The organism is Georgenia sp. Z2081 (genome assembly GCF_055326445.1).
Genome location: NZ_JBUZNK010000013.1, coordinates 1 through 57,671 on the forward strand (window position 1 = coordinate 1; position 57,671 = coordinate 57,671).

Here is a 57,671-nt window from a genome sequence, read left to right on the forward strand (position 1 = left end):
TAATGCTGGCCTGCTGGAGCCCAACAGCGAGAAGAAGGCGAGCAGGCTCTATATGACGCGTAACGACCGGGCGGAACTGATCCGTCTGCAGCAGGAGAACGCCCAGCTCAAAGCTGATCTCGAGCAGGCCGAGAACACGGTCGAGGTCCTGGGAAAAGCATCCGCGCTCTTGGAGTCCCTGGCCAAGAGCGCGGCACCGGGGAACGTGGACAGCGCCCAGCCACCGAGCCAGGAGCCCAAGCAGGAGGAGACGGATTCGCAGCAGCGGTACAACGCATAAGAACCGATCTGGTCGCCGAGCTGCGCAAGATCAAGGTGAAGATCAACCGGGCCTGCTATCTCGCGGGATACCCCAGGGCGTCGTACTACCGGCACCACATCAGCCCGCCGCGGCCGATGCGGGCACGCATCCCGCAGCGTGACCGGCCCCAGCCCGCAGCGCTCAGCGAGGACGAACGCGACCAGGTGCGAGAGGTCCTGGGCAGCCAGGAGTACGCGGACCTGTCGGTCTCCCAGGTGTTCTACCGCCACCTCGATACCGGCCGCTACATCGCCTCACGTTCGTCGTGGTACCGGATCGCGCGGGATCATGCTCTGGTCGGGGACCGGCGCCGGGTCGCCCGGGCCAACCCGAAGACGATCCCTGAGCTGAGCGCGAGCGCGGTCGGTCAGGTCTGGTCCTGGGACATCACCAAGCTCAAAGGACCCCGCCGGGGGCAGTGGTGGAACCTCTACGTCATCGTCGACATCTACTCCCGGTACGTCACCGGCTGGTCGATCCACCCCGTCGAGAGCGGGGACCTGGCACGAGACCTCATCCAGAAGGCCTGCCAGGACAACGGCGGCCCGCCGGACTTCCTTCACTCCGACAACGGTCACCCGATGGTCTCCACGCCGGTGTCCGGCCTGGCCCGTCTGCTCGGGGTCGATCTGTCGTTCTCCCGCCCGAAGGTCTCCAACGACAACCCCTACTCCGAGGCCTTGTTCAAGACCGTGAAGTACGACCTCGCCTTTCCCATCGAGTTCGACTCGATCGAGACCGCGACCCGGTACTGCGAGCAGTTCTTCACCGCTTACAACACCACCCACCGTCATTCCGGGATCGGATTCCACACCCCGTTCGATGTCCACCACGCGCGCACCACCCGCATCGATCAGATCAGGCAGCACGCCCTGGACACCGCCTACCGCACGCACCCCGAACGATTCACCCACCGACCCCGACCACCACGCCTACCCCCACACGCACACATCAACGGAAAACCCACCACCACCCTGTCTCACACAGGTTGACAACTACCGCATCGAGCTCGAGCCGGTGAGCAGCCACCCGAGGAACTTCGCCACGGCGATGCCGAGGTTCGCGACGAGCGCGGTGACGATGGACTTCATGCCGGATCCTGCGGCCATGGTCTTCCGTTCGTGGCTGGGCGTGTCGCCGAGACGGCACCGAGCGGCACGAGTGTAGGACTCCGTCGTGCCACCGCCGCACAGGGTGCGAGCCTGGTCACATGGGCTGAACTCCCCGGCCGTCACGCTCGACTCGACGGTGCACCGTCCAGCATGGTGTGCGCATGCGCTCCATGCCGCGGGTCGTCGTCGTGCCTGCGGGCATGCTTGCGCTCGCCCTGACGCTCGGCGCCTGCTCGGACGGGCCGTCGGTCAGCTCGCAGGCTCCCTACGCGCCGCCGCCCGCCACCTCTGCCCCCTCGGGCCCGGACGACGTCCCGAGCGACGAGGCCGACCCCGGCACCGGCGAGGAGACCCCCTCGGAGGGTCCCTCCGACGACACGGCCGAGGACCCCTCCGAGCAGGAGAGCGGCACCGACCGGCCCTCGGACGACCCCGACGACACCGACGAGGACCCGACCGGCGGCGCGGCTCCCACCGAGAGCCCGACGACGCCGCCGCCCGCGCCCGACGAGCCGACGGAGCCCACCACCGAGACCCCGACGACCGGGGACCCGGACGACCCCGACGACGCCCGCCCCGGCGGGGACGACATCCGTGCGGCCGCGGACGCCGCCCGGAACGTCTACCCGGGCTCGGTCCTCATCTCCGTCGTCCACCTCGACGACAACTCCGGGCAGACACCGCCGCCGGACACCGGATTCGTCGTCGTCCTCGTCGCCGGCCCCGACCGGGTCGAGGTCACCCTCGATGCCGGGTACCGCGTGACCGGGGAGAACGCGACTCCCGCGGACGACGCGCTCCTCGCGCTCTCGCAGGAGAGCGTCATCGACGCCGGCCGCGCCATCGACCGGGCCGCCGCCCAGGGGATCCTCGACGGCAAGGTCGTGCGGAGCATCGAGCTCGTCGACTTCTCCGGCTCCCTGACCTGGGACATCCACGTCTTCGGCACGTCGGAGCGCGTGGCCTCCATCGACGCCGGCGGTGGCGACAGCGAGTCGTCGTCGCAGGAGAGCGTCACGACCGACCCCGCGGCCGAGAGCACGACCGACTGACGCTCGGGCGGGCCGGCGATCGGTCTACGGACGCAGTGCCCGCGCCTCGCCCTCGAGCAGCACCGGGACGCCGTCGCGCACCGGGTACGCCAGGCCCGAGTCGGCCGAGCGCAGCTCCGGGGTGCCGTCCGGGGCGACGTCGTCGGTGAGCTCGCCCCCGCTGACGGGACACCTCAGCAGCGCCCGCACCCACGGCTCGAGCCCTCCGCCGCCGACGGACGCGCCGTCGGCGCGCACCGCGCGGACGGGCTCCTCGGGGCCGGCGTGCTCGTCCTGGACGACGGGCGCGTCCGCGCGGGCGTGGCGCGGGCCATGGTCCTCGCTCATCTCGGCTCACTCTCGTCCGTGGTGGTGTCGTCGCCGCCGCGCAGGAGGCGCAGGTGCCCGCGGCGGGTGATCTCGTGCTCGCGCGCGGGCGGCTCGCCCGTCACCGGGGCCGGCGTCCCGCGGCGCACGGCGACGGCCCGCTCGGCCGGCCGGTGCTCGCGCGGCCCGCGCCTCGCGGCGGCCCGGACGGCGTCGGCGAGGGCCTCGATGTCGTCCGACGACGGCGGGGCGGCCTCGAAGGACGTGCTCAGCCGGACGACGTCCCAGCCGCGCGGCACGGACAGCCGACCGGCGTGCACGTCGCACAGGTCGTAGGCGTGGGGCTCCGGCGTGGCCGAGAGCGGGCCGAGCACGGCGGTGGAGTCGGCGTAGACGTAGGTGAGGGTGGCCGCGGCCGAGCGGGTGCACGACGGCTTGGTGCACTGGCGGACGGCTCTCACACCGGTCGACGCTACCTGGTCCGGGGCGCCGGGCGCGGGCGGGCGCGGCGTTCCCTGCGCCACTGTCCCCGTGCCGGCCCGCCCGTACCGACCTGCCCGTACCACCGCGTCGCGGCGCGCCGACCTAGGATCGAGGCGTGCCCGAGTCGACGAGCCCTCCGGCGGGCCCGCAGCTGCCTGCGCTCCCCGCGCGCCGCGACGGCCGGCGCCGGGACCGCCACGGCAGGGGGCCGCGCGGCCCCCTGCTGCCGTGGCAGCTGCCGGGCTGGCGCACCCGCGCCGACCGGTTCGACGACCTCCTGCTCGACGCCGTCGAACGCCTGGAGGCGGGCTGGGCGGACGAGCTCGCGGGCGTGGAGATCGCGGTGGAGGACGTGCCGCCGTCGGACCCGGCGCCGTGGGAGCACCGGGCGATCGCCCTGGGTCGTTACTACCCCGGCGACCGGGCCGCCGGTCTGCCCCGCCGGATCGTCGTCTACCGGCGCCCGGTGGAGTCGCGCGCGGCCGACGCGCAGGACCTGGGCGACCTCGTCACCGCCGCGCTGGTCGAGCAGGTCGCCGCGATGCTCGGCCGTTCGCCCGGCGAGATCGATCCGGACCAGCCGGGCACCTGACGCCCCGGTTCCCGGCCCGGCCGCCGGGGCGGCGCCGGCGGCGGCGTCACCGCAGGAGGACGTCGACCTGTCCGGCCGCGCGCGCGTCGGGGACGGCGCCCAGCACGCCGACGAGGCGGCCCGTGGGCACCTCGGCGTCGAGGAGCACGGCCGAGAGCACGCCCCCGACGTCGGCCGGGTCGTCCGCCGGGTCCTCCCCCGCGGCGCCGACGGGCTCGGCCGTGACGCGCACGGCCGTGGCGCCCTCGGGGGCGGGCAGGAGCTCCGTGGTGCCCGCGGCGACCTCGACCTCCTCGCCCCGCCCCGTACGGGCGAGGTCCCGCACCGAGACGCGCTGCGGAGCGTCGCCGGGGTTCGTCACGGCCACGCGGGACCGCACGTCGAGCGCCGCGTCCGGCAGGACGTGCTCCGCCGAGCGCGCCGGCTCCCCGGCACCGGTCCAGGCGAGATCGACCGCGAGGTCCCCGCTGCCCTCCGGCGCGGTGGCCTCCTGGGCGGTGACGGCAGCAGCGGCGACGGCGCCGTCGGCACGCACGCGCACCCCGTGGATCCCGTCCTCCACGCCGGTGAGTGGGACGTCGAGGACCACGCCCGGGTCGAGGACGACCTCCTCGGCCCCGCCGAGCGGCGCCCAGCCGCCGGCGGTGGTGAGCTCGATCGAGGCGGTGACCTGCTCGTCGTCGGGGTTGACGAGGCGGACGCTCCCCACGGCCCCCGGGGCCACCTCCACGGCCGGGACGAGGACCTCGTCGTCGGGCCCCGCGCCCGCGGTGACGATGTCGAGCCCGGCCGACGCCAGCCCCTGCGTGCGCAGGTCCTCCAGCGAGGCGACGACGCGGCCCCCTCGCCCGTCGACGCGCAGGGCGAGCGCCGGGGTCTCGACGGAGGCCTCGACGGGCACGGCGACGGTCGACCGCGCCGGGACGACGAGGTCGCTCAGCGCGGGTGCGTCGACGACCCCGACGGCCGTGTGGACCGTGACGTCCGCCGTCACCGGCACGGGTCCCGGGTTGGTGAGGCTGAGCCGCGCCGTCGACCCGAGCTCCGTGGAGCCGCCGACGAGCCAGGCGGACGACGCGGGGGCCTGGCAGGTCGACGCGGCGATCCCGCGCAGGTCGCCGGCGTCGGTGCGCACGACCACGGCGCCGCCGCCGCTGCCCGGCACGGTCTCCCCGTCCTCCTCGACGGGGGCGATCGTGAGGACGCCGGGGTCCGCCGACGCGGTGGCCAGGGTGCGCACGGCGGAGTCGCCGGCGGCCACCTGGTCGAGCTCGACCTCCTCGCCCGCGCCGGAGTCCTGCGCCCACCACGCGCGGGCGACCGGGGCCCCGCCCACCGTCCAGGCGTGGAGCTGGGTGGTCGAGCGCACCGTGCGGTCGCCCTCGTCCTGCTCGGGGTCGGCGGGCCCGGTGTCCTCGGTCGTGGGCACGGGCACGGGTGCGCACACGAGCGGGGTCTCGGCCGCCGGCAGCGCCACGGTCGTCGCCCCTGGCGCCTCCTGGTCGGGCACCGGCAGGACGCTGCCCGCCCACAGCGCGCCCGCCGTCAGGCCCAGCACGGCCACGGCTCCGACGGCGGCGCCCGTGGCCCGCACGGCTGTCCCTCGGCTCACCACTCCTCCTCCCGGCGCACGCGCAGGGGCAGCGCGAGGAGCGCCACGACCCCCAGCACGACCGCCTGGCCCGCACCCATCCACACCGACCACGACTCCCGGTGCGTGACGACCAGCTCCCCACCCGCGCCGGCCGGCACGGTGAACGCCTGGAACCCCTCCCGCTCGACCGGGGCGAGCGGGGCTCCGTCGAGGGTGGCCTCCCAGCCCTCGTCCGCGGTCTCGGCGAGCACGAGCACGCGCTCGGCCTGACCGGCGTCGATCGTCGTGGTCACGTCGATCGCCTCGGCCGCCACGTCGGTGACGGCACCGCCGGCGTCCAGCCCCGACGGGCCGTCCCCGGCCGTGTCCGCAGCCGTGCCTGCCTCGGGCCCGCTCTCCTCGACGAGCCGGGCCCGCGCGACCGACGTGGCGCTTCCCTCCACCGCCGGGTCGCGGGACAGGCGCAGCACGGCGCCGGAGTCGTCGTCGGTGATGATCTCGAGACCGGGCACGGACTGCAGGCGGGCGACGAGCGCCGCGCGGTCCGCGTCGGTGCCGCCCGGGAGCGGCTCCGGGTCCACGACGACGACGCCGACGGCGTGGTGGGACAGCTCCTCGACCGCGCCGGGCCGGCCGCCGTCGGTGAGCAGGGCGACGGCGCGCGCGAGGTCCTGCTCGAGCGCCCCGGTCGCGGTCCCGAGCCGGACGGCGGCGGCCGCGTCCGCCTGGCGCCTGCCGTCGCCGCGCCAGACCTCGGCGGCGACCTCGTCGCTGCCGGCGCGCAGGTGGAGCACCCGCGAGCGCTGGCCGGAGCTCTGCTGCTCGACCGACAGCGCCGGGACGGCGCTCCCGGCGCGGGGGGCGAGCTCGCTCCAGGTGCCCGACGACGCCACCCACGTGCCCACCGAGGCGAGTGGGACGAGCACGAGGGCGACGGCGCCGAGTGCTGCGAGGCCCTGGCGCAGACCGAGCTCGGTGCCGGAGAGGGCCTCCGGGATGCCGTCTGCCGCGGCGGCCACGGCGATCAGGAGGCCGAGCAGCGCCAGCGAGACGCCGGGCCCGGCCCACCCGGTGAGCGCGGCGCCGTCGGCGACGCCGCCCGGGACGCGGGTGGTCGCGGCGGCGGTGGCGAGGCCGACCGCCGCGACGAGCCAGCCGGCGCGGACCGCCCGGGCCCGGCCCAGGCGTAGCAGGGCGAGCAGGGCGAGGACGAGCAGGACCGCGCCGGGCACGAGCATCAGCAGGTCGCGCCACGGCAGGTCGAGCAGACCGGGCAGATCGGCGAGCGCGGTCGGCGCTCCGCCCGGCAGGTCCCGCGGCAGGCCGAGCAGGGCGAGCCAGGTGGGTCCGGGGTCGGACGGCAGGCCGTGGCCGGGGTCCGCGACGGCGACGGCGAGCGGGCCGCGCTCGAGCGCGGTGACGATCGTCGGCGCGAGCAGGGCCAGCGCCGGCACGGGCACGAGCAGGAGGAGCCCCCGGCGGCGCGGGACGAGCGGGGCCAGCAGGATCAGGGTGAGCGCCGCGGCGGGCAGGAGGATCGGCGCCCCGGCGCTCGCGAGCGCGAGCGCGAGCCCGGCACCCGCGGCGCCCGTGATCGCTCCCGCCCGGGTGGTGCGGCGGCTGCGGGCGGGGGGTGCGTCGTCGTGCAGGGGTGCGCCGTCGTCCCGGCGGGCGTCGACCATGCCGGAGCGGACGACGTCGCGGCGCCGCACACCGGCGATCCACGTGATGCCCAGGGCGACGAGCGGGAGGACGACGTGGGCGAGCACCGCGCCGAGCCGCCCCTGCCCGAGCGCGAGCCACAGCGTCGGTGCGGCGGCCCAGGCCAGGGCGGCCACGGCGCGCACGAGGAGGGAGCGGGTCGCGGCGCCGGCGGCGGCCCAGGCCGTGAGAGCGGCGGCGGGCACGGCCAGCAGCACGGTCAGGGTGGCGACCCAGGCCGGCGAGAGCCCGACGAGGCCGACCACCCGGGCGGCCGCGGCGACGACGGTGGCCAGCGGGTCGGCCGGGCCGGGTGCGCCGACCCCGGCGTCGACCCAGGTCGAGCGCGCGGTCGTCCACAGCTCGCCGGCGGACCGGCCCAGGTGGGCGAGCGCCCCGCCGACGGGCTGGCCGCCCCCCACGAGCGGCAGCACGAAGGGCAGCGCGACGGTGAGCGCGACGACCAGCACCAGGCCGAGGGTGACCCGGCGCCTGCGGCCGAGCTCGGCGCGCTCGGCCAGCTCGAGCTCCGAGGGCGCCTCGGCGAGCCGACGGGCAGTCGTCATCTGGCGCCGGACGGCGCGGCGGGCGGAGCGCACGTCGCCCGGGGAGGCCTCGAGCTCGCGCAGCGCGGCGCGCGAACCCCGGCCGGCGGCGGCGATCCGGCGCCGGCCGGCGGACACCCTGCCGAGACGCCCGAGCAGCCTGGTGACGGAGGAGAGCTCCGCGAGCGCCAGCGGGGTGTCCTTGCCGAGCAGTCGCCACACGGCGCGCAGCGGGCCGAGGAGGACGTACCCGAGGGCGAGCAGCGGCCATGCGCCGCGGGCGGCGAGGAGCGCGTTGTAGAGCTGGGCAGTGCGGCGGGCGGAGAAGGAGCGGGCCGGGTGTCCGCGGCGGGCGCCGGCTCCGGCGGCGCCGGCCTCGTCCGGCCCGCCGGTCCCGGCGGCGTCCAGATCGGCGTCCTCGGCCGGGAGGTCCTCGGCCGCGGCGTCGTCGGCCGACCCGGGTGCCGCGACCCGCACCCCGCCGTGACCGGCGTCGCGCAGCCCCAGGTAGGTGGCTCGACGGTGCAGCACGTGGGCCGTGGGCTCGACGACGACCCGGTAGCCGGCGGCACGCACGCGGCGTGACAGCTCGAGGCCGTCCCCGAACGGGCCGAGCGCCGGGTCGGTGCCGCCGAGCCGGTCCCACACCTCGGAGCCGACGAGCATGCCGGCGGTGCCGACGGCGAGGACGTCCTGGCGGTGGTCGTGCTGACCCTGGTCGATCTCGCGCGGCTCGATGTCCGAGACCCGTCGGGCGCGACGGGTCGCCTGCACCCCGACCTCCAGGAGGCGGCCCGGATCGTCCCAGTCGACCTGCTTGGCGCCGACCACGGCGAGCGAGCGGCCCGCCTCGGCGGCCCGGAGCTGGCGGTCCAGGGCGCGGGGCGCGGGCGCGGAGTCGTCGTGCAGCAGCCACAGCCAGTCGGGGTGCGTCGCGGCACCCGGGTCGAGCACGCCGTCGGTGACGGCACGCATCTCCCCCGTCGTCACCGGCGAGATCTCGCCCGTGGCGGCGCGGAAGCTCGAGCCGGTGGTCGGGGCGGCGCCGGACCCGTTCTCCTTCCGGCCGGCCCGGCGCGCGGCGCGCTCGACGAGCCGGCCGTACGCGTCCAGCCCGGCGCTGACGGCCGCCCCGAAGGTCTCGGCCTCCGGGGCGGTGACCAGCCGGACGCGCGTGGCGTCCTCGAGCCCCGAGCGGTGGACGACCTCGAGGAGCGGCTCGCCGGTGCCGATGTCCCGGCCCGGGGCGGCCACGTCGACGACGAGGACCACCTCGGGGTGGTGGGACTGCCCGGCGACGGCCGAGAGAGTCTGCTCGAGGTAGGGAGTCACCCCGCAGGTGACGACCACGGCGAGCGTCGTCGCGCGCGCGGGTGCTGCGGTGGGGCGCTCGACCACCTGCTAGACGGCGAGGCGCTTGACGCGGCGGCGCTCGCGCTCCGAGAGCCCGCCCCAGATGCCGAACCGCTCGTCGTTCTCCAGCGCGTACTCCAGGCACTCGGCGCGCACGTCGCACGACGAGCACACCCGCTTGGCCTCCCGGGTCGACCCACCCTTCTCGGGGAAGAACGCCTCGGGGTCGGTCTGCGCGCAGAGCGCGCGGTCCTGCCAGGACAGGGGGCCCTCGCCCCCGGTGTCGAGGTGCTCGAGCCCGGAGAGGTCGGTGTCCTCCCAGGACGTGGTCAAGGGTCCGTCACCCAGGATGTTCCACATGATCGTCAATGCTCCTGTCGCCGCCGTTGGCGTGAATTACACCCGTGTCATCCGTGCCCAGTCAAGGGGAGGGAGCAGGATCACGGCGCGTCGCCCGGCGTGTCGCCCGCCGACGTAGCCTGGTCAAGTGCACGATGCCCTGCTGGTCGACGACCACCTCGCCTCGCTCGGGGCGGCGCCCGCCCTCACCGCCTACGGCCCCGAGGGGCGGCTCGAGGTCTCCGGCCGCGTCGCCCGCCAGTGGGCCCAGAAGATCGGGGGCCTCCTGCGCGACGAGCTGGACGCCGAGCCCGGCGACTCCCTGGCGATCGACCTCCCGCCGTCGTGGCGTGCGCCCCTGTGGACGCTCGGCGCCCTCCTGGTGGGTGTCACCCCCGACCTGACCGGCGGCGGATCCGTGCCCGGCACCACCGGTACCGTGGGCTCCCTGGGCGTCGTCACCCACGATCCCACGTCGGCCCTGGCCGGTGGGGCCGCGGTCCTCGCGCTCGCCGCGCCGTCGCTGGCGATGCGGTGGCCGGGCGACCTGCCCTCCGGGAGCCTCGACGCCGCCGCGGAGACCCTCGCCCAGCCCGACGAGCTCGTCCTCCCGCCGTCCCCCGTCGAGGACGACCCGACGCTGGCTCGGGGCCTCGACGTCGGGCGTGGCCTGGCCGCCGGGGCACGTCTCGCGCGCGTGGCGACCGGGACCGCCGAGGACGTCCCGTGGGTGCTCGGCACCTGGCTCGCCCGCGGTTCCGCGGTCCTCCTGGCGCCGGGGACGCGCGCCGAGGAGGCGGCGCGACTCGCCGAGGTGGAGCGGGCGAGCCTGGAGGCGGCAGACTAGGGCGATGCGCGGAATCATCCTGGCCGGCGGCGCCGGCACCCGGCTGCACCCCGTCACCATCGGCGTGAGCAAGCAGATGGTGCCGGTCTACGACAAGCCGATGATCTACTACCCGCTCACCACGCTCATGCTGGCGGGGATCCAGGACATCCTCGTCATCACCACCCCGCACGACCGGGCCCAGTTCGAGCGCCTGCTCGGCGACGGCTCGCAGTTCGGGATCAACCTCGACTACGTGGTCCAGGAGGAGCCCAACGGCCTGGCACAGGCGTTCGTCCTCGGCGCCGACCACGTCGGCACCGACCACGCGGCGCTCGTCCTGGGGGACAACATCTTCTACGGCCCGGGCATGGGCACCCGGCTGCGCCGCAACACCGAGGTCGACGGCGGGGCGGTGTTCGCCTACCACGTGGCCGACCCGACGGCGTACGGGGTCGTCGAGTTCGACGAGGACCGCCGGGCCGTCTCCATCGAGGAGAAGCCGGCGCGGCCGCGCAGCTCCTTCGCCGTGCCGGGCCTGTACTTCTACGACAACGACGTGCTGGAGATCGCGAAGAACCTCGAGCCGTCCGCCCGCGGCGAGTACGAGATCACGGACGTCAACCGCACCTACCTCGAGGCCGGCCGCCTGTCGGTGGAGGTCCTGCCGCGCGGCACCGCCTGGCTCGACACGGGCACGTTCGACTCCCTCGCGGACGCGACCGCGTTCGTCCGCACCGTGGAGGCCCGGCAGGGGCTCAAGGTCGGCTGCCCGGAGGAGGTCGCCTGGCGCATGGGCTTCCTCTCCGACGACGAGCTGCGCGAGCGCGCTGAGCCGCTGCGCAAGTCCGGCTACGGGGAGTACCTGCTCGGCATCATCGAGCGCGGTCGCTGAGGTACGGGCGCCGGGGCGGCGGACGACACGCCTGACGCGCCTCTCCCCCGGTTGTCATGACTATCTCATGACGTCGTGCTGGGATGTCGTTCATGGTGACGACACCTGCGGGACACCTCGAGGCTGCGGCGCCCTCGCCGGCGCGCGTCCCTTCCGCCGATCCGCACGGCGTCGACGAGGTGCGTGGCCCCGCCGGCGACGCGGCGCAGGACCCGACCGACCTCGTCGTCCCGCCGTGGCGACGTGTCGCCGTGGCGATCTCCGTGGTCTCCGTCCTGGTGACGATCGCCAGCTACATCCCCACGCGGTGGACCGGGGGCGGGCTGTTCTACGGCGGCGGCGAGTGGCACCACATCTTCGACGTCGCACTCGAGAGCTCGGTGGCCACCACCTGGTCGACGATGCTCATGACGGCGGGCGCCGTGCTGTGCGGGGTGTGCGCCTGGCTGGTGCGCCGGCAGCGCACCGGGGCCGCCTGGCCCTGGGGGCTGCTCGCGCTCGGGCTCGCCGCGTTCGCCGTGGACGAGGCCTCGAGCCTGCACGAGCGGCTGCCCCTGGTCGTCGACCGGATCGGCATCGACGCCTCGCTGAACTACGTCTGGCTCGTGCTCGGGATCCCGCTGGCGATCGCCGTCGTCGCAGGGGTGGTCGTGTGCGGCCTGCGGCTGCCGCGGACCGCCCGCCGCCTGATGGTCACCGGCATCCTCGTGTTCTTCGCGGGCGCGATCGGCGTGGAGATGCTCACCGGGGAGCTCGTCACGCTCGCGCCGGACGTCCACAACCGTTACCTGTCCGAGCTCATCCACACCGAGGAGCTGCTCGAGCTGATCGGCATCGGCATCGCCGCCTGCGCGCCGCTCAGCGCGCTGCGGGTCACGCCCCGCCGCGCTGACCCGGGCGAGCTGCGGCTCGTCGTCGTCGGGCGCTGACGGCCCTCTGCGCGGGAGCGCGCATCATTGCTGCGCGACCACGCCCACGTCGAGCTGCCCCGGAAAGTCCTCGAACCAGCTCCCGGGCTCGACACTGCAGCGCAGACGGACCGTCATGCCGTGCGCGTCGAGGTTCGCCGGGTGCCCCGGGTGGGCGTCGCAGGGCGGCACAGGGACCCCGTACAGCTCGCCCTCGTCCAGGTAGTTCTGCACGTCGTCGAAGATCGTGGCTGCCGCGTGGCTCGCCGACATGCTCCCGACCAGACTCCGCACGTACTCGAATGGGGCGTCGAGGCGCGGTCCTCCTACGGCGACCCGCACGTCCGGATGGTCACCGGGCGTCGGACCCGCGGCGGACACGGCCACGGTCACACCGACCGAGCGGAACGCCCAGGTCAGGCACACCTCGAGCAGCGCCGTCACCGCCGGGTCGGCGGTCACGCGCCGGGGCACGGCTCAGGCCCCGAGGACCTCGGGGGCGGCCGCCCGCCAGCGGTCCGCCCAGTCGCCGATCGGCTCCACGCCGGCGGCCCGCACCGTCTCGTGCCCGAGCACCGAGTACGCGGGGCGCGGCGCCTTCGCGGGGAACGCGTCCGACGACGTCTCCCCCACCATCGCCGGGTCCTTCCCCAGCGCCTCGACGACGAGCCGCGTGAAGCCGTGCCAGCTCACCTGGCCCGAGCTCGTCGCGTGGTACGTGCCCGGCGCGGCGTCGGCGGTGACGAGCCGGTGGACGAGGTCGGCGACGTCGAGGGTCCAGGTCGGCTGGCCGACCTGGTCGGTGACGACCGACAGCGAGTCGCGCTCGCGGGCCAGGCGCGCCATCGTCCGTGGGAAGCACGACCCGCCCGCGCCGTAGAGCCACGCGGTGCGCACGATCAGCGCGCGCGGGTCCTCGGCGCGCACGGCCCACTCCCCCGCGGCCTTCGTCCGGCCGTAGGCGGAGGCCGGCGCCATGGGCGCGTCGGCCGGGTACGGGGCGCTCGCGACGCCGTCGAACACGTAGTCGGTGGACACCTGGACGGTGCGGGCGCCGGCAGCGGCGGCGGCGCGGGCGACCAGCTGCGGGCCGACCGCGTTGAGCCGGAAGGCCGCGGGCTCGGCGTCCTCGGCGTCGTCCACGGCGGTCCAGGCCGCGCAGTTGACCACCGTGTCGACGTCCCGCACGACCTCGGCCACCAGCGTCGGGTCCGTGATGTCGAGGCCGTCGCGGCCGAGCGGCGTGACGTCCTCGCCCCGCTCGCGCAGCAGGCGGACGAGATCCTGGCCGAGCATCCCGGCCGCCCCGGTGACCATCCAGCGCACGTCGTGCCTCCCTCGGCCCGCCCGGCCCCTCCGCGCGTCGACCACGGCCAGGGTAGTGGCGCGCCGGGCGACTAGGCTGGCCCGGCACGCGGCCCGGCCGGGCCCACCACCCGCGCGACGGAAGGACTTGGCGATGGAGATCCGCGAGCTGAAGGTCGGCGGCGCCTACGAGATCACGCCGAAGCAGTTCACCGACCCACGCGGGACCTTCTTCGAGGCCTACAAGGCCAGCGCGTTCGAGGAGGTCGTGGGGTACCGCCTCGAGCTCGCCCAGACCAACAGCTCGGTGTCCTCCGCCGGCGTGCTGCGCGGCATCCACTTCGCGCAGCTGCCACCGTCGCAGGCCAAGTACGTGTGGTGCCCGCGCGGGGCGCTCCTCGACGTCGTCGTCGACATCCGGGTCGGCTCGCCCACGTACGGGCAGTGGGACTCGGTCCTGCTCGACGACGTCGACCGGCGCGCCATCTACGTGGGCGAGGGGCTGGGCCACGCGTTCTGCTCGCTCGAGGACGGCTCGACCGCCGTGTACATGTGCTCGACCCAGTACGCTCCGGGCCGCGAGCACGGCATCCACCCGCTCGACCCGGAGATCGGCATCGAGTGGCCCACCACGGACCGCGCCGGGAACCCGATGGAGCTCCTGCTCTCGGACAAGGACTCGGCGGCGCCCACCCTCGAGGAGGTCGCCGAGCAGGGGCTGCTGCCCACGGCCCAGGAGGCGGCCGACTTCTACGCGAGCCTGAGGTGAGCGCCGGGCCGGTGCGCCCTGGGGGCGACACCCCGGCCCCGACGTCGACCGCGGTGTGCGCCGTCGTCGTCACCTACTCCCCCGACCTCGACCGGCTCGACCCGCTGGTCGCCGGGCTCGGCGAGCAGTGCGCGAGTGTCGTCGTCGTCGACAACGGTCCGGGCGGGTCGGGACTCGCGGACCTGTGCGAGCGTCGCGGCGCCGAGCTCGTCGCGCTCGGCGGGAACACCGGGATCGCGCACGCGCAGAACGTCGGGATCGAGCGGGCGGTGTCGGCCGGGGCCACGCACGTGCTGCTCAGCGACCAGGACTCCCTGCCCGCGCCGGACATGGTCCCCGAGCTGCTCGCCGGCCTCGAGCGCGGGGCGGAGCAGGGGCGGGGGCCCGTCGGGGCGGTGGGGCCGGTAGCGGGCGACGTGCGGTCCGCCTCCGAGGAGCTGGTGTACGTCCCGCGCCGGTGGGGGCCCCGGCGTGCGCTGCCGACGGACGTGGACGACGACGGCCTGATCGACGCCGCCTTCCTCATCGCGTCGGGGTGTCTGCTGCCGGCGGCCGCGCTGCACGACGTGGGGGCGATGAACGACGACTGGTTCATCGACCACGTCGACCTCGAGTGGGGCCTGCGCGCCCGGCGGGCGGGCTACCGGCTGCTCGCCGTGACGTCCGCGCGGCTCGACCACTCGCTCGGGGACAGCCTGGTCAAGCTCCCGGGTCGCGCCCAGGAGGTGCACGTGCACTCCGCCTTCCGCACCTACTTCCTCGCCCGGAACACGGTGCTGCTCCTGCGCTCCGGGCTGCTTCCGCCGGCGTGGGCGGTCGGCTACGCGGTGTGGCTGGGCAAGTACGTCGCGTTCAACTCCCTGGTCGTCCCTGGCCGGATCGACCGGTTTCGGAGGATGATGCGCGGTGTGGCCGACGGAGTGCTCGGCCGCACCGGTCCCGCTCCGACGTAGTTCGGCGCGGGCGGCAGCCTGACACCGACGCCCGCGCCCGCGCCCGCCCTCGCGCTCGCGGTCACCCGATACGCGTCCAGGTGCCGCAGCCGCTGGTCACGAAACCCTGGTCGCTGGACCGGATGGTGGCGGTCTGGGCACCGTTTCCTCCACCCCACCCGAGCTGTTCGTCCCACTCTCCGCTGAAACCGGCTCGCCGTTCCCAGAAGCAGTACTCGCCCCCGGAAGTACGGTACGTACCGGGTGCGATGTGCTCGCCGACGACGTAGTGGCCGTCACCGAAACGAGTCGCCGGGCTCGCCGGATATGTCTGACCGACCGGCACCCATGTACCGCACCAGTCGCTCTCGAAGCCGACGTCGGCGGACTCGATCCTGACGATCGGACGAGCTACGCCCAAGCCGTTGACAATGATGTCGGAGTCCGAGCCGGAGAATCCGCTGAGCCGCGCCCAGTAGCAGCTGCCGTCCGTCGACGTCGAGCGGTAGGTCCCTGGCGCCACGCCGTTGCGGCCGACCGAGTGCGTGCCGTCCCCGAACGTGCGCGCCCCCGCCGATGGAGGCGTCGAGGACGCTGCTGCGCGCCGGACGCCGAGGGTGTCGGTGCCGTCGCCGTTCCAGTCTCCGACGAGAGTGACGTCGGTGGTGCGGCCATAGACGAGCGTCAGGTCGGCCGCGCCAGCCGAGATCGAGTTCTTGACGAAGTATTCCGCACCTCGACGCACCGCGAACGTGTCCCTACGGTCGCCATCCCAGTCGCCCACGTACACGGCGTCCCCCGGCCTGCCGTAGACGACCTGGTCGTCGGCCCAGCCGTCGGCGAGCTCGTTGCGCACGAAGTACTCGGCGCCACGACGGACCGCGAAGGTATCCGTTCCGTTACCGTCCCAGTCACCGACGAGGACCGTGTCGCTCGACCGGCCGTACATGAAGATCCGGTCGGCGGCACCGCCGGCCAGCTCGTTGCGCACGTGGTACTCGGCGCCACGACGGACCGCGAAGGTGTCCGTGCCGTTGCCGTCCCAGTCACCCATGAGGACCGTGTCCCCCGGGCGCCCGTACGTGACCTGGACGTCGGCCGGGCCGCTCGAGTTGGTGTTCCTGAAGTGGAAGGTCGCGCCTCGACGGATCGCCAAGGTGTCCGTGCCGTTGCCGTCCCAGTCACCGACGTACACCTCGTCGCTCGCTGCGCCGTAGGTGAAGCTGATGTTGGCGGTCGCTGTCCACTGGTCGTTGAGGAAGTACTCCTGGCCGGAGCCGCCGACATCGCCACCCTTGGCGACCGCCGGTGCACCTGCGCCCACGAGGCCGGCACCGGCGAGCATCGCCACCGCGGCGGCAGAGGCCACCGTTCTCCATCTCATGTCAGACGACTCCGATCTCGGTGCGGCGACCCGACGTCGCCGGACGGTAGGAGAGTATGGGCGAACACTGACATCCGGACGAGTTTCACGGAACCGTTGGACAGGGCGCCACGGTGGGAGACAATCCTGCAGGTGACGCCCGACCGGTCGTCCCGCTCGTTGAGGAGCTCACGATGTCCTTCCCCCGTCGTCGCCGTGCCACCGCGTGGCTCGCGCTCGCCACCGCGGGCGCGCTGCTCGCCCTCCCGTCCGCCGCCGTCGCGACGCCCGACCCCGTAGAACCGGTCGGCGTCGCCTCCACCGACGGGGCTGCCTCGCCCGACGGCGTGGGGTCGCCCGACGGCGTGGGCGCGCCCGACGCCGGCGCCCTGCCCGACGCGTCCGCCGACGCGAGCACCACCGCCACCGAGGTCTACCCGCGCCCCGCCGACGGCACCTGGGAGATCGAGGGCCACGGCTGGGGCCACGGCATCGGGATGTCCCAGTGGGGCGCCCAGGGAGCGGCCCTCCAGGGCGTCTCCAGCTCCTCGATCCTCGCCTTCTACTACCCCGGCACCCGGCAGGCGAACATCGGTGACCCCACGATGCGCATCCGGCTCCTCGGGCTCTCGGGGCGCACCTCGGTGACGGCCTGGGCGCCGTCCGGCCAGACCCTGCGCGCCACCGCGGGCGGCGCGAACCTCGGCGTGCCGACCGGCGGGCGGCTCACCGTCACCCGCACGACGGCCGGGTTCCGCCTCGAGCACCGGACCACCCCGGGCGGCAGCGTCGGCTGGTCGACGACCACGACGGCCCCGGTCAGCCTCGCCACGAACGACGGTGTGGTCCTCGGTGCCTCGACGACCGGCGGCGGCACCTGGTACCGCGGTCAGGCCGCCGTGCAGCCGACGTCCGCCACCCTCGACGTCGTCAACCACGTGGCGATGGAGGAGTACCTGCGCTCCGTGGTGCCCCGCGAGTCGCCGGCCTCCTGGCACCACGCCGCGCTCGAGGCCCAGTCGGTGGCCGCCCGCACGTACGCCCGGCACGAGACGCGGTCCGGCGGCACGTACGACCTGTGCGACACGACGTCCTGCCAGGTCTACGCCGGCCGCGCCGCCGTGACGGCCGCCGGCGGGGTCACGGGCCACGAGCACCCGCGCACGGACGCCGCCATCGCCTCGACGCGCGGCAGGATCCTCGAGGGGCAGACGACGCCCGGGGGCGCGTGGGGGCCCGCCTTCACGCAGTTCTCCTCCTCCAACGGCGGCCACTCGGTGGCGGGCTCGCGCCCCTACCTCGTCGCCCGCCCGGACCCGTGGTCCGGCACCGCGCCCGGCGACCCGGTGACCAGCTGGTCGACCACGCTGTCGGCGACCGCCGTCGACTCCCGGTGCGCCGCGGGCGGACGGGTCGAGGCCCTGGTGATCACGGCACGCGACGGCCGCGGCGACCTCGGCGGGCGCATCACCGGCCTGCGGCTGGACTGCACGACCGGCAGCGTCGACGTCGGCACGGAGTTCGCCCGCCGCCTCGGGATGCGCTCGAGCTGGTGGCGCCCGGTCCCCGAGGAGCACCCGTCGGTGTTCTTCCTCAACGACGCCTGGAGCGCGTGGGCGAACCACGAGGTCCCCCTCGGCGCGGCCACGTCCTCCCCGCTCGCGGGCGACTGGGAGGGCGACGGCACCGACACGGTCGGCGTGCGCGACGGCAACCGCCTCACCCTGGCCGACGACCACACCGGCGTCGGCACGACCGTCCTCGACTACGGCCGCGCCGACGACGCGCTGCTCGTCGGCGACTGGGACGGGGACGGCGTCGACAGCTTCGGCGTGCGCCGCGGCTTCACGTACTTCCTGCGCGACGCGCTGACCTCCGGGGTCGCCGACACCGTGGTGGACTACGGCCGCGCGGGCGACGAGGTGTTCGTCGGCGACTGGGACGGCGACGGCGTCGACACCATGGCCGTGCGACGCGGGAACCGCTTCTTCATCGCGAACTCCCTGACCTCGGGCCCCGCCGACCGCGAGCTGACCTACGGCCGGACCGGCGACGTGGTCCTCGTGGGCGACTGGGACGGCGACGGGATCGACACGCTCGCGGTCCGCCGCGGCAACACCTACCTCGTCCGCAACGAGCTGACCACCGGCGTCGCGGACATCGAGCTCGACTACGGGCGGGCGAGCGACTCGGTCGTGGTCGGCGACTGGGACGGCGACTCCGAGGACACCCTCGGCGTGCACCGCGTCGAGACCTGGTAGCCGGGCGGGCGCGCCGCCCCGCGCCCGTCCACGCGCCTCAGCGCTCGGTGGGGCTCTCCGGCGGGACCGGCCCGGCCTCGTCCACCGGCACCTGCGCCGCGTCGTCGGGGGCTCGGCGCCTGACGAGTACCCCCGTGCCGAGGCCGAGCCCGAGGTCGACGACGGTGAGCAGGACGCGGGACATGAGCACGGTGACGAGCACGCCGCCGGAGCTCAGCAGCCCCGCGAGCATGATGCCGAGGATGCTCTCGCGCACGCCCACCCCGGCGGGCACGACGACGACGAGGAACCCCACCACCCAGGCCAGCGCGTAGCCGCTGACGGCGCGCGCGAACGTCCCCGGGGTCGGGTCCAGCCCGACGGCGGTGGCGATGAGCCAGACCTGCGTGCCCGCGAGCAGCCAGCCGACGACCGCCCAGAAGGACGCCTTGAGCACGCCGCCCGCCGAGAGCGGGTGCTCGAGCGGAGGTCGGCGGATGAGCCGCAGGGCGACGCCGAGGATCCTGTTGAGCACGGGCGGGAGCAGCACGACGACGAACACCGGCAGGAACCAGACGACCCAGCCGACCTCGGAGCGCACCGCGGGGTCGAAGGCCACGGCCCCGGCGGCCAGGGCCAGGCCCGTGACGATGGAGACCAGCAGGGAGACGACCATGCCGGACACCGAGCGGCGCCGCGGGATGTCGATGTCCTTGCCCATCTCGGCGGCGGCGACGATGTTCCACACGCCTCCGGGCAGGTACTTGCCGACCTGCGAGACGAAGAACAGGCGCGCCGCGGGCGCGAGCCCGAGTCGCGAGCCGAGGTCGATCAGCACCTCGCGCCAGGAGAGCATCGTGGCCACGACGTAGGTGATCGAGACGAGCAGGCTGACCCCGATGATCCACCAGGGCATCTGGCTCAGAGCGTCGCTGACGAGGTCCCACTGGTTGGCGACCGCGAGCACGGCCGCCCCGATGGCGGCCACGAGGAACAGTCCGCGCACCCACGGGGACCGCAGCGCCGCGAGGATCTTCTTCACGCGGTCAGCACGTCCCACAGGGGCCCGACGACGGCGGACGGCGTGAGGTCGCGGGCGCGCTCGCTCGCCCACGCGCGCAGGTCGGCGACCGCCGCCGGGTCGTCGATCAGGGCGCCGAGCGCGTCGGCGAGCGCGGCCGGGTCGCCGGGCGGGACGAGGAGGGCGGCGTCGCCGAGGAACCGGCGCTGCGGCGGGGTGTCGGAGGTGACGACGGCGCAGCCGGCCGCCAGGGACTGGTAGACCTTGTTGGGCACGACCCGCAGGCCCTTGTCGGTGTCACCGAAGATGCCGAGCCCGATGTCGTGGGCGGCGACGAGGTCCGGCAGCTTCTCGGGCGCGACCCAGTCGAGCCACTCGATCCCGGGAACGCCGGCGAGGACGGCACGGGCCTCGGCGTGGTCCTGGCCCGTGCCGACCATCGTCACCCGCAGCTCCGTGCCGCGCCGGTGCAGCTCGGCGAGCGCCCGGGCGATCGTCACGGTCCCCTGGAGCGGGGTGAACAGGCCGTAGAACGCGATGCTCGGGGTCCCGCCGGAGGAGCCGGCACGGTTCCGGCCGGCCTCGGCCCAGGCGTCCGGGGCGCCGACGGGGACGACGACGGTGCGCTCGCGCACGGCGGGGGCCGCGAGCTCGGCGTGCTCCTCCGTGTCGACGACGACGACGTCCGCCGCGCCGGTGGCGACCCGGTCGAGGGCGGTGAGCGCCCCGCCGCGCAGCCGGCCGTCGACGCCGCGGTCGCGGGCGGTGCTCGCGGCGAAGATGAGGTGGTCGAGCACGAGGGTCGCCCGGGGGAACAGCGCCCGCGCGAGCAGCACGTCGAAGTGACCGAGATACCCGACGACGACGACGTCGGGCGCACGCTCGCCCGCGAACGCGAAGGAGCCGTCGACGAGTCCGGCCCAGCGGGAGGCCAGGCGGGCCGCGAGCCGGGGCAGCAGCCACGGCCGGCGGAGCATGTCGACCCGGTCGGCCGTGCTCAGCCCGAGCGGGCGGTCGAGCTCGCGGACCGTCGCGCCGCGCTCGGCGAGTCCCTGCAGGAGGACCCCGGCGCGGGGATGGACGGACGTGTCGTACGTGCCGAAGCCGAGGACCCTCACCGGCCCGGACGCCCCTGGGACAGCTCCTCCGGCGTCACCTGGTAGTCGTGGCCGTTCGCACGTGCCGGTCCGGCGCCGATGTCCGTCGGGACGCCGTTGCGGTCGACGCCGGGCGCCACACCCACGGGGCGCGCGTCCGCCCGGGGGGCGGTGTCCGCGGAGGGCGCGACCTCACCGAGGCGCTCGCGCCTGCCGGTAGCACCGGACCCGATGTCTGCCCGGCCGCGGACCTCCGCCGAGCCGACCGGCATCGACGACGGGTCGGGTCGCCCGTCGAGCACGACCGACGGCCCGTCCGTCACGGCGGTCGGCCGCTGGCCGAGCCGGGCCGCGATCGCGTTCTCGGAGTACTGCAGCGACTTCACGCGCTCCAGGCTCTCCTCCATGAGCACGCGGTTGGTCCGCAGCAGGTCGGCGATGACGGACAGGGCGATGCTCAGCAGGGCCCCGACGAGGGCCGCCGTGCCGAAGATCAGGGACTGGACGTGCCCCCCGGCGTCGCCCATGAGGAACAGGACGAGGAACCGGACGAACGGCACGAGCCCGGCGATGAGCAGGATCGCACCGACGGTGCCGAGGATCGCGTGCGGCTTGAACATGAGGTACGAGCGGACGATCGCCGTGCCCGACTTGAACATGTGCTGCCAGATGTTCTTGAACAGCCGGGACTCACGGGTCTTGGGGTTCGTGGCGATGGCCACCGAGGCGATCCGCAGGCGCTTGTTTCCCGCCTGGATGATCGTCTCCATGCAGTAGGAGAACTGCGTGACGACGTTGAGCCGGATGAGCGACTCCTTGGAGTACGCCCGGAACCCGGAGGCGGCGTCCGGCAGCTTCGTGCCGGCGGCGAGGTTGACGACGTCGGAGCCGACCTTCTGCATCGCCTTCTTGAACGGTGAGAAGTGGGCGATCGTCGCGGTCTGCCGGTCGCCGATGACGATGTCCGCCTCGTTGTGGACGATCGGCTGGACGAGCTCGCCGATGACCTCCTGCGGGTACTGGTTGTCGCCGTCGGTGTTGACGACGATGTCCGCACCGTGCGCGAGCGCGTAGTCGACGCCGTCCCGGAAGGAGCGGGCCAGTCCCTGGTTGCGGGCGTGTCGCACGAAGTGCGTGACGCCGAGGTTGCGCGCGACCTCGACGGTGCGGTCCGTCGACCCGTCGTCGACGACGAGGATGTGGACCTCGTCGATCCCCGGGATCTCCCGCGGGATCGTGGCCAGGACGAGCGGGAGGGTCTCCTCCTCGTTCAGGCACGGGATCTGGACGAACAGCTTCATGGGTACCTCGGGTGTCGGTCGCGGCGCATCCGCGGCTGCCCCGCGAGGCAGCGGTCGGGCTGGCCCGGAACGACGCCAGGGTACCGTAGGGGCCGCGCGAGGCCGGGACGACCCCTCGGCGTGAAGGGGAGATCACTGGTGGCGCGAGACGTGGATGACAGGGGTGCCGAGGAGCCGGCTACGGACAGCCGTCCCTGGACCGCCCGCCTGCGGCCCGAGCTGCCCTGGGCCGGCGGCGTCGGCGTTCTCGCCCTGCTCATGAGCCTGACGGCGATCTTCTTCGGCACCTCCCTGTCGGCCCTCGACGAGCAAACGCACCTGGACTACGCCTACCAGGTGGCGCACGGCAACCTCCCGGCCGACGGCGACCGGCTCTCCGACTACGTCCTCGACCAGTGGTCGTGCCGCGGCCAGTCCAACCTTCCGGACCTGCCCTCCTGCGAGGACGCGCTCGCCGACGAGGTCGAACCCACCGAGTACCCGGCGCTGGGCCAGAACTACAACTCCTTCCACCCGCCCGCCTACTACGTCACACCCGCGGCCACCGGACTGGTCGCCGAGGCGGTCGGGCTGGAGTTCTCCACCGGCGCCCGGCTCGCCAACGCCCTGTGGCTGGCCGCCGGCGTCGTCGCCGTCTACGCGGCCCTGCGCACGTGGCGACTGCCGAGACCCTGGGCCTTCTCCGCGTCGGCGCTGCTGCTGGCCTTCGAGCCCGTCATCGTCTCCGGCTGGCAGGTGACGAACGACGGACCGGCCATGCTCGTCGGCGCCGGCGCCCTGTGGGTACTCGGCCGGTGGGCGCTCCACGGCCGCATCGGCTGGCTGTGGCCCACGCTCGTCGCGCTGCTGGCGGCGAGCACCAAGGTGATGAGCGCGGTCGGGCTCCTCGCCGTCGTCGGGCTCATCGGCCTCATGGCCGTGGCGGACGTGCGGCGCCGCGACTGGCGCACCCTCGGCCGACGGGCGGCCACCGTCCTCTCCCCGATCGCCGTCGTCGGCGCGTGCATGCTCGCCTGGTCCCGCTTCCAGGACGGGCGCGGCTCGCAGGCCTGGGACAACCCGCTGTACGGGATCAGCACCCGGCCGGTCGAGGGCAGCCCGTGGGACGAGACCGTGCCGACGCTGCTCGACGCGTTCGGGCTCGTGAAGTCCTCCCAGTTCCCCGGCGAGCTCACCGGCTGGCAGCTCGACACCGTCACCGCCGTGTGGTGGGTGCTGCTCACCGCCGCACCGTTCATGGCGATCGTGGCCTTCGGCACAGGACGCGCCGAGCGCCTCCTCGGCCTCGCCGCCGTCGCGGGGACCGTCGGGGCGGGCATCATCGTCCAGGCGCAGGAGGTGATCACCTCCGACCACGCCTTCCGGCTCATCTCGGGCCGGTACGCGATCACGCTGCTGCCGATCACCGTGGCAGCGTTCGCGGTGTCGCTGCACCACCGGCGGCTGGCCACGGCCCTGCACGTGGCCGTCGGGCTCTCCGTCGGCATCATGTGGCTCTCGCTTGGAGGAGTTCTATGACCACCACCCCGCGTCGGCGTCCGAAGGACGTCTTCACCGTCGCGGTGGTCGCCGTCACCCTCCTCGTGGCCGGCATCGGTGCGCTGTGGGCCGTGCTCACGCCCGGGTTCCGTGCTCCCGACGAGCCGCAGCACGTCAACACGGTCCTGCGCCTGGCGGACGGCGGCGGGTGGCCCGCGCCCGGCGAGCAGACGTTCCTCCAGGGCATGCATGTCGCCGCGGACGAGGCGGGCTGGGTCGACACCGGGCTGGAGCTCATCCGGCAGAACTCCCACTCGCACCCGGGGGCGTCCGTCAGCACCGGCCAGGAGCCGTTCGTGCTCCTTGTCCCGGACCCCGTCGATGTCGAGGACCGCACGGTCATCCTCGACGTCGACAACCGCGTCACCCTGTTCGAGCAGGTCGACCAGATGACGCAGCACCCGCCCGGCTACTACGCGCTCGCCGCCGGCTACCTCACGGTCCTGGGCGCCGACGGGTGGACGTGGGACAGCCAGCTCCTCGCGCTGCGGCTCCTCGACGTCGTGCTCATGTCCGGGATCGTCCCGCTCGCGGTGGTCGCGGCCCGGCGGCTCGGGGCCTCCCGGTCGGACTCGCTGGTCGGCGCGTTCGCCGTCACGGCCCCCTCCCAGCTGCTGTTCGTCGGCTCCGCCGTGACGAACGACGCCCTGCTCAACCTGTGCGGCGCCGGCGTCCTCGCGCTCAGCGCCGTGGTGCTCACGAGCCGCTGGGACTGGCGCCACGTGCTCGGCCTGGGCGCCGTGCTCGGCGCGGGCCTGATGACGAAGGGCTTCATGCTCGGGTTCATCCCGATCGTGGCGCTGGCGTTCCTGCTGTCCACCGGCACGGACCGGGCGCTCGGGCGGAGGGCGCTCGCGGCGTTCTGGTCGCTGGCGGTGGCCTTCGTCATCGGCGGCTGGTGGTGGCTGAAGAACCTGGTGGTGCACGGGACGTTCCAGCCCGACGGCTATCCGGGGCGCGAGCCGCTGGACGACACATCCCACCTCGGCCTCAACCTGTGGGACTTCGCGATCGGCGCCGAGCGCAGCATCGTCAACAGCTCGTGGGGCAACTACGGCTGGCTCGAGTCCCCGCTGCCGGAGTGGTTCCAGCACGTGCTCAGCTACGTGACGATCGCGCTGGTCGTGGTCGGTGTCGTCCTCGCGGGCCGGTTCCGGCGCCACCTGCTCGTCCTGGTCGCGGCGAGCGTCGGCGTGCTCGGTGTCGTCCTGTACGGGGCGCTCAACGAGTACTACTCCACCGGGCTGCACGCCGGCCTGCAGGGCCGCTACCTGTACGTCGCAGTCGTCGGGCTGATCGTGGCCGTGACGATCGTCCTCGAGCGCACGACCCGGGGCCTGGCCGTCCGCCCGATGGTCGCGGCCCGCGTCGGCGCCGCGCTCGTGTGCCTCGCCCTCGCCGTCTACGGCCTGTGGTTCGGGTTCAGCGCGTTCTACGTCGAGTTCTACGAGACGTTCTCCACCGGCCTGAGCCGGTGGAACAACTGGAGCCACGTGGGCGTGCCGAAGCTGTTCGCGCTCACGGCCGCGACCCTCGCGGCCGCGCTCGGCTCGCTGCTGCTCCTCGGGGTGCAGGCCGCGCGCGACGCGCGCGACGGCGTGGCCGGCCCCGGCCTGGTCGGCTCGGCGGAACCAGCCGGCCTGGCGGCCCCGGAGGCCGGCTCCGCGGACGGTCCCGCGGGCTCAGCGACCGAGCCTGCCGCGAACCTTCCCGACCCCGCGGCGCAGGACCTCGCGGGTGCCGGCGTCGCGCTGGACGCGACGGGCGGAGCCGAGCAGACGGACGGCCCTGCTCCCGGCGAGCGCCGCGGGGACGCGTAGCCCCGAGCGCGGCAGCGCGTACGGCTCCACGTGGGCGCCGGCCGCGTCGAACGGCTCGTCGTCGGTGACCGGCTTCCACCCGACCGACTCGCGCGGACCGTCCGAGCGCACCCGTGCCGCGGCGTCGACGAGGAGGTCGAGGTAGGTGCGCCCCTGGACGTGCGGCGACCAGGCGAGCAGGGCCTCGCGGCGGGCGCGGGCGCCGATCCGGCGCCGCAGGGCCGGGTCCGTGACGAGCGCGTCGAGGGCCGCGGTCCAGCCGTCGACGTCGCCCGGGAGGAACCCGGTGATGCCGTCGGTCACGGACTCGCGGAACGGCTGCGTCGGCGACGCGACGACCGGCGTCTCCACGAGGGCGGACTCGAGCCACTTGATCGCCGACTTCGCCTCGTTGAAGATCGACCCGGGCGTGAGCGGGGCGAGGCTGACATCGACGTCGCGCAGCAGGCCCGGCAGGTCGTACCAGGGGACGAACGGCAGGCGCCGCACGCGCTCGGCGTGGGCGGCGAGCGCCCCGGTGGGCCGCAGGTGGCCGCCGAGCCACAGCTCGACGGACGGGTGGCGCTCGAGGATGTCGATGACGGCGGGCTCGACCATCGCCCAGTCGGCGTCGTGGGTGGTGGTGCCCGAGAAGTAGCCGATGCGGACCGGCCCCTCGGTGCGCTCGCGGCGCAGCGCCCGGTCCGAGCGGCGGGCGAGCAGGGTGCCGACGCCGTTGGGGAACCGGTAGGACGGCATGGTCGTCACCGCGGTGGCGTGCTCGCACAGCGTCTGCGTGGAGCCGACGTAGGCGTCGGCGAGCTCCATCGAGGTGCGGTAGCGGCGCACGCCGCGCCACCACAGGGCGAGCTCGTCGGCGGGCATGCCCTCCAGCCCGTCAACCTGGCCCTCGAGCGCGGGGTCGAAGATGAGGTCGTCGATGTCGAACAGGACCGGGACTGCGCGGGGCCGTGCCCGGACCTGGGCCACCAGGTCCACGATCTGGTCGGTCGCCGGCACGCGGTAGAGGACGAGGGCGTCGCAGCGGCGCGCCTCCTCGATCAGGCGGGGGTCGCGGTAGTGGCGCACCCGCGCGGAGACGCCGTGCAGCCCGAGCGCCTCGGCGGCGAGCTGGGTGCGGTACCGCTGGGGCGCCCCCTGGATGCCACTGACGAACAGGACGCGGCGCATGAGGGCGTGCTCGGCGTCCCGCGCCCCCGAGTCCGCCGTCGCCGAGAGTGCGGTTCTCGGTCCTCGAGCGTGCGGTTCGTCGTCGGGCACGTGGGCCTCCTCCCCCGGCGACGCCGGCGACACACCCGGCGACGCCGCCTCCGCCGTCCCGGCCGGCTTCCCGCACATCGCCGCGTAGCGCGCGATGAGGCCGTCGACCTGGTCGGACAGGGCGAGGACCGGGCTCGCCGATCCCTGCCCCGTGCGGGCACGGGCGCGGGCGGGGTCGGCCACGAGGCCGCGCAGCCGGGCGAGCAGCGTGTCCTCGTCGCCGGCGGGGACGATCCACCCGTTGACGTCCTCCGCGACGGCCTCCTCCGGCCCGAGGGTGTCGGTCGCGAGGACCGCGAGGCCGGCCCCGAGCGCCTCGCGGGTGAGGATCGAGTGGGACTCGCGCATGATCGAGGGCAGCACGAGGACGTCGGCGCCGGCGAGCACCCCGGCGCGGTCCTCGGGGGCGAACGGGGGGCGCAGCCGGATCTGCGGCGGCACGGGGCCGCCGGCGTCGGCGTCGGCGCGAGTGCCGTACATGTCGAGGGTCCACCCAGCCCCAGGGTCCTCGGCGGCGAGGCGGCGGGCGGCAGACAGCAGGAGCGGCCCGCCCTTGACGGCGTCGTTCCCGCCGGCGAAGAGCAGGCGCAGCGGCCCGTCGCCCGTCCGCGGCTCCGGCGCCGGGTCGCCCGCGCCGACGCCCTCGCCGACGCCGGGCAGCCCGTTCTCGTCGACCTCGAGCAGCTCGGGGGCCACGCCGTTGGCGAGGAACGTGGCGGCGGCCGAGGCCGACGGGGCGAGCACGACGTCGGCGTGGGCGAGCTCGGGGGCCAGCGCCGCGAGGCGGGCGTCGGCGTCGTCGCGGCCCCGCTCGCACCGGCACACCCCGCAGCCGACGACCAGCGAGCACGGCCTCAGGTCGCGGTCGACGAGGAACTGGCGCGTGCACTGCCACCACCAGTCGTGCGCCGTGACGACGACCGCCGCGCCCGACTCCTTGGCCGCCCGGACGAGCGAGCCGCCCAGGGTCTGCAGGGAGTGCAGGTGCACGACGTCGGGCCGCACCTGCTCGAGCCAGCCGCGGAAGTCGGCCTCGACGGCGGGGTTGGCCCAGTTCTTCCGGTCCGACCAGGAGGTGTAGGGGTGGGTCTCGATCCAGCGCACCCGCACCGTGCCGTGCTCGCCGGTGTCGGTATCGTCCCAGGTCGACAGGGCGCGTCGGGAGTCGTCGAGGTGGCCGGCGTAGACGTGCGCCTCGTGGCCCGCGGCGGCGAGCGCCCGCGCGATGCGCCGCGGGACCAGCGTGCCGCCCGAGACGAAGTTCGGCGGGTAGTGGGCCGAGACCTGGGCGACGCGCATGATCTCGATCCTAGGCAGGGGTGCGGGCGGCGGCCGGACCGGCGCACTAGCGTGTGGCGCATGGCCGAGACCCCTTCCACCTGGCTCGACGACCTCGCCGCGACGGACGCCGAGCTGCACGCCTCGCTCGCCGGACGCATCGAGCTCCTCGGCCGGGACGCCTGGTCGCGCCGCACGATCGAGGCCGAGGCCGCGCTCGGGCAGGCCCGCGCGACGATCACCCTCCAGGACCGGCTCCTGCGCGACCTCGCCGCTCGGCACGTCGAGCTCGAGGACGACATCCGCGAGCTCCAGAACCCCGGGTCGACGGCTATGCCGGGGGATGCCGCGGCGCCGTCGCGGGCCCGCCGGTTCGTCGCCTCCGTGCCGGGCCGGGCGAAGGTCGCCGTCACCGATCCGGCGCGGGCGCTGCGCGCGGTCCGCCGCCGGCTGCCCGGCGGCGCCGCGTGACCGGGACGACCGCCGAGCCCGGCACCGGCACCGGCACCGGCACCACGGCGGAACGCACCACGCCGGAGCAGGCCACGACGATCCCCGACGGCGACGCCACCGCCGACGCGCCCCCGCCGCGGATCTCGCTCCTCGTCCTGCCCGGCACCGAGGACGAGCTGATCCACACCCGAGCCTCGCTCGAGGCGCAGAGCGAGGGACCGTGGGAGCTGTTGGAGACCGGCCCCGCCGCCGACGCCCCGGCGAACACGGACACCGCCGACGACACGATCGGCGCCGACGACGAGGACGCTCCCCCACTGCCTCCTCGCCACCCCGACCTGCCGGCCGCGGCCGCGGCGGCCCGCGGTGAGTGGATCGGTGTCCTCGGCGCCGGTGACTCCCTCGAGCCGGGCGTGCTCGCCACCATCCTCTCGGCGATCGACGCGGCGCCGGACGTCCGCGTGGTCCACGCTGACGAGCGCCTCCCTGACGGCCGCACCCACGCCAAGCCCTCCTGGATGCCCCGGGCGCTCGAACAGCTCGACGTCCTCGGCCGCCTCACCCTCGTCCGCGCCGACCTCATGGCCGAGGTCGGGGGCCTCACCGACGAGGAGGCCGCCGAGTGGGACCTCCACCTGCGCCTCGCCGAGCACCTCGGCGCGGGCGACCCGCTCGCGCCGAGCCCCGACGTCCTCCACCTGCCGCTGACCTCCCTCGCCCGGGCCACGGACCCGGCCGACCTCCTCGACGCCGGCGCGGCCGCCGTCGAGCGGTCGCTGGCCAGGCGTGGCTCGTCCGCCGTCGTGGTGCGTCCGCACGCGACCGCGCCGGACAGCACCGACGAGCAGGCGCCCGTCGACACGGCGCCGGCCCCCCCGCCGTCGGACCACCTCGTCCTCGAGCGCCCGCTGCCCCGCACGCCGCGCGTGTCCGTCGTGATCCCCACCGGCGGCGGACACCGCGAGACGCCCGCGCGCACGGTCCGTTCGGTCGACGTCGTCCTGGAGACGCTCCTGGCACGCACCGACTATCCCGACTACGACGTCGTCGTCGTGACCTCCGAGGGGACCGAGGCAGGCGTCGCGGAGGACTGCCGCGCCCTGGATCCGCGCGTCTCGGTGGTCGAGGCCGGCGGGCCGTTCAGCTTCTCGCGCTCGATCAACGCCGGCGTCGGCGCGGCGGGCGGCGAGCTCGTGCTCCTGCTCAACGACGACACCGAGATCGTCGACCCGGCCTGGCTGCGCGACCTCGTGGCGATCGGGCTCGAGGACGGGGTCGGCGCCGTCGGGGCCCGGCTGCTGTACGGCGACGGCACGATCCAGCACGCCGGGATCGTCATGAGCGCCGACCGCACGCCGTCACACCTGCTCGCCCACGAGCCCGACGGCGTCCCGCGCCTCGGGGTGGGCAGCGCGGACCTCGAGCACCTCGCCGTCACGGCGGCCTGCCTGCTCACGCCGCGGGCCGCGTTCGAGCAGGTCGGTGGACTGTCGGAGGAGCTCCCGCTCAGCTACAACGACGTCGACTACTGCCTCAAGCTGCGCGCCGTCGGGCTGCGCACCGTGTGCGCCGGCAGCGTGCGGGTGATCCACCACGAGTCCGTCACGCGCGACGCGACCGTCACCGACCGCGAGCACGCCGCGGTCACGTGGTGGTCCGGGATCACGGCGCTCGACCCCTGGTACTGGGGCGTGTGACCAGGCGCGTCACGCGAAGACGGCCAGCACGTAGACCGCGAAGAGCACGAGGTGGGCCGCGCCGTGCATCGCGGTGACGCGCCGCCCGGAGAACGTCGTGACCGACAGCGCCAGCGCGACGCCCACGAGCAGGAGGTTCGCCGGCGACTCTGCGAGCACCACCTGCTGCCCCGTGACCGCGCCGATGACGAGGACCGCCGGGATCGTCAGCCCGACCGTGGACACCAGCGCGCCGTGGCAGAGGTTGCTCACGCGCTGCACCTCGCCGGCGAGCGCCGCTCGGACCGAGGTGATCGACTCCGGGAGGAACACGATGCAGGCGATGAGCAGTCCGGACAGGGCGACGGGCGCGCCGAGGCGGCCCAGGCCGTCGTCGAGGAGCGCCGCCATGTCGTGCGAGAGCAGGACGATCGGCAGGACGGTGACGACGAGCAGCGCGAAGCGCAGGAGGATCTCGGTGCGGTGCGCGGCGAAGGTCTCGGCCAGGTTCGACGGTCCGCCGGCGTCCCGGTGCGCGCCGGCGTCCCGGTCCGCCGCGGGCCGTACGCGGGGGTCGACCTCCCGGAAGTCGTTCGCCTGCGCACCCGTCTGGCGCCAGAGGAAGAACGCGTAGAGCACCACCGTCAGCCCGACGACGACCACCGCCTGTCCGCCGGTGTACGACCCGCCGTCGCCGATCACTGCCGGTACGGCGAACGCCAGCGCCGCGAGCACCACGAGCATCGCCAGGTACGCGGACGTACCGGTGCGGTTGTGCTCGAGGTCCCCGTGCCTCAGCCCGCCGGCGAGCAGGGACAGCCCGACGACGGCGCACAGGATGATCATCGCCACCGCCATGACGGAGTCGCGGGCGATCGTCGTGTGGTCGCCGGGGCCGAGCATGACGGCCGAGATGAGCACGACCTCGATGACGACGATCGACAGCGTGAGGACGAGCGAGCCGTACGGGTCGCCGAGGCGCCGGGCGAGGTGCTCGGCCTCCCGGACCACGCCGAACGCGCACAGGAGGATGACGCCGACGATCGCCGCAAGCGCGCCGGCGAGCAGCGGGGCGGGGACGGGTGGCTCGAGCAGGGGGCCGGCGAGCGCGAGAGCGACGACGGCGAACCACCCGATCGCGAGGCGCCCGATGGCGGTGGGGGTGAGGACCGTCCGGACCGTGGTGGACATCAGCTGATCTGTCCCGTTCCACGGGGCCGTCCCCGTGCCGTGCGACACCGACGGGCCGTCCCGTCCGTGGCCGTGCCTGCGCACGCACCGGGCAGGTTACGACACTCCCGCGGAGGTGTCCGTATCGCCGGTCACCACCGGCTGCGCGCAGGTACGGCCTCAGCGCCATGCGCCCAGCCCCCGGGCCCGGGCCCCGGGCCCCGGCGCCGAGTTCGGTGATCCGCCCATGAGGTAGGGGATCCGATCCCCGCACTCGTCGGCAGACCCCCGCACTGGTCGGAAGCGAGCCGCCGGATCCCCTCACTCGTCGGAAGCGAGCCGCCGGAGCCGCTCCCGCTCCCGCTACCGCCCGAGGCGCCGCCGGACCTTCCGTGCCACGCCGCCCACTCCGTCGCGGCGCAGCGTCCGCCACGCTCCCCCGGCGTCGGCACGAAGCCTGGTGGCCCGCGAGACCTGCCCGGGCTCCACTCCGGCGGCCCGCTCGGCCGCGAGCCGCTCAGCGTCCGCGGAACGGCGCGGGTCCCGGCAGAACTCCACGAGCGGGGCGAGCGCGTGCTCCCACGTCTGTGCCTCGGCCACCCGCCCGACGGCGGCGCGCACCTCGGCCGCGCGCGCCTCGTCGGTCAGCAGCCCGCTCAGGGCGTCCGCGAGCGCGCCCACGTCCTCGGCCGGCACCGCGGCGCCGAGACCCTCGGCGGTGACGAGCGCCCCGAAGTGGTCGCCGTCGGTGCACACGATCGGCAGGCCCGCCCACAGGTAGTCGAGGATGCGGGTGCGGAAGCTGAACGCGGTCTCGACGTGGTCGAAGTGCGCGGAGACGCCGACGTCGGCGTCGAGCAGGTAGTCGGCGCGCCGCTCGTAGGGCACCCAGTCCTCGTTGAAGAACACGTGGCGGCCGCTGAGCCCGAGCTCGTCGGACAGCTCGCGGGTGCGGACGGCCATCGCCATCTCGGGCACGTCCGGGTTGGGGTGCTTCATCCCGAGGAAGTACAGCCTGACGTTCGGCACGGCCTCGCGCACGCGGTCCACCGCCCGGATGACGGTGAGCGGGTCGAACCAGTTGTAGACGCCGCCGCCCCACAGGATCACCGGATCGTCGGCCGCGATACCGTCGACCGCTCCCTTGATGCCGTGCGCGCGCTGCACGGGGGCCGCGGCGTCCATGCCGAACGGGACGACGGTGATGAGGGAGCGCAGGGAGGTGTCGGCGTCGTAGGTGTCGGGGCTGACGCGGCCGGCGGCCGCGAGGTGGCCGATCCACAGGTCGCGCTGCTTGTCCGACGCGCACAGGAACAGGTCCCCGCGCCGCGCCTGGGCGCCGAGCTCGGTGAGCGCGCGGGCGAGCGCCGCGTGCCGCTCGGCTGCGGGCCGGAAGCGCTCGACCTCGAGGGACTCCAGGTGGAACGGGTCGTAGAGGTCGACGACGAGGACCACGCCCGAGTCCTGCAGCCAGTCGAACGTGGAGACGACATACCCCTGGACGACGACGACGTCGGCCGCCTCGACCTCGGCGCGGAAGCCCTCGACGGTGGTCCGCGCCGTCTCGAACCCCTCGCCCTCGCGCGAGCACCCGCCGAACGTGAGGAGACGGACGTCGTGCTCGCGGCCCAGCGCGCGGGCGATCTCGAACGCCCGGATCGCGGGGCCGGCCATCCGCTCGGCGAGAGTGTCCAGGGTGACGACGAGGATGCGTCGGCGCTCGGTCATCGCGTCTCTCCGCTCTCTCGGGCCCCGTCCGCGGGCAGGTCGGGGGTCGGGTCGACCGATTCCATGGGCACGACCGGCGACGGCCCGCTCGACCCCGACGGCCCGCTCGACCCGGCCGGCTCGAGCGGCTCCGGCGCCCCGTCGGGGACCCGCCACCCCGAGTCGGACTGGATGTAACCGCCCCACCAGCGCTCGGCGCCGTTCTCGACGACGAACCGGGCGGAGTCGCGCACCTGGTCGTAGGTGTGCTGCGTCGTCGAGTCGGTCAGCGAGGTGACGACCACGTAGCCGCCGGGCGCGAACGCCACGCGTGGCGCCACGCAGTCGATGACGCCGCGGCCGCGCACGGTCCCCAGGCGCGGGCCGTGGTCGAAGGTGTTCGACGCCCACAGGTACGTACCGTCGGTGTGCTCGACCCCGATGCCCATGACGGGGTCGGTGACCGGCTCGTGCGCGTCGTAGTGCACCCGGACGGTCATGTCCTCGCCCTGCTTGACGGGGCTGCCCGGGCCGCCAGGCCCGAAGACCTCGACCTCCTCGATGGTCAGCTCGCCGGAACCCCAGTGGGTGCGGCCGTGCTCGTCGAGCCGGGTCGAGGCGTGCGTGGAGTCGAGGTAGCGCTCGAGCACGTGGGAGGCCGGGCCGACGGCGCGCAGCTCGCCGTGGTCGAGCCACGCGGCCTGGTCGGCCATGGTGCGCAGGGTGGGCATCGAGTGCGAGACGACCACGACGGTGCGGCCCTCCCGGCGGAACTGCGCGAACTTCGCGGCGCACTTCTCCTGGAAGGCGGCGTCGCCGACGGCGAGGACCTCGTCGACGACGAGGATCTCGGGGTCGACGTGGATCGCCACGGAGAACCCGAGCCGGACGTACATGCCCGAGGAGTAGTTCTTCACCGGCTGGTCGATGAACTGCTCGACGCCGGAGAACTCGACGATGTCGTCGAACTTCTTGTCGATCTCCGGCCTCTTCATCCCCAGGATCGAGCCGTTGAGGTAGATGTTGTCCCGCCCGGACAGCTCGGGGTGGAAACCGGAGCCGACCTCGAGGAGCGCGGCCATCCGTCCGCGGGCGGTGATGCTCCCCGACGTCGGGTAGAGGATCTTCGCCAGGCACTTGAGCAGGGTGGACTTGCCCGAGCCGTTGTCGCCGACGAGCGCGAACGTCGACGCCTCGGGGATCTCCAGCGAGACGTCCTTCAGCGCCCAGAAGTCCTCGTGGACGGAGCGCCGGCGGCGCATGACGGCGGCCTTCAGCGTCTGGTTGCGCTCGTGGTACACGCGGAACCTCTTCGAGACGTCGTCGACGGTGATCGCGGCGGCGCCGCCGGTCGGGATGCTCACAGGGCCTCGGCCAGTCCCTTCTCGTGCCGGGAGAACAGGTGCGCGCCGACGACGAAGGCGCCGACGGCCCAGGCCAGGACCACCAGCGTGGTACTCAGCTCCGGCAGGCGGTTGTCGTACAGGAGGTTGCGGAAGACCTCGGCGAACTGGACCAGGGGGTTGAGCAGGTAGAGGTCGAGGATCGACACGGGCCCGACCAGGTCGCCGATCCGGTCCGACTGCTCGGCCACGAGGCGCACCGGGTAGACGATCGGCGTGAGGTAGAACCACATCTGGAACAGGATCGTCACGAAGTGCTGGGTGTCCCGGAAGTAGACGTTGGCGATCGACGCCAGCAGCCCGGCGCCCGTCGCGAAGACGGCGAAGACCCCCATCGCGAGGATCACGAGCGGCAGGAGCGGCAGCGGGTTCGCGCCGACGACGAGCAGCACGACCGTGAGGACACCCATCTCGATCGACCAGGTGAACATCCACGACGCCACGGTGGACACGATGAGGGCGCCGCGGGGGAAGTGGACCTTCTTGATGAGGTTCTCGTTGCCGACGAGCGCGTTCATCGAGCCGGTGACGACGTTGGTGAAGAACGTCCACGGCAGGAGCATGCACAGCAGCCAGATGGCGAAGATGTTCAGTCCGGACGGGTCGCCCGGGTCCGGCTGGATGCGGATGATGAAGGCGAAGACGACCGTGTAGATCGCCATGGCGGCGAGCGGGTTGGCCAGCGACCACAGCTGGCCGAGCGCCGTCCGGCTGTACTTGCCCTTGACCTCTCGCATCGTGAGGTTGACCAGCAGCTCCCTCGAGCCGCGCAGGTCGGTCAGGAACCGCACGTGCGTCCGTCCTCCCGTGGTGCCGCCGGTGCTCCGCGGGCGCGGGGCACCGACCAGGGTAGACCAGCGCCCCGCCGCACGGCTGCGACGGGGCGGAGGTCCGGTCGGGCGCCCGCGGGCGGCGGCGGCGCGCCCCGGGCGTCGGGCCCGCGGGTCAGGAGCGCAGGGCGGTCAGGAGGGCAGGACGCGCAGGTAGACCGGCTCGCCGCCGACCCACGAGTTCGGCCCCTCCCGGGTACCCATGTTCGGGTTCCAGGCGGCGACGTTCTGGCCGTCGCCGAGGTTGATGGCGACGTGGCCGGGCCACCAGATGAGGTCGCCCGGGCGCGCCTCGCTCGCGGGCACCTGCTCGTAGTGCGCGAAGGCGCCCCACATGGTGGTCCGCGGGATGGTGACGCCGAGCTGGGCGTACACGTAGTGGGCGAACCCGATGCAGTCCCAGCCCGCGGGCGTGGTGCCGCCCCAGCGGTACGGGGCGCCGATGTAGGAGCGCGCGATGTCGACGACGCGGTCGCCCCGCCAGTCGGTGGCGGGTGCCTCCTCGCGCTCCTCGCTGCGCGACGGCGGTGCGGCGGTGCGGGTGTCCCGGCGCACGCCGAGCGTGTCGACGCCGTCGCCGTCCCAGTCGCCCACCATGACGACGTCGTCGGTGCGGCCGTAGCTAACGACCTGCTCCGCGACGCCGTTGCTCAGCGAGTTGCGCAGGTGGTACTGCACGCCGCGCCGCACACCCAGGCCGTCGACCCGGTCACCGTTCCAGTCGCCGACGACGACCTGGTCGTCGGACCGCCCGTAGTCGACCACCGCGTCCGCGACACCCGTGGTGAGGGTGTTGCGCAGGAAGTACTGGTTGCCGCGGCGCACGGCGATCGAGTCCACGCCGTCGCCGTTGAAGTCGCCCACGAGCACGTCGTCGCCCGCGCGGCCGTAGTGCACGACCTGGTCGGCCGGGCCGGAGGTCACGGAGTTGCGGATGTGGAACTGGTTCCCGCGGCGCACGGCGAGGGTGTCGACGCCGTCGCCGTCCCAGTCGCCGACGAACACCTCGTCACCCGCGCGGCCGTAGTAGATCGTCGTGTGGGCGGGACGGGAGGTGTTCGACGTCGTGACGGCGAACTCCGCACCACGGCGCACCACCACGGTGTCGACCCCGTTGCCGGTGAAGTCGCCGACGTACGCCGCGCCGTCGGGGTGGCCGAACGTCATCGTCACGGCGGTGGTCCCGGGCGTGGAGCCGCTGAGGTGGTACTCGGCGCCGCTGCCGCCGATGTCGCCGCCGGCTGCCCCGGTCGCTGCGGGGGCCAGGACGACGGCGGCTGCCATCACGGTCACGGTGGCTGCGGTGAGCCGGCTCGACGTTCGCACCAGAGACACTCCTCGTTCCGGCGACCTCGTCCGGGGCGGACGTGGTTCACGCAGTGGCGGTCCGGGCACGGATCTGGTCGTCCGGCTCGGCATGGGGGGATTTCGAACGTGACCCTACGGTGATACTTCCGTGACTGGTGGTGTTCGTGAGGAGGATCACGAAAAAGTATCGGCGTGTCACGCGGCGGACACTCCGATCCGCGGTAATGGACCTCCACTACACCACCGGGGCTCATGAGGCAAATGGGACTCGTGTGGGAGGCGCGGACCCACCGCGAACGACGACGGCGGCCCGGCAGGAGCTGCCGGGCCGCCGTCGTCGCGGGAGGGGCTGCGCGTCAGCGCACCACCCCGAGGGTGTCGGTGCCGTTGCGGTCCCAGTCGCCGACGACGACCCGGTCGGTGGCCCGTCCGAACGTCACGGTGCGGTCCGCCGTGCCGGAGGTCAGGGCGTTGCGCATGAAGTACTGCGCGCCGCGGCGCACCGTGAACGTGTCCGTCCCGTTGCCGTCCCAGTCGCCGACGACGACCTGGTCGCCGGCCCGGCCGTAGTCCAGGACCGTCGAGGCGGGGCCGGCAGCCAACCCGTTGGTGAGGAAGTACCGGTTGCCCCGGCGCACGGCGAACGTGTCGCGGCCGTTGCCGGTCCAGTCGCCCACGAGGAGCTCGTCCCCGACCCGGCCGTAGGCGAACTCGACGTGCGCGGCCCCGGACCGGAGGTCGTTTCGCAGGTAGAGCACGTTGCCGCGGCGCACGCCGAGGGTGTCGACGCCGTCGCGGTCCCAGTCGCCCACGAGGAGCTCGTCGCCCGGTCGGCCGTAGTCGAGGACGATGTCCGGGACCGGGTCGTGGCCGTTGGTCAGCTCGATAGTGCTTCCGTGCCGGACACCGACCGTGTCCCGGCCGTTGCCGGTCCAGTCGCCGACGAGCACCTCGAGCCCGCGCTCGCCGAACTCGAACTCGACGTCCGCGGTCGTGGACCACGAGTTCGACAGGAAGAACCGGTTGCCCACCATGTCGCGGATCTCCGCGATCATGCCTGGCAGGGCCGCCGCCACGTAGGGGCCCGGGCAGATGGTGCGGGTCTGGTAGGCGACGTCGCGGTGGCCCATGATCGCCGGCATCGGCTGGCCGGCGTAGGCATAGGCCGTGCCGCGCGAGGTGATGCCGGTCGGGGCGTCGACGTCGACCCCGGCGAGCGAGAAGCGCCATGCGATGACGTCGCGGACGGCGTCCATGGCCGCCTGCGGCGCGGGGCCGTAGCTGAAGTCGCCCATGATCGAGACGCCGACCGTGTTCTGGTTGGCCGGAGCCGCGTGCGCGCCGATGGTCATCCGGTCGGGCGCTGCCGCGAGCGAGCCGGTCCGCCCCTCGTAGGTCCGGCCCCAGCGGTCGACGAGGAAGTTGTAGCCGATGTCCCCCCAGCCGCGGGTCTGCGCGTGGTAGTAGTAGATGCTCCGCACCACGCCCGGCGCCTCGGCGTACGTGTACGTGTTCGTCCCTGCCGTGTGGTGGACGACCGCCGCACGCAGCTCGGCGTACACGGGCGGCCAGAAGAAGTGGGCCGGGTCGGCGCCCCATCCGGCGCGGGAGATGATCGCGGGCCGGGACGCGATGACGTCCGGCTGGGCGAGGGCGTCCGGTGCGGCCTGGGCGTCCGGGGCACTCTCCGCGTCCGGGGTGCCCGGCAGGCTCTGCGCGGAGGCCGGCGCGCCCGAGACGGACTGCTCCTCGACGGCGACGGCCGGCGTGCCCGGGCCCCCCGGGGCGAGCTCGACGGCGCCGTCCACGTCGGTCGGGACGAGCGTGAGCCGCAGGTCGGCGGGCAGCTCGCCCGAGCCCGGGTCGACCTGCACCTGGACGCCGTCGGACTCGGTCGTGAGGAACGGCTCCGTGCCGCCGGGCAGGGTGTCGTCGCCGGGCGACTCCGGCTCGAGGTCGGACCACGAGGACCACTCGCCGCCCGCGCGCGTACGGACGTAGATCGAGGCGTCCTGGGCGATGGTCTCGCCGGCGGCCCAGGTGACGCCGGCCAGGTTGAAGCCCTCGGTGTCGAGCTCCTCGGTGAGGACGCTGAGGTCCCCGGACGCCTGCGCGTCCGCCACCTCCGCGTCGACCGCGTTCGGTGCGCCGCCGGGCAGCGCGCTCGCGGAGACGCGGGAGGGGTCGGCGACACCGGCGTCGGCCGAGGCCGTGGGCGCGCCGGCGTCGTCGGTGAGGGTGAGCACCTGGAGCGGGGTGGGGTCCGCGGCAGGCTCGACGGGCGCGTCCGGCGCGTCCGGCGCGTCCGCGGTGGAGTCGTCGGGCTCGGCGACGGCGGGGCTCAGGATCGCCGGCACGCTCAGGGCGGTGACCAGGGCGGACGCGAGCACCGCCCGTCGTGGTCGTCGTCGAAGGAGAAGGGCAGGGCGCTGCGCAGCAGACATCGGTACGACACCTCGGGGGAAGGACGGGGTGGGATATGGCGGTTGCCGCGCGCGACGGTACCGTGCAGACATGAGAATGTCAGTAGTCGGAACGGGTTATCTGGGCGCCGTGCACGCCGCCTGCATGGCGAGCCTGGGGCACGAGGTCGTCGGCCTCGACGTCGACGAGGCGAAGGTGGCGCTGCTCTCCTCGGGGCGGGCGCCGTTCCACGAACCGGGCTTCGACGAGCTCCTCAAGGAGCAGGTCGACTCCGGCCGGCTGACGTTCACGACCGACCCGGCCGACGTCGCGGGCGCCCGGGTCCACTTCATCGGCGTGGGCACACCCCAGGTCGAGGGCGGCTACGCCGCGGACCTCACGTACGTCGACGCCGCCGTCGACTCGCTGCTCCCCCACCTGGCGCCGGTCGACGGGCACCGTCCCCTCGTCGTCGGGAAGTCGACCGTGCCGGTGGGCACCGCGGAGCGGCTCGCCGCCCAGGTCGAGCCCGCGGGCGGCCTGCTCGTGTGGAACCCGGAGTTCCTGCGCGAGGGCTTCGCGGTCAAGGACACGATCGATCCCGACCGGATCGTCTACGGGCTGTCGAAGGACGAGACCGACGCCGCCGAGTCGAGGGCCGTGCTCGACGAGGTCTACGCCGACCTCCTCGCACGGGACATCCCGCTGGTCGTCACGGACTACGCGACCTCCGAGCTCGTCAAGGTAGCCGCCAACTCGTTCCTCGCCACGAAGATCTCCTTCATCAACGCGATGGCCGAGCTGTGCGACGCGACCGGGGCGGACGTCTCCACGCTCGCCGAGGCCATCGGGCACGACGACCGGATCGGGAGGAAGTTCCTGCGGGCCGGGATCGGGTTCGGCGGCGGCTGCCTGCCCAAGGACATCCGGGCGTTCATGGCGCGCGCGGGCGAGCTGGGCGCCGACCAGTCGCTGACGTTCCTGCGCGAGGTCGACCTCATCAACGACCGGACCCGACTGCGCGCGGTGGACCTGGCGCGCCGCGCGGTCGGCGGCACCCTGCGGGGCCGGACGGTCGCCGTGCTCGGCGCCGCGTTCAAGCCCGACAGCGACGACATGCGCAACTCACCCGCCCTGGACATCGCGCGCCGGATCCACGACGAGGGCGCCCACGTCAAGGTCACCGACCCCGCCGCCGGCCCCGTCCTGCGCGAGCGCGGCACGCGCCTGGAGGTCGTGGACTCCGCCCGCGAGGCCGCCGACGGCGCCGACGTCGTCATGCTGCTCACCGAGTGGAAGCAGTTCAAGGAGCTCGACCCCGACGAGCTCGCCGAGGTCGCCCCCGCGCGGACCATCGTCGACGGCCGCAACGCCCTGGACCCGGCCCGCTGGCGCGCCGCCGGCTGGACGTACTACGGCATCGGTCGTCCCTGACCGCCCGCCACCGAAGATCAGGAGAGACCATGCAGATCCTCGTCACCGGCGGAGCCGGCTTCATCGGCGCGAACTTCGTGCGCAGCACCGTCGCCGAGCGGCCCGACGCCGAGATCACCGTCCTCGACAAGCTCACCTACGCGGGCCATACCGCCTCCCTCGCCGGGGTCGAGCGGACCCGTCTGGTCACGGGCGACATCGCCGACCGGGACACGGTCGACCCGCTCGTGGCGGAGGCCGACCTGGTAGTGCACTTCGCCGCCGAGTCGCACAACGACAACTCGCTCGGCGACCCGAGCCCGTTCGTCACCACCAACCTCGTGGGCACGTTCCAGCTGCTCGAGGCCGTGCGTCGCCACGGTGTGCGCCTGCACCACATCTCGACCGACGAGGTGTACGGCGACCTCGAGCTGGACGACCCTGAGCGCTTCGTCGAGAGCACCCCGTACAACCCGTCCTCCCCGTACTCGGCGACGAAGGCGGGCTCGGACCTGCTCGTGCGCGCCTGGGTACGCTCCTTCGGCATCACCGCGACGATCTCGAACTGCTCGAACAACTACGGGCCCTACCAGCACGTCGAGAAGTTCATCCCCCGCCAGATCACCAACCTCATCGACGACGTGCGCCCACGCCTGTACGGCGCGGGGGCCAACGTGCGCGACTGGATCCACGTCGACGACCACAACGCGGCCGTGTGGACGATCATCGAGAAGGGCACCCCCGGGGAGACCTACCTCATCGGGGCCGACGGCGAACGGTCGAACAAGGAGGTCGTCGAGCTCATCCTCACGCAGATGGGCCGCGACTCCGGCGACTACGACCACGTCACCGACCGGCCCGGGCACGACCTGCGCTACGCCATCGACTCCACCCGGCTGCGCACCGAGCTCGGCTGGGAGCCGCGGTTCACGAGCTTCGAGGAGGGGCTGCGCGCCACGATCGACTGGTACCGGGACAACGAGGACTGGTGGCGGCCGCAGAAGGCGGCGGTCGAGGCGAGGTACGCGGCGCAGGGCCACTGACCGCGACCTCCCGACGAGTGAGGGGATACTTCCTCACGAATGAGGGGAGTCTTCCTCACGGTCGACGCAGCCGGACCGTTGCTTCGGCCGGCTCCGCGGCGCACCACGCGTGGGAGACCGCTCGGTCCCGTGTGGTTCGAGCTCGACGACGCGCGTTGGTCAGTCCTGGCGGAGGACGATCGGTTCGGGAGCCGTCCACCGCGTACGAGCAAGCTGGGACCGGCGCGGTAGTAGATCGGCGACGGGTTCGAGCGGATGCTCGAGCGAGTGCCGGAGCGTCGCTCTGATGCGTCGAACTGCGTCGGTCGCCGAGATGCCGTCGTCGCGATCGAACCGGACGACATCGTGACCGAGCGCGGTGATGGCGCGCTCACGGCGCTCCTGCTCGTGGAGCACGGTCCGTCGCTCGAGCCCGGTCATGCCGAACTTGCCCTCGCCGTCGTACTCCTGGTGGGACCATCGCGGAGATCCGTCCGGCAGGAGCCCGTCTCGGAGGGCCAGGTCGGTGAAGTAGGTGGTGCCGGGCACGACGACGGGGCACTGGGCGACGACGTCCCGACGCCCCCAGGTGAGGACCACCCATCGCAACCACGTCTCGCGCGCGGACTCGGACCACGCGACGGACCAGTCGATCACGCTCCGTGCGGACCGGGCGCCGCGGGCGCGCACCGGGAGGTTCTCGAGGCGGCGACGCCACCGGGTGCGGATCGCTCGGGCGCGACTCTCGGTCCCGGCCCGGTCGAAGCGGTCGACGGCGCTGCCGAGGGCGAGGGCGTGGTCGGCGCTGACGAGCGCATCGAGCGGGACGGTGAACCGGGACAGGTCGATGATCGTGCGGTCCATCGAGGTGACAGGTACGCCGTCGATCTCGACGATGTCCTCGTCGGGCAGCGGAAGGGTGTGCCGCACATGGTCCGGAGTGTCCCGGGTGCTCGTGTGACTCGGCGCGGTGAGCTCCGGGAGGACCGGGAACGAGCGGATGCGTAGACCGTGGAGAAGGGCGGCCGACGTGTGACTCAGGGCGTGCCTCGTCGTGGTGCGCCGGCTGACGGCGACTGCTCGTGCGGCGATGATCGAGGCGCGGCGTTCGTACGTCGGTTGGTCCTCCGGGAGGTCGACCGCCGTCGCGCGTCGGACCAGGAGGCGCTCATGGCCTGGCTCCGGCGGAGCCAGGGTGGAGCCGATCCGGTGCCGATGCTCGGAGAGCAGGGTCGGGAGATGGAGACCGCGTCTGTCGTCGAAGAAGGGCACGGCGAGACACTTGCGCGCACGGGCCACCTGCTGCCCGCCCGTGCCTCGTGGCTGTGGACGGACATGCGTCGGGCGGGCCTGAGGAGCTGGCGCGACGTGAGGCCGGTCAACGGGTGCGCCGAGCCCAGCGACCGATCAATGACCGAAGAACCCCCCTCATTCGTGAGGAGAACTCCCCTCATTCGTCACGAAGAATCCCCTCACTCGCCGGAGTGGCGGGTGAGGAGGCGGGCGCGGGCGCGCAGGCCGCCCGCGAGGGCGGCCCGCACCGGCAGCTGCCACCAGGCGTCGTACCGGGCGCGCAGGTAGCGCTCCGCGCTGCGGTGGTGCGCACGCACCATGGGCGCCGGCCGCTCGCGCCAGCTCGCGCCCTGGTCGTGGACGACGCGCGCGGACGGGACGTAGACGTTGTCCCAGCCGGCCCGCGCGAGGCGGTCCCCGAGGTCGGTGTCCTCGAAGAACATGAAGTAGCCCTCGTCGAAGCCGCCGACCTCGACGAACGCGGAGCGCCGCAGCAGCAGGCACGCGCCGGAGAGCCAGCCGACGGCCCGGTCCTCGCGGGCTCCCAGCCCGGAGCGCTGCTGGTACCGGGAGGTGAACGGGTTGCCCGGCCAGACCGGCGCGAGCACCGCGTGACCGCCACCCACCACGAGGCTCGGCAGCGCGCGCGCCGAGGCGTAGACCGTCCCGTCGAGGTTGAGGATCGTCGGCCCGAGCGCCCCCGCGCGGGCGTGGCGCTCCCCCGCCGCGAGCAGCGCGTCGAGCGAGCCCGCGCGCCACTCGACGTCGGTGTTGACGACGACGAGCCACGGCTCCTCGCCCCCGCGCGCCCCGAGGTTGGCCGCTGTGCCGTACCCGAGGTTGGCGCCCGGGCGCACGACCTCGGCGCCGTGGGCCGCCGCGACCTCGTCGACGACCTCGGGGGCCCGCCCGTTGTCGACGATCGTCAGGCGCACGCGCGCGGTGGTGGCGCCCGCGAGCGTGGCGGCGAAGGTCGCGAGCTCGTCCGGCTCGGGGTGGTAGGCGATCGTCACGACCTGGACGTCGGCCCTCGCCGCGCCCGCCGGGTCGTCCCGGCCGCCGTCCCGGTCACCGGACCGGCCGGCGCTCACCGGCTCCGCCACGCCTTCCAGGCCGACGCGACCATGTCGTCCAGGCCGAGCTCGGCGGTGAAACCGAGGAGCTCACGGGCCAGCGTCACGTCGGCCACGGACCTGGGCGGGTCGCCCGGACGCCGCGGGGCCACCACGGGCTCCGTCTCGTCGCCCGTCACCTCGCGCACCGCGGCGAGCACCTCGCGCACGGAGCTGCCCACCCCGGTGCCCACGTTGACCACCGTCGGCGAGGCGGGCTCCCCCGCCGCGCGCCGCTCGTCGGCCCCGGCGAGGTGGTCGAGCGCGAGGAGGTGGGCGCGGGCCAGGTCGACGACGTGGATGTAGTCGCGCACGCACGTGCCGTCGGGCGTGGGGTAGTCGTCCCCGAAGATCCGCGGCGGCTCGCCCGCGTCGAGCCGCTCGAGGACCATGGGGATGAGGTTCTGGACCGCGGTGTCGCCGAGCAGCGGCCCGGCGGCGCCGGCGGCGTTGAAGTAGCGCAGCGACATCGGGTCGAGCGTGCCCGCCGTGGCGGCGTCGTCGAGAATCTGCTCCCCGACGAGCTTGGTGCGGCCGTAGGGGCTCAGCGCCTGGGTGGGCGCGGTCTCGGTGAGCAGGTCGTCCTCGGAGATGCCGTACACCGAGGCCGAGGACGAGAAGACGATCCGCCGGCAGCCGCTGGACTCCATCGCGCGCACGACGGTCAGCAGGCCTCCGACGTTCTGCTTCCAGTACCAGGTGGGGCGCTCGACGGACTCCCCCACCTGCTTGCGGCCGGCGAAGTGCACGACGGCGTCGATCTTCCGCTCCGCCATCACCTTGGCGAGGAGCTCCTCGGCCCCGTCGTCGGCGAGGTCGAGCGTGACGAGGGTGACGCCGTCGATCCGCTCGGCGATGCCGGTGCTCAGGTCGTCGACGACGACGACGTCCTCACCGCGCTCCCGGAGCTGGGCGACCACGTGCCCGCCGATGTAGCCGGCACCGCCGGTGATGAGGACAGCCATGGTGTCAGGCTATCCGCGCGGACGCCCCGCGCGTGGCAGGCGCAGGCGCATGGCAGGCGTAAACGCGTGGCAGGCGTATGCGCGTGGCAGGCGTATGCGCGTGGCAGTGCCCTGGTCAGGCGCAGGCGGTGATCTCCCACAGCTCGCCCAGCCCACCGGTGTCGAGGAGCTCGAACCCCTCGCCGGGGCGGAAGTTGAACAGCGTGGCGTCTCCCAGCGGCGACATCTGGTGCCAGGGACCGGGGCCGGTGTCCCGCGTGTTCGTGTAGAGGTGGGTGACGCCGAGACGTTCGACGGCCGCGCACACCTCCGGGTCGGTGCCGATCTGGTCGATGCCCGCCTGCAGCAGCCGTCCGTCCGGGGAACGGGGGCCCGCCAGGTGCGGGTAGACGACGTCGACGCCGCCCAGCGAGTACAGGTAGGGCGTCCCCCGGAACCGGGCCCCGAGGACGACGGCGTCGTCCGGCAGCTCCTCCCCCGCGCGCCGGAAGAGCTCGAGCTCGGCGTCGCTCGCGAGCATCCGGAAGGTGAGGTGCTCGGGCACGAAGCTCTCGACCGCGTGGTAGGTGCGCACGGTGCTGCGCAGGCCGTCGGAGGCGAGAACCATCGCGAGGACGACCACGCCCGCCACGACCGCCTCGCGGAGCGCCGCACCCTGCCGGACGGGCGCACCCTGCCGCGCGGTCCCGCCCTCCCGCTGGCGAGCCCCGCGCACCAGAGCGACGCCGTCGCGCACGAGCACGGCGAGCGCCGCCGCGGCCAGCGGCGCGGCGCAGACGATCACGAGCGCGTCGAGCCGCATGGTCTCCGAGTACCAGACCCCGGTCGCCCAGCGCAGCGGGTGGTCCGCGGGCCCCCAGGAGATCGCGGTGAGCGCGACGCTCGTGACGAGCCCGACGGCGAGCCACCGCCCGCGGTGCAGCCACCACACGAGGACGGCGCCGCCGATCGCGAGGCCGGCGACGACCACCTGGACCACGGTGGCGACGCCGCCGAGGTCGTACCCGCCGAAGGACCGCAGGGGTCGGTCGACGAGCAGGGAGGTGAGGATCCACCGGTAGCCGTCGTCGCCCTCGCGCTCGAAGGCCTGCACCGACTCCACGACCTCGCCGGCGAGCAGCGGGACCGAGGCAAGCACGGCGATCCCCAGGGCGGACCACGCGGCGACGGCGAGCGGGAGGCGCGCGCCGGTGTGCCGCAGGCGCCGGAACGCCCCCGCAGCCGTGGCGACGAGCAGCGGGGGGATGAGCAGGAGGGTGGAGAACCAGACGGAGCCGTGGACCAGCGCGAGGCCGAACGCCGCCACCGCCGCCGGGAGGGCGGGCGCGGCGGTCGCGCGCACGTCGGGCAGGTTGCGCACCGCGAGCACCACGAGGGTGAGGAGCCCGGGCAGCAGGACGTGGGCGTACGTGTAGGGGAACTGGCCCATCTGCGTGATGAGCCCGACGGGCAGCGCGAGGAAGGAGTGCGCGAGCGCGGGCACGAGGGCGGCCGCGACGGGCAGGCGCGGCCAGGTCGCTCGCACGAGGCCGGTGATCGACAGGGTCCACAGCACGCCGACGACGAGGATCGAGGCGTTGACCGCCGCCGGGACCGATCCGAGGAACGGGACGACGGCGACGATGCCGTGCCAGCCCGCCGGGTAGAACGGCGCGTACCCGTAGTCGTACAGCGGGGCCAGGCCGCCGAAGGAGGAGGCGTCGCCGTGCTCGCGGACGGCCTGGATCGCGCTGAGGTGGAACACCCCGTCCCACACCTGGCTGGGCCGCTCGGGGACGCCGATGCCGCGGGCCATCGCCAGCACGTACAGGCCGGTGGCGACGGCCGCCACAACGAGGAGCAGCAACAGGTGGGGCCGCGCCAGGCGCAGCGGCTGGAGGACGACGCCGCGGGCCGGGAGCAGGACCGTCGCGCCGCCCGGCCCGCGCGGTCGCCCCCGCCGTGCCACGGGCGGGGTGCGCAACCCGCGGGCCTCGGGCGCCGGCCCCGCCCGCTCGGTCTCCTCCGCCTCGCCCGCGCCGCGCCACGGCGCGGTGCCGAGCAGGTGCCCCAGGCCCGCGCACGCACCGGCCGCGAGGAGCAGACCGACTGCGAGGGTGCCGAGGCTCCAGGGGACGCCGACGGCCCCGAGGACGACCGCCCACCCGGCCGACAGGGCGATCGTCAGGGTGGCGGCGGGGCCGAGCGCGACGAGCCCGCGCAGGCCGAGGAGGCGCAGCATCAGCCACCCGGGGGCCACCATGAGCACTGTCATCGCGATCAGCCCGGGCAGCATCTGCGCCCAGGTCATCCGTCGTCGGCCCCCGCGACCGATACGTCGTCGCAGTAGGTGAGTCGCCAGATCGACGTGCTCCCGGCGCTGTCGACGAGCTCGAAGCCCTCGGCGGGCTGCACGTAGGCCAGCCCCTCGGTCCGGTAGGAGTACTTCTGCTGGTCCTCCTGGGGGCCGCGCGGGTCCGTGTCGGTGTACACGTGGGTGACGCCGAGGTCGCGGACGATCTCGCAGATCTCGGGGTCGGTGTAGATGTCGTCGAAGCTCGACCCCAGGGTGGTGAGCTCCTCGCTGTCCCACTGGCCGAGCTGGCGGTAGAGCACGTTGACGCCACCGAGCGAGTAGAGGTAGCCGGCACCGGAGAAGGGGTCGCCGATGACGACGGCGTCGTCGGGCAGCACGTCGCCCGCGCGCGTGACGAGGTCGATCTCCTCCTGGCTGAGCATGGTGCCCCAGGCGATGCGGTCGGGGACGTAGGCGTTGACGATGTTCTGCGTCCTCAGGTCGGCGCGCAGGCCGCCGGTGGCGAGCACGACAACGCCGAGGACCGCCACCAGCGCGACGAGCACGGGACGGGACACCGAACCGCGCCCCCGATCGTTGAGGGTCCCGGCGGTGCGATCGTCCGCCCGTCCGGCTGCCTCGACCTCGGCGTCGACCTCGGCCAGGTCGACGTCGTGCAGGGTCGTCCCGCGGCCGGTCGCCGAGGCCCACAGCGCCGCGAGCGAGCGCGCCACGACGGAGGCGCCGAGCGCCGCGAGCGGCACGGCCATGAGTGCGACGAGCACGACGACGCGGCTCGGCTGCGTGTACCAGAACCCGCCGATCGCGCGCAGCGGGTTGTCCTCCGGGCCGGCGGTCAGCAGCGTGAGCACGATGGCGCACGCCCAGCCCACGGCGACCCAGCGGCCCGATCGCAGACCGAACGCGGCGACGACGCCGACCACGGTCAGGGCGGTGACGACGACCTGGCCGAGGGACTGCGCCCAGTCGTAGCTGTAGACCATCGGGTTGTCGATGAGCAGCTGGCCGACGACGGGCCAGTAGGAGTCCTGCCCGCCGCGCTCGAAGCCGAGCACCATGTCGAGGACCGGGAAGACGGTCAGGGCGACCACGACGGCGACCAGCCCGGCGGCGAGGACACCGAGCGTGATGTACACCGGTCTGCGGTGGCCGGCGAGCCACGCGTGCCTCGACGCCCGGTAGATGCCCACCGCCACGAGCGGCCCGGCGAGCAGGATCATCGTGAACGCCGCTGACCCGTGCGTGAGGCCGACCCCGAGGAAGCCGACGAGGGCGGGCACGGCGAGCGCCGTCGTCGGGCCGGCGTGCGGCAGCTGCCGCACCGCCAGGGCGACGAGCGCGAGCAGGCCGGGCATGCCGACGTGGGCCGCCGCATAGGGCCAGAGCGAGACGACCCCGAGCAGGACGACGGGCGTCGTGACGAAGGAGGCCGCCACCAGAGGGGCGGCGACCGCCGCCGCCGGTCGGTGCGGCCACACGACGCGGGCGAGCGCGGCGCTCGAGAGGAGCCAGATCGGGCCCATGACGAACGAGGAGGCGTTGGCCGCGGTGGAGGGGAGGTCGAACCCGGGGGCGACCGCGACGAACCCGTGCCAGACGGCCGGGTAGAAGGGGCTCGTCAGCTCGTCGTACATGGGGGCGAGCCCACCGAGGACCGAGGCGTTGCCGGTGTCGGCGATCGTGCGGATCGCTCCGAGGTGGAAGACGCCGTCCCAGGTCTGGACGGGCTGACCGGGGGCGACCATGCCGCGGGCCAGGCTCACGCAGTGGACGATCGTGCCGACGATCACCATGGCGGCAAGGACCGCGGTCGCGGTGCGGCCGAGCGGGACGGGCTGGACGATCGGCCGGGCTCGCGGGCCCCGGACCCACGGTGCGGTGCCGAGGCCGTGCCCGATGGCGGCGGCCAGACCGACGCAGAGGAACAGCCCGATCGCCTGGGTGCCCGTCGTGTACGGGACGGCGATGAGGTCGTAGACGATGCCGAGCCCGCCGGCCGCGGAGATCGTGAGGACGGCGCCGCCCCCGACGGCGAGCAGGCCCCGGACGCCGACGGCGAGGAGCATGAGGGTGCCGGGCAGGATCGACGTCACCAGCATGAGGGTCGTCGGCGCCGCGAACTGTGCCCAGGTCATCGCTCTCCTTCTCGGTCGGCCTCGCCATTGTGGGGCGCGGCGCGCGCGCGGACGTGCCGGGGTCCGGTCGCCTTGATCACACCGCCCGCCGTCCGGGGGTCACTCGCAGGCGGCGATCTCCATGAGCCGGGCGTCCTCGTGGGCGGCCACCGTGCGCAGCGTGCCGTCGGGCAGGCTGCGCTGGTCCGGGTAGCTCCAGCCCAGGAGCATGTGGCCCGGGGTGTCGAGGTAGACGTGGGTGATGCCGAGCTCGGCGACCTGCTCGCAGACGCCCGGGTCCTCCCCCAACCGCTCGAGGTCGTACAGGAGCTCGTCGGCCGGGTCCCCGGCCACCGGGTACAGCGGCCGGGGCACGACGTCCCAGCCGGCGAGCGCGGGGGCGAGGACGGCGCCGCTCGCGGGTGCGCCGAGCACGCGGGCGTCCTCGGGCAGCTCGCCGGCGAGCGACCGGAGCCACGCGGCCTCGCCCACGTCCATCGAGTACGGCCGGTCCGGGACCGCCTGGCGGGGCCCCTGCCGGACGGTCTCGGCGGACACCGGTGCGTGCAGGCCCCCGGTCCCGAGCACGACGGCGGCGGTGACCGCGGTCAGGGACAGGGCAGTGACGGCCGGGACGGTCACCTCGCTCTGCTGCCATGCCACGCCGTGCCGACCCACGCCGTGCCGTGCGACGCCGCGGCCGCCGAACCCCCTGGCGACGAGCCTCCGGACGATGGCGACGAGGCCGGCCCCGCCGGCGCCGGCGAGCACCGCCATCGGGGCGACGAGGAGCGCCTCGAGGCGGTCGTAGTCCTTGTACCAGAGCGCCGTGAGGTCACGTAGCGGACCGTCGGGCCCGGCGGCGAGGACCCGCAGCACGAGCAGGAGCACCGCCGTCGCGACGATCCACCGGCCCCGCACGTGCTGCACGAGGACGAGCAGGCCGAGGGCGGCCAGCGCCGTGAGCACCCAGGCCGGGTCCTGGACCCCGGTCAGCGGCGGCACCGGGACCGCGTACTGCAGGGTCTGGGTCACCTCGCCGCGCTGGTCGAGCGAGATCCGCTCGAAGTCGCCCATCGAGGACAGCAGCGGCACCGTGGTCACGGCGATCCACGCGAGCGCGGCGACGAGCAGCGGGAGCGCGAGAACGGCGAGGCCGGAGCCGACCCGGTGCGGGGCGGGTCCGCGACCGATCCCGCGGGCGAGCAGCGCCATGCCCCACGCGGTGGCGCCAACGACGACGACGGCCGGCGCCGAGCCGTGGGCGAGCGTGGCGCCGAGCCCGGCAACGCCGAACGCCACCCAGGCGCGCGCGTCCCGTGGGCGGGCGGCGCAGCGCAGGCCGAGGACGAGGGTCGGCAGCGTGAGGACGAACGACAGGGCCCACGGCCACTGGCCGTGGAAGTGCATGGAGTAGTAGGGGAAGGCGACGGACGCGGACGCGACGACGACGGCGAGGCCGGCGGCGTAGGGCACGCGCGGCGCGGCGGCCCTGGCGAGGGCGGCGACCCCCACGAGGAACGACCAGGCGACGACGAGCACGACGACGTGGGAGGCGACGACGGGGTCGGACGCGAGAGCCGGCAGCGCCACGAGGCCGTGCCACAGCGAGGGGTAGTAGACGCCGCTCTCGCCGGGGAAGAGCGCGTCCAGCCCGCCCAGCGGGAACGGGCTGCCGTCCCCGGAGGAGACGAGGGCGGTCGCGGAGTAGTGGAAGATCGCGTCGCGATGCTCGATCGGCTGCCCGAGACCGAGCCCGCCGAGCCCGGAGGAGACCACCGCCAGCAGGACGACGAGTGCGCCGACGAGCGCCAGGCCGGTGACGAGGCGGTCGCCGGGACCGAGGTCCGGGTCAGGGTCGGCCGCCCCGAGCGGCCCTCCCGTGATCGTGCGGCGTCGTCGGACGCGCGTGGAGACGGCGGCGATCGCGACGGCGAGCAGGATGAGCGCGGTCGTCGCCGTCCACGGCAGACCGAGCGGGGGCACGAGCAGCGTGAGCACGCCGACGAGCCCCGACGTCAGCGGCAGCGCCGCGGCGAGGAGCGTGAGTCGGCGCAGCCCCAGCCACGCGTGGCCGATCGCGAGGCCGGGGCCGAGCAGGGCGAGGAGCGCGAGCGCCGAGGTTCCGGCGATCCCTCCCAGCGTGGCTCCGCTGGGGTCCAACTACTGCCCGCCGCCCACCGTCACGCGAGGGGTCCCGGCCCAGAGCGCGGGGTCGGTGACGTTGCGGCCGTCGGCGAGGATCCGCACTCCCGGCAGGTCCGCCGGGGTCAGGTCCTTGTACTCGGCGTGGTCCGCCTGGACGACGGCGGCGTCGACGGTCTCGCCCAGGTGGAAGGGCGTCCAGCCGAAACCGGCCAGCTCCTCGTCGGTGTACATCGGGTCGTGGACGCCCACCTCGGCCCCGCGGGCGCGCAGCTCGGTGACGGTCTCGAAGACGCCGGAGAACGCGGTCTCCTTCACCCCGCCGCGGTAGCTCGCGCCGAGGACGGCGACGCGGCGGCCCGTGAGGTCGCCGAGCATGGACTCCAGGCGACCTACGACGTAGGCGGGCATCGAGGCGTTGAGCTGGCGGGCGGTGCGCACGATGGTGGCGTCGGCGTCGGTCGACAGGTACAGGCGGGGGTAGACGGGGATGCAGTGGCCGCCGACGGCGATGCCCGGGCGGTGGATGTGGCTGAACGGCTGGGAGTTGCACGCCTCGATGACCGTCATGACGTCGATGCCGACCGTGTCGGCGTAGCGGGCGAACTGGTTGGCGAGGCCGATGTTGACGTCGCGGTAGGTCGTCTCCGCCAGCTTGGCCATCTCCGCGGCCTCGGCGCCTCCCATGTCCCACACGCCGTTGGCGCGCGCCAGGTCGGGGCGCTCGTCGAAGGTGAGGACGGCCTCGTAGAACTCGATGGCGCGGCGCGTGCCCTCCTCGGTCAGGCCGCCGACGAGCTTGGGGTAGCGGCGCAGGTCCTCGAACACGCGGCCGGTGAGCACGCGCTCGGGGCTGAACACGAGGTGGAAGTCGGTGCCCTCGGTGAGGCCGGAGAGCTCCTCGATGAGCGGCTTCCACCGGTTACGGGTGGTGCCGACCGGGAGCGTGGTCTCGTAGGAGATGAGCGTGCCGGGCGTGAGGTGCTCGGCCAGCGAGCGCGTGGCGGCGTCCATCCAGTCGAAGTCGGGCTCCCACGTGGCGTCGTCGACGAACAGCGGGACGACGATCACGATCGCGTCGGCCCCGGGGATCGCCTCGGCGTAGTCGGTGGTGGCCTTCAGGCGGCCGGCCGGGACGAGCTTGGTGAGCTTGTCCTGGAGGTGCGCCTCGCCGGGGAAGGGCTCCCGTGCGGCGTTGACCGCGTCGACGGTGGAGGAGCTGATGTCGACGCCGATCACCTCGTACCCGGCGTCGGCGAACTGCACGGCGAGCGGCAGCCCGATCTTTCCCAGGGCGACGACGGCGATACGCATGAGGGTCCTCTCGAGTCGGTGCGGCGAGGCTCCCATGGTAGGCGCCCCGGGCGGTGTCAGCCCCGCCGGTCGAGTCCCGCGAGGTCGGCCGCGACCTCGCGCGCACGGGCGGCCCACGTGTGCTCGTGGCGGGCGTCGCGCACGTGCGCGGCCACGGCGTCGAGCTCGGCGGGGCCGTCGCGCAGACGAGCGAGGACCGACCCGAGGTCCTCGGCGTCGTAGTCGGCCGTCCAGCCCAGGCCGCCGCCCTGGACGGTGCGTCCCGCGAGCGTGCCCGTGGTGGCGAGCACCGGCTTGCCGTGGCCGATGTACTCGTAGAGCTTGACCGGGGCGGCGAAGTCCCGGTACTCCGACGGCTCGACGACGATCGAGCACAGGTCCGCCCGGCCGAACAGGGGCAGGAGCCCGTCGCCGCGCTCGTGGACGACCTCGACCCGGTCGCCGAGCACGTCGGCGTACTCCGCGCGGGCCGCGGCCCACGAGTCCTCGGGCGTGCACAGCAGGAGGTGGACGCCCTGGGTGTCCCGCACGGCCCGGAGCAGCTCGTGCATCCGGTAGTAGGAGGTGACGTTGCCGACGTAGAGGATCGTCAGCGGGCCGTCGGTGCGGGAGACGTCGGTGCGCGGGACGTCGCGGATCGCGCCGCCCGGCGGCAGCGGCGCCATCTGGTCGGGGCGCAGGTGCGGGACGTGCGCGGCGATCTCCCGCGACGGGACGTAGACCCGGTCGAGCAGCCGGCGGTAGGCCCGCAGCTCGGCGTGGTAGAGCGTGCGGGTCCCGGCCGCGACGACCGGGTGCACGCGCTCGGTGTACTCGGGGTAGCGCCAGTAGATGTCCCGGTAGAAGACGCTCGTCGGCACGCCGTGACGGCGCAGCAGCCGAGCGAGCCGCAGGTCGACGACGGGGTGGGTCGGCAGGTGGTGCGGCTCGGTCAGCACGGTCGGCATCGTCGAGGACTCGCCGTAGGCGAGGTCGACCCGCAGCCCGCCCCTGAGCCGCCGGGCGAGATCGCGCACGGCGGCCGCGCGCTCCTTGCCGTGCCCGGTCACCTCGATCACGTCGTACCCCAGCTCGCGGAACGCACCGAGCATGCGCACCGGACGGATGCCGGAGCCCGACGTCGAGCCCTCGCCGAGCGGGTAGGGCGCGTGGAAGACCATCGTCCGGCCGGCGCCGGGCAGCTCGGAGCTCATCGGCCCGCCCGTGCTCATCGGCCGGCGCGGACGTCCGCCGCGAGCGCGTGGGCGCCCGCGTAGCCCGTCGCCACGGTGGGCACGGAGAACCTCTCCCCGATCGTCGCGGCGACCTCGGCCGCCGTGAGGTCGGCCGTGCGGTCGTGGACGTCCTGGACCGCGTCCGCGTACGCGCCCGCCTCCTGGCGGTCCACCAGCTCCCCGACGCGCGGGTCGATGTACTCCCCCTGGCCGCCGGTCGAGCCGACCACGACGGGGCGGCCCGCGACGAGGGCCTCGGCGCAGGAGACGAAGAAGTTGTCCCCTCGGGTCGGGCCGAGGAAGAGGTCGGCGGCGGCGAGCTGCTCGAGCACGCCGTCGCGGTCGAGGGTGCCGGTGAGGTGGATCCGCTCGGCCACGCCGACCTCGTCGGCGCGGTCACGGACCGCGCCGGTCAGCGGACCGTCGCCGACGAGCGTGAGGTGCGCGGGATGCCCGCGACGGCCGAGCTCGGCGACGACGTCGACGGCGAGCAGCGGGTCCTTGCGCTCGACGAGCCCGCCGACGCTGACCAGCCGCAGCTCGCCGTCCGGTGCGGGCCGCTCGGGCACGTCTGCGAGCGGCGGCACGATGCAGGGCACGACGACGGTGGGTGCCTCGCCCCGCACGGCGCGGATCGGGCGGGCGAGGAAGTCGCAGACGGCGGTGACGACGTCGGGCCTGCCCAGCAGGCTGCGGACGAGCGGGAGCACGGCGCGGGTGCCGAGCCCGAGGTTCTCCGGGCTGGTGAGACCGGAGTAGTGCTCGGTGTGGACCCAGGGCGCGCGCGGGCGGCCGACCGAGAACGGCAGGAGCGCGGAGATCGCCGTGGTGTGGACGACGTCGGCGCCGTCGAGGATCGCGGGCAGCGCGGCCGCGACCTGGGCGATCTGGTCGGGGCGCGAGGGGGTCATCGGCAGCCGCAGCACCTTGAGGCCCTCGTGGCGGACGTGCCGGGTGCCGTCGTCCTGGTGCGCGGGCACGAGGTGGACGACGTCGACCGTGTCGCCGCGCGAGGCCATCGCGTGCGCGTCGCGCACGACGAACGACCCCGAGCTCGGGGCGAGGGAGGTGGGGAACCAGGTGGTGACCACGACGACGCGCATAGGTCGAAACTACCTGGCCGGCGGCCCCGCCCGGTCCCGTATCGCCTCTCCGGCGACCTGCGCCCCTGGCTGCCCTCGGAGCTCCGCCGCACGCTTGCCGCATGACATCGAAGCTGGCCGGCCACATCGAGGCGGGCACGTCCCTCGATGCCGAGGAGCGCCTGGAGGCTGCTCACCAGCTCCTGCTCAGCGTGGATCAGGAGGCGGGTGCGGACCAGGCCACCATCGACGCCGAGTGGGACAAGGTCATCGACCCGTCGATCACATGGGGCTTCTACCGAAACCACAGACGCGCACCGCAGATCTACTCCCGTAGCGTCGCGGGCTTCCCCTACGACATCAGCTGTGCTGTTGACCGACGACGAGGTCGTCGTCGTGGCCTACGCCCACGAGAGGCGTCGCCCCGGCTACTGGGAGCACCGCGTGGACGACTGAGAGCGACGATGCTCCCGCACGCACCGGGCCGATGCGCCGACCAAGGGCACCTCACCCCGACTCCGCCCGGCTACGCTCGGTGACCGTGAAGATCCTCTCCGTCGTCGGTGCCCGCCCCCAGTTCGTCAAGCTCGCCCCGATCGCGCACGAGTGCGCGCGCCGCGGGGTCGAGCACGTCATCGCGCACACGGGCCAGCACTACGACCCGCTGCTGTCCGACGTCTTCTTCTCCGAGCTGGAGATCCCGGCACCGGACGTCCACCTCGGGGTCGGGTCCGGCAGCCACGGTCAGCAGACCGGAGCGATGCTCGCCGCGATGGACGAGGTCCTCACCGAGCACCGCCCCGACTGGGTCCTCGTCTACGGCGACACGAACTCCACGCTCGCCGGCGCCGTCTCGGCCGCGAAGCTGCACGTCCCGATCGCCCACCTCGAGGCGGGGCTGCGCTCGTTCAACCGGCGCATGCCCGAGGAGATCAACCGCGTGCTCACCGACCACGCGGCCGACCTGCTGCTCGCACCGACCAAGGTCGCCGCCGGCCACCTCGCCGACGAGGGCCTGGCCGACCGCACCGTGGTGGTCGGCGACGTGATGACCGACGTGCTGCTCGCGACACGCGCCGCCGTCGGCGACGCCCGGCCCGGTGCCCTCGAGGACGAGGGCCTCGACGACGGCGCCTTCTACCTCGCGACGATCCACCGCGCGGAGTCCACCGACGACCCGGAGCGGCTGCGCGCGATCGTGGCGTCGTTGGCCGGGCTCGACGCGCCGGTCCTGCTGCTCGCGCACCCGCGCCTGGTGGCGAAGGCCGAGGCGGCCGGCATCGACCTGTCAGTCGGCTCGCTGCGGACGCGCACCCCGCTCGGGTACCGGGACCTCGTGGCGGTCGCCGACCGGGCGCGCGGCGTGGTCACCGACTCCGGCGGGCTGCAGAAGGAGGCGTTCCTCCTGCGCACCCCGTGCACGACGGTGCGCACCGAGACCGAGTGGGTCGAGACCGTCGAGCTCGGCTGGAACGTGCTCGTCGAGCCGGGCGACGCCCTGCTCGCCGCCGCCACACGCCCACGCCCGGCGGACACGGACGCCACCCCGTACGGCAACGGGGACGCCGCCGCCCGCGTGCTCGACGCGCTGACCACGCCCCGCTGACAGGAGACCGCCATGACCACCGGAAACGACCCGCTCGACAACTGGGGCCCCGACGCGCCCGTCCACCGCGGGCGCGCCGACGGGTCGCACCCGTCCACCGGCGGCGGCACCGACCCAGGCAGGGCGGGTCACACCCCGGTCGGAGGGTCGGGCGCCGCGCATGCGCCGGCGGGCCGCGCCGCAGCCACCGGTTCCACCGCCGTGCGGAGGCGCACCAGGAACTACATGGTGGGTGCGATGGTCGTCGGCGACCTCGTCGTCATCGCGCTGGCCCTGCTCGTGTTCGAGCCGCCGGTGCGGTGGGTGCTCCTCGCCGTCGGCGTCCTCGGCCTCGGCGTGGCCGCGTACATGTGGAACATGGTCGGCAGGCAGATCCGGGGGCTCGAGGAGGACGAGCGCGCGCAGGGCGCGAACCCGCACTACCCGGACGCCTGACCAGGACTGACGCTCAGGACCATCGCGAGCAAGGCCGTCGCCGCCGTACCGGTCAGCGTCCTCAGGACGTTCCACCGCCGCCACGGCCGGTCGAACGCGGTGCGCGCGGCGGCGAGCTGCGCGGGGCTGCCGCCGGACGCCCGGTCGAGCGCGACGTTGAGGGGCACGTTGCGCGCGAAGGTGATCGTGAGCGTCGCCGCCGTCGCCACCAGGCCCGCGAGGAGCCAGGGCGATGCGGGGCGCGCAACGGTGGCCGCCACGATCGCGAGCGGCGTGCCGACGAGCACCAGGCCGAACAGCGGGTTCTGGATCGCCCGGTTGATCGAGCGCATCGAGGCGACGAACGCGGCGTCGTCGACCCTGGCCAGGCCCGGCATCACCGCGCAGGTGAACCCGAGGAACAGGCCGGCCGTCAACCCGTTGCCCACCGTGGCGGCGACGAGCGCGGCGGAGCCGGCGCTCACGGGACGACCACGCCGACGAGGGCGTCGATCGTCGCCCCGACCGGCGTCGTCACCCGGACCGTGCGGTGACCGCGGGGCGCCAACAGCCCGCGCGCATCCGCGCGGTAGAGCTCGGCGAGGCTCTGCGCCACGTGCGGCGCGAACCCAGCACCCTCGAGGGTGTCCGCCCAGGCGGACTCGGGCACGAGGGCGACGTGCAAATCGCGCCCGAGGGCCCGACCCAGCTCGGCGGCGACCTCCCGCTCGGTGACCTCGGGCCCGAGCACGTCGACCACCTCGCTCGCCCCGATCGGCGCCCGCAGCAGATCGGCGGC

At 74.2% G+C, this 57,671-nt stretch carries 46 protein-coding genes and 1 pseudogene (1 of these 47 running past the window's edge); 18 read left to right on the forward strand and 29 right to left on the reverse strand.

Annotation, left to right across the window (positions count from 1 at the left end):
• Window positions 1-52 precede the first annotated feature (52 nt).
• The 3 genes from ACZLKG_RS14575 (at window position 53) to ACZLKG_RS14585 (ending at window position 2,465) form a co-directional block, all read left to right on the forward strand.
• A complete protein-coding gene (locus ACZLKG_RS14575; protein ID WP_463648474.1) occupies window positions 53-280 on the forward strand; it encodes a hypothetical protein in 228 nt (75 codons plus the stop codon).
• Between the two features lie 35 nt (window positions 281-315).
• Window positions 316-1,293 carry a transposase gene (locus tag ACZLKG_RS14580; protein ID WP_463649110.1) on the forward strand — a complete coding sequence of 326 codons (978 nt, stop codon included), beginning with the start codon at window positions 316-318 and terminating at the stop codon, window positions 1,291-1,293.
• Window positions 1,294-1,574: 281 nt separating this feature from the next.
• Window positions 1,575-2,465 carry a hypothetical protein gene (locus ACZLKG_RS14585; RefSeq protein ID WP_463649111.1) on the forward strand — a complete coding sequence of 297 codons (891 nt, stop codon included), beginning with the start codon at window positions 1,575-1,577 and terminating at the stop codon, window positions 2,463-2,465.
• Window positions 2,466-2,489: 24 nt separating this feature from the next.
• On the opposite strand, the gene ACZLKG_RS14590 is transcribed toward ACZLKG_RS14585, so the two are convergent.
• Window positions 2,490-2,702, reverse strand: a complete 213-nt coding sequence (locus ACZLKG_RS14590; protein WP_463649165.1) for a Trm112 family protein — start codon at window positions 2,700-2,702, stop codon at window positions 2,490-2,492.
• 86 nt (window positions 2,703-2,788) lie between these two features.
• Window positions 2,789-3,232, reverse strand: coding sequence for a DUF3499 domain-containing protein (locus ACZLKG_RS14595; RefSeq protein ID WP_425709177.1), 444 nt, complete (start codon window positions 3,230-3,232; stop codon window positions 2,789-2,791).
• A 173-nt stretch (window positions 3,233-3,405) separates the two neighbouring features.
• On the opposite strand from ACZLKG_RS14595, the gene ACZLKG_RS14600 reads away from it, so the two are divergent.
• Entirely contained in the window at window positions 3,406-3,846 is a 441-nt protein-coding gene (locus ACZLKG_RS14600; protein ID WP_463649166.1) for a metallopeptidase family protein, read from the forward strand.
• A gap of 46 nt (window positions 3,847-3,892) precedes the next feature.
• Here the strand turns inward: ACZLKG_RS14600 and ACZLKG_RS14605 are convergent, their stop codons facing one another.
• From ACZLKG_RS14605 to ACZLKG_RS14615, 3 genes are read right to left on the reverse strand one after another with little or no spacing between them, the layout of a single operon-like run.
• Window positions 3,893-5,458, reverse strand: coding sequence for a DUF5719 family protein (locus ACZLKG_RS14605; protein ID WP_463649112.1), 1,566 nt, complete (start codon window positions 5,456-5,458; stop codon window positions 3,893-3,895).
• Complete coding sequence (locus ACZLKG_RS14610; protein ID WP_463649113.1) at window positions 5,455-9,084, reverse strand: glycosyltransferase; 3,630 nt, start codon at window positions 9,082-9,084, stop codon at window positions 5,455-5,457. Before ACZLKG_RS14610 ends, ACZLKG_RS14605 begins: the two co-directional genes overlap by 4 nt.
• Window positions 9,085-9,087: 3 nt before the next feature.
• Window positions 9,088-9,399 carry a WhiB family transcriptional regulator gene (locus ACZLKG_RS14615; protein ID WP_425709181.1) on the reverse strand — a complete coding sequence of 104 codons (312 nt, stop codon included), beginning with the start codon at window positions 9,397-9,399 and terminating at the stop codon, window positions 9,088-9,090.
• A gap of 127 nt (window positions 9,400-9,526) precedes the next feature.
• On the opposite strand from ACZLKG_RS14615, the gene ACZLKG_RS14620 reads away from it, so the two are divergent.
• The 3 genes from ACZLKG_RS14620 (at window position 9,527) to ACZLKG_RS14630 (ending at window position 12,028) form a co-directional block, all read left to right on the forward strand.
• Window positions 9,527-10,225, forward strand: a complete 699-nt coding sequence (locus tag ACZLKG_RS14620; RefSeq protein ID WP_463649114.1) for a TIGR03089 family protein — start codon at window positions 9,527-9,529, stop codon at window positions 10,223-10,225.
• A 4-nt stretch (window positions 10,226-10,229) separates the two neighbouring features.
• Window positions 10,230-11,099 carry a glucose-1-phosphate thymidylyltransferase RfbA gene (gene rfbA / locus ACZLKG_RS14625; protein WP_463649115.1) on the forward strand — a complete coding sequence of 290 codons (870 nt, stop codon included), beginning with the start codon at window positions 10,230-10,232 and terminating at the stop codon, window positions 11,097-11,099.
• A gap of 92 nt (window positions 11,100-11,191) precedes the next feature.
• Window positions 11,192-12,028 carry a hypothetical protein gene (locus tag ACZLKG_RS14630; RefSeq protein ID WP_463649116.1) on the forward strand — a complete coding sequence of 279 codons (837 nt, stop codon included), beginning with the start codon at window positions 11,192-11,194 and terminating at the stop codon, window positions 12,026-12,028.
• Window positions 12,029-12,052: 24 nt separating this feature from the next.
• Here the strand turns inward: ACZLKG_RS14630 and ACZLKG_RS14635 are convergent, their stop codons facing one another.
• Both ACZLKG_RS14635 and rfbD read right to left on the reverse strand, forming a co-directional pair.
• The gene (locus ACZLKG_RS14635) at window positions 12,053-12,469 is read right to left on the reverse strand and encodes a hypothetical protein (protein WP_425709185.1); all 417 of its coding nucleotides are present in this window, start codon (window positions 12,467-12,469) and stop codon (window positions 12,053-12,055) included.
• A 15-nt stretch (window positions 12,470-12,484) separates the two neighbouring features.
• Complete coding sequence (gene rfbD, locus ACZLKG_RS14640) at window positions 12,485-13,333, reverse strand: dTDP-4-dehydrorhamnose reductase (RefSeq protein ID WP_463649117.1); 849 nt, start codon at window positions 13,331-13,333, stop codon at window positions 12,485-12,487.
• 133 nt (window positions 13,334-13,466) lie between these two features.
• Here rfbD and rfbC point away from each other — a divergent pair, with 133 nt between their 5' ends.
• Both rfbC and ACZLKG_RS14650 read left to right on the forward strand, forming a co-directional pair.
• Window positions 13,467-14,081: a dTDP-4-dehydrorhamnose 3,5-epimerase gene (gene rfbC / locus ACZLKG_RS14645; protein WP_463649118.1), complete on the forward strand. Its 615-nt coding sequence runs from the start codon at window positions 13,467-13,469 to the stop codon at window positions 14,079-14,081.
• Window positions 14,078-15,034, forward strand: a complete 957-nt coding sequence (locus ACZLKG_RS14650; protein ID WP_425709188.1) for a glycosyltransferase family 2 protein — start codon at window positions 14,078-14,080, stop codon at window positions 15,032-15,034. The genes rfbC and ACZLKG_RS14650 overlap by 4 nt, the downstream gene beginning before the upstream one ends.
• Before the next feature lie 61 nt (window positions 15,035-15,095).
• On the opposite strand, the gene ACZLKG_RS14655 is transcribed toward ACZLKG_RS14650, so the two are convergent.
• Complete coding sequence (locus tag ACZLKG_RS14655) at window positions 15,096-16,382, reverse strand: hypothetical protein (RefSeq protein ID WP_463649119.1); 1,287 nt, start codon at window positions 16,380-16,382, stop codon at window positions 15,096-15,098.
• Between the two features lie 188 nt (window positions 16,383-16,570).
• Between ACZLKG_RS14655 and ACZLKG_RS14660 the strand changes: the two genes are divergently transcribed.
• Window positions 16,571-18,637 (forward strand): SpoIID/LytB domain-containing protein, encoded by a 2,067-nt coding sequence (locus ACZLKG_RS14660; RefSeq protein WP_463649120.1) that lies wholly within the window; start codon window positions 16,571-16,573, stop codon window positions 18,635-18,637.
• Between the two features lie 37 nt (window positions 18,638-18,674).
• Here ACZLKG_RS14660 and ACZLKG_RS14665 read toward each other — a convergent pair whose 3' ends face one another.
• From ACZLKG_RS14665 to ACZLKG_RS14675, 3 genes are read right to left on the reverse strand one after another with little or no spacing between them, the layout of a single operon-like run.
• Window positions 18,675-19,658, reverse strand: a complete 984-nt coding sequence (locus ACZLKG_RS14665; protein ID WP_425709191.1) for a lysylphosphatidylglycerol synthase domain-containing protein — start codon at window positions 19,656-19,658, stop codon at window positions 18,675-18,677.
• Window positions 19,655-20,755, reverse strand: a complete 1,101-nt coding sequence (locus tag ACZLKG_RS14670) for a glycosyltransferase family 4 protein (RefSeq protein ID WP_425709192.1) — start codon at window positions 20,753-20,755, stop codon at window positions 19,655-19,657. The genes ACZLKG_RS14665 and ACZLKG_RS14670 overlap by 4 nt, the downstream gene beginning before the upstream one ends.
• Window positions 20,752-22,035, reverse strand: coding sequence for a glycosyltransferase family 2 protein (locus ACZLKG_RS14675; protein ID WP_425709193.1), 1,284 nt, complete (start codon window positions 22,033-22,035; stop codon window positions 20,752-20,754). The genes ACZLKG_RS14670 and ACZLKG_RS14675 overlap by 4 nt, the downstream gene beginning before the upstream one ends.
• A 150-nt stretch (window positions 22,036-22,185) precedes the next feature.
• Between ACZLKG_RS14675 and ACZLKG_RS14680 the strand changes: the two genes are divergently transcribed.
• Complete coding sequence (locus ACZLKG_RS14680) at window positions 22,186-23,553, forward strand: hypothetical protein (protein ID WP_425709194.1); 1,368 nt, start codon at window positions 22,186-22,188, stop codon at window positions 23,551-23,553.
• A pseudogene (locus ACZLKG_RS14685) lies at window positions 23,550-24,842 on the forward strand (glycosyltransferase family 39 protein); the annotation flags it as partial. The gene ACZLKG_RS14680 and the pseudogene ACZLKG_RS14685, both read left to right, overlap by 4 nt.
• A 414-nt stretch (window positions 24,843-25,256) precedes the next feature.
• On the opposite strand, the gene ACZLKG_RS14690 reads toward ACZLKG_RS14685, so the two are convergent.
• Entirely contained in the window at window positions 25,257-27,953 is a 2,697-nt protein-coding gene (locus ACZLKG_RS14690) for a glycosyltransferase (protein WP_425709195.1), read from the reverse strand.
• A gap of 60 nt (window positions 27,954-28,013) precedes the next feature.
• Between ACZLKG_RS14690 and ACZLKG_RS14695 the strand changes: the two genes are divergently transcribed.
• Together ACZLKG_RS14695 and ACZLKG_RS14700 are read left to right on the forward strand one after the other, a co-directional pair.
• Window positions 28,014-28,403: a hypothetical protein gene (locus ACZLKG_RS14695; protein ID WP_425709196.1), complete on the forward strand. Its 390-nt coding sequence runs from the start codon at window positions 28,014-28,016 to the stop codon at window positions 28,401-28,403.
• Entirely contained in the window at window positions 28,400-30,082 is a 1,683-nt protein-coding gene (locus ACZLKG_RS14700; RefSeq protein WP_463649121.1) for a glycosyltransferase family 2 protein, read from the forward strand. The genes ACZLKG_RS14695 and ACZLKG_RS14700 overlap by 4 nt, the downstream gene beginning before the upstream one ends.
• A 9-nt stretch (window positions 30,083-30,091) precedes the next feature.
• On the opposite strand, the gene ACZLKG_RS14705 is transcribed toward ACZLKG_RS14700, so the two are convergent.
• From ACZLKG_RS14705 to ACZLKG_RS14730, 6 genes are all read right to left on the reverse strand, one after another.
• Complete coding sequence (locus tag ACZLKG_RS14705) at window positions 30,092-31,252, reverse strand: calcium:cation antiporter (protein WP_463649122.1); 1,161 nt, start codon at window positions 31,250-31,252, stop codon at window positions 30,092-30,094.
• Window positions 31,253-31,594: 342 nt separating this feature from the next.
• Window positions 31,595-32,959, reverse strand: coding sequence for a glycosyltransferase family 4 protein (locus tag ACZLKG_RS14710; RefSeq protein ID WP_463649123.1), 1,365 nt, complete (start codon window positions 32,957-32,959; stop codon window positions 31,595-31,597).
• Window positions 32,956-34,302 carry an ABC transporter ATP-binding protein gene (locus tag ACZLKG_RS14715; RefSeq protein WP_463649124.1) on the reverse strand — a complete coding sequence of 449 codons (1,347 nt, stop codon included), beginning with the start codon at window positions 34,300-34,302 and terminating at the stop codon, window positions 32,956-32,958. The genes ACZLKG_RS14710 and ACZLKG_RS14715 overlap by 4 nt, the downstream gene beginning before the upstream one ends.
• Window positions 34,299-35,132, reverse strand: coding sequence for an ABC transporter permease (locus ACZLKG_RS14720; RefSeq protein ID WP_425709201.1), 834 nt, complete (start codon window positions 35,130-35,132; stop codon window positions 34,299-34,301). Before ACZLKG_RS14720 ends, ACZLKG_RS14715 begins: the two co-directional genes overlap by 4 nt.
• Window positions 35,133-35,303: 171 nt before the next feature.
• The gene (locus ACZLKG_RS14725; protein ID WP_425709202.1) at window positions 35,304-36,497 is read right to left on the reverse strand and encodes a C40 family peptidase; all 1,194 of its coding nucleotides are present in this window, start codon (window positions 36,495-36,497) and stop codon (window positions 35,304-35,306) included.
• A 338-nt stretch (window positions 36,498-36,835) separates the two neighbouring features.
• Window positions 36,836-38,869 carry an N-acetylmuramoyl-L-alanine amidase gene (locus ACZLKG_RS14730; protein WP_463649125.1) on the reverse strand — a complete coding sequence of 678 codons (2,034 nt, stop codon included), beginning with the start codon at window positions 38,867-38,869 and terminating at the stop codon, window positions 36,836-36,838.
• A gap of 124 nt (window positions 38,870-38,993) precedes the next feature.
• Between ACZLKG_RS14730 and ACZLKG_RS14735 the strand changes: the two genes are divergently transcribed.
• Both ACZLKG_RS14735 and rfbB read left to right on the forward strand, forming a co-directional pair.
• Complete coding sequence (locus ACZLKG_RS14735) at window positions 38,994-40,316, forward strand: UDP-glucose dehydrogenase family protein (RefSeq protein ID WP_463649126.1); 1,323 nt, start codon at window positions 38,994-38,996, stop codon at window positions 40,314-40,316.
• Between the two features lie 29 nt (window positions 40,317-40,345).
• Entirely contained in the window at window positions 40,346-41,338 is a 993-nt protein-coding gene (gene rfbB / locus ACZLKG_RS14740; protein ID WP_425709205.1) for a dTDP-glucose 4,6-dehydratase, read from the forward strand.
• 159 nt (window positions 41,339-41,497) lie between these two features.
• On the opposite strand, the gene ACZLKG_RS14745 is transcribed toward rfbB, so the two are convergent.
• From ACZLKG_RS14745 to ACZLKG_RS14785, 9 genes are all read right to left on the reverse strand, one after another.
• A complete protein-coding gene (locus ACZLKG_RS14745) occupies window positions 41,498-42,247 on the reverse strand; it encodes a hypothetical protein (RefSeq protein ID WP_425709206.1) in 750 nt (249 codons plus the stop codon).
• A gap of 542 nt (window positions 42,248-42,789) precedes the next feature.
• Entirely contained in the window at window positions 42,790-43,701 is a 912-nt protein-coding gene (locus tag ACZLKG_RS14750) for a glycosyltransferase (RefSeq protein WP_463649127.1), read from the reverse strand.
• Entirely contained in the window at window positions 43,698-44,687 is a 990-nt protein-coding gene (galE, locus tag ACZLKG_RS14755; protein ID WP_463649128.1) for a UDP-glucose 4-epimerase GalE, read from the reverse strand. The genes ACZLKG_RS14750 and galE overlap by 4 nt, the downstream gene beginning before the upstream one ends.
• A 115-nt stretch (window positions 44,688-44,802) precedes the next feature.
• The gene (locus ACZLKG_RS14760; RefSeq protein WP_463649129.1) at window positions 44,803-46,977 is read right to left on the reverse strand and encodes a DUF6541 family protein; all 2,175 of its coding nucleotides are present in this window, start codon (window positions 46,975-46,977) and stop codon (window positions 44,803-44,805) included.
• Window positions 46,974-49,118, reverse strand: coding sequence for a DUF6541 family protein (locus tag ACZLKG_RS14765; RefSeq protein WP_463649130.1), 2,145 nt, complete (start codon window positions 49,116-49,118; stop codon window positions 46,974-46,976). The genes ACZLKG_RS14760 and ACZLKG_RS14765 overlap by 4 nt, the downstream gene beginning before the upstream one ends.
• 99 nt (window positions 49,119-49,217) lie before the next feature.
• The gene (locus ACZLKG_RS14770) at window positions 49,218-51,260 is read right to left on the reverse strand and encodes a DUF6541 family protein (protein ID WP_463649131.1); all 2,043 of its coding nucleotides are present in this window, start codon (window positions 51,258-51,260) and stop codon (window positions 49,218-49,220) included.
• Window positions 51,261-52,556, reverse strand: a complete 1,296-nt coding sequence (locus ACZLKG_RS14775; RefSeq protein ID WP_463649132.1) for a nucleotide sugar dehydrogenase — start codon at window positions 52,554-52,556, stop codon at window positions 51,261-51,263.
• A 56-nt stretch (window positions 52,557-52,612) separates the two neighbouring features.
• A complete protein-coding gene (locus ACZLKG_RS14780) occupies window positions 52,613-53,749 on the reverse strand; it encodes a glycosyltransferase (protein WP_463649133.1) in 1,137 nt (378 codons plus the stop codon).
• Window positions 53,750-53,763: 14 nt separating this feature from the next.
• Window positions 53,764-54,873: a glycosyltransferase gene (locus ACZLKG_RS14785; RefSeq protein ID WP_463649134.1), complete on the reverse strand. Its 1,110-nt coding sequence runs from the start codon at window positions 54,871-54,873 to the stop codon at window positions 53,764-53,766.
• 520 nt (window positions 54,874-55,393) lie between these two features.
• Here ACZLKG_RS14785 and wecB point away from each other — a divergent pair.
• Both wecB and ACZLKG_RS14795 read left to right on the forward strand, forming a co-directional pair.
• Window positions 55,394-56,458: a non-hydrolyzing UDP-N-acetylglucosamine 2-epimerase gene (wecB, locus tag ACZLKG_RS14790; RefSeq protein ID WP_463649135.1), complete on the forward strand. Its 1,065-nt coding sequence runs from the start codon at window positions 55,394-55,396 to the stop codon at window positions 56,456-56,458.
• A gap of 12 nt (window positions 56,459-56,470) precedes the next feature.
• Window positions 56,471-56,893 carry a hypothetical protein gene (locus tag ACZLKG_RS14795; RefSeq protein WP_463649136.1) on the forward strand — a complete coding sequence of 141 codons (423 nt, stop codon included), beginning with the start codon at window positions 56,471-56,473 and terminating at the stop codon, window positions 56,891-56,893.
• Here the strand turns inward: ACZLKG_RS14795 and ACZLKG_RS14800 are convergent.
• Window positions 56,878-57,357, reverse strand: a complete 480-nt coding sequence (locus ACZLKG_RS14800; protein WP_463649137.1) for an anthrone oxygenase family protein — start codon at window positions 57,355-57,357, stop codon at window positions 56,878-56,880. The genes ACZLKG_RS14795 and ACZLKG_RS14800 overlap by 16 nt on opposite strands.
• Window positions 57,354-57,671, reverse strand: partial view of an NAD(P)H-binding protein gene (locus ACZLKG_RS14805; protein ID WP_463649138.1) — the 3' portion only. 549 nt of this gene lie beyond the right edge of the window; only the last 318 of its 867 coding nucleotides appear in the window; its start codon lies off the right edge, out of view; the stop codon is at window positions 57,354-57,356. Before ACZLKG_RS14805 ends, ACZLKG_RS14800 begins: the two co-directional genes overlap by 4 nt.

Bases quoted from the DNA above. Each gene is read 5' to 3' on its own strand.
- ACZLKG_RS14785 (WP_463649134.1), bottom strand. From the start codon at position 54,873: ATGCGCGTCGTCGTGGTCACCACCTGGTTCCCCACCTCCCTCGCCCCG.
- ACZLKG_RS14710 (WP_463649123.1), bottom strand. From the start codon at position 32,959: ATGACCGAGCGCCGACGCATCCTCGTCGTCACCCTGGACACTCTCGCC.
- ACZLKG_RS14695 (WP_425709196.1), top strand. From the start codon at position 28,014: ATGGCCGAGACCCCTTCCACCTGGCTCGACGACCTCGCCGCGACGGAC.
- ACZLKG_RS14690 (WP_425709195.1), bottom strand. From the start codon at position 27,953: ATGCGCGTCGCCCAGGTCTCGGCCCACTACCCGCCGAACTTCGTCTCG.
- ACZLKG_RS14615 (WP_425709181.1), bottom strand. From the start codon at position 9,399: ATGTGGAACATCCTGGGTGACGGACCCTTGACCACGTCCTGGGAGGAC.
- ACZLKG_RS14660 (WP_463649120.1), top strand. From the start codon at position 16,571: ATGTCCTTCCCCCGTCGTCGCCGTGCCACCGCGTGGCTCGCGCTCGCC.
- ACZLKG_RS14585 (WP_463649111.1), top strand. From the start codon at position 1,575: ATGCGCTCCATGCCGCGGGTCGTCGTCGTGCCTGCGGGCATGCTTGCG.
- ACZLKG_RS14630 (WP_463649116.1), top strand. From the start codon at position 11,192: ATGGTGACGACACCTGCGGGACACCTCGAGGCTGCGGCGCCCTCGCCG.
- rfbA (WP_463649115.1), top strand. From the start codon at position 10,230: ATGCGCGGAATCATCCTGGCCGGCGGCGCCGGCACCCGGCTGCACCCC.
- ACZLKG_RS14705 (WP_463649122.1), bottom strand. From the start codon at position 31,252: ATGTCCACCACGGTCCGGACGGTCCTCACCCCCACCGCCATCGGGCGC.
- ACZLKG_RS14575 (WP_463648474.1), top strand. From the start codon at position 53: ATGACGCGTAACGACCGGGCGGAACTGATCCGTCTGCAGCAGGAGAAC.
- ACZLKG_RS14780 (WP_463649133.1), bottom strand. From the start codon at position 53,749: ATGAGCTCCGAGCTGCCCGGCGCCGGCCGGACGATGGTCTTCCACGCG.
- ACZLKG_RS14675 (WP_425709193.1), bottom strand. From the start codon at position 22,035: ATGAAGCTGTTCGTCCAGATCCCGTGCCTGAACGAGGAGGAGACCCTC.
- rfbC (WP_463649118.1), top strand. From the start codon at position 13,467: ATGGAGATCCGCGAGCTGAAGGTCGGCGGCGCCTACGAGATCACGCCG.
- ACZLKG_RS14765 (WP_463649130.1), bottom strand. From the start codon at position 49,118: ATGACCTGGGCACAGTTCGCGGCGCCGACGACCCTCATGCTGGTGACG.
- ACZLKG_RS14795 (WP_463649136.1), top strand. From the start codon at position 56,471: ATGACCACCGGAAACGACCCGCTCGACAACTGGGGCCCCGACGCGCCC.
- ACZLKG_RS14775 (WP_463649132.1), bottom strand. From the start codon at position 52,556: ATGCGTATCGCCGTCGTCGCCCTGGGAAAGATCGGGCTGCCGCTCGCC.
- ACZLKG_RS14735 (WP_463649126.1), top strand. From the start codon at position 38,994: ATGAGAATGTCAGTAGTCGGAACGGGTTATCTGGGCGCCGTGCACGCC.
- galE (WP_463649128.1), bottom strand. From the start codon at position 44,687: ATGGCTGTCCTCATCACCGGCGGTGCCGGCTACATCGGCGGGCACGTG.
- ACZLKG_RS14760 (WP_463649129.1), bottom strand. From the start codon at position 46,977: ATGACCTGGGCGCAGATGCTGCCCGGGCTGATCGCGATGACAGTGCTC.
- rfbB (WP_425709205.1), top strand. From the start codon at position 40,346: ATGCAGATCCTCGTCACCGGCGGAGCCGGCTTCATCGGCGCGAACTTC.